Here is a 57,671-nt window from a genome sequence, read left to right as displayed (position 1 = left end):
TCGTTCATAAATATGGGCCTCACATCTTTCATACTAAGTCTAAGAAAGTATGGGATTATCTCTCTCAATTTACAGAATGGAGGCATTACTATCATCATGTGTTGGGAGTTTTAGAGGGTAAGAAAGTTCCTATCCCTTTTAATCTCAATTCTCTCCATGCACTTTTTCCTGAGAAATATGCAGAGAAGCTAGAGAATTTGCTTCTAGAAAACTTCGGTTTTGGAGTGAAAGTACCTATTTTAAAACTGCGAGAGAGTGCTAGTGGCGATCTCACCTTTTTAGCTGATTACATTTATGAAAATGTTTTTCTCCATTACACAATCAAACAGTGGGGAATGAAACCAGAGGATCTCGATCGGGGGGTAACGGGACGCGTTCCAGTTTATATCAGTCGGGATGACCGTTATTTTCAAGACCCTTATCAGGCTATGCCTAAACTAGGCTATACAGAAATGTTCCGGCGGATGCTTGCTCATCCCAACATTAAGGTACTGCTAAACGCAGATTACCGCGAGATTATCAAAGATGTTAAGTTTCATCGGTTACTTTGCACTGGGCCGATTGACACCTTTTTTGATTATATGTATGGTGAATTGCCTTATCGTAGTCTGCGCTTTCAATTCGATACTTTGGATCAAGAACATTATCAAGAAGTGGGTACAGTTAACTATCCCAACGATTACGATATCACTCGCATCACTGAACAGAAGTATTTATCAGGACAAACATCTCCTAAAACTACCTTGGTGATGGAATATCCCCAGGCTTATGTACCAGGGAGAAATGATCCTTATTATCCTATTCTCAATGAAGAGAGCCGCGATCGCTTGAGCTTATACCTCAAAGAAGTAGAGAAACTCAACGGTACAGTACTCTTTGCCGGACGACTTGGAGATTATAAGTACTATGACATGGATCATGCAGTGCTTCGGGCGCTTGGTTTGTTTGAGAAAGAAATAGCCAATTCTATGTAGAAAGTGCGAAAAAGATGCGATCGCACTTGTGATGGATAAAAAAACATAGAATTTCCCTAAAATTCTCCCTAAAAAATTGTTAATATTTTCTCACAGAAAGATTATGGTGCAACAACAACTTGTTAGTACAACCAAGCAACGCCTTGAATGTTTGATTTGCAATTATCGCGTTGATCCGAATGATGAATCTGCATTTTCTACATTTCCATGCAACGTCAGAGCCTTTATGCATGAAACATTTAAGGTTTGGAGATGTCCTGATTGCAAGACAATTCATTGTCTAGATATTGTGGATCTTGATCATTACTACGCAAAATATCCGATTGCTCAGGCAACATTGACATGGCCCTTTCGCGTCTTCTACAGAAAATTACGCAAACAACTTACCAAGTATGGGTTTTCCAAGACTCACTCAATACTCGATTATGGCTGTGGTGCAAACGGCCTATTTGTACAATACCTCCGGCAACAAGGCTTTACCAATTGTCACGGATATGATCCTTACGGAACCAAGGACGGCTTCGGCGATCCGGCAACGCTTCAAAAAGGAGCATTCGATTACATTTTACTTCAGGATGTCATCGAACATGTTAAAGATCCTAATGCCTTGTTAGATAAGTTAAACAACTTGCTTGCTCCTGGTGGTTATATTCTGATCAGCACACCAAACGCGTCTAACCTTAACTTAAATCGACCTGACATAAACGATATTTGTAACGCGGTACATGTCCCGTACCACCTTCATATTTATACTCGTGAATCCATCGAATTATTCGGGCGTCGTCAAGGGTGGGAGTTTATAGATTCATTACGGCCTAATCATGATACACTCTGGCCTACCCTAAATGCTCGTGTTTCCAATGAGTACCAACGCATCCTCGGCCGCCCGGTAGATGTCTTTCACGAACCGATCAACTCAAGGAAAGTTTTGACATCGAGCAGATTTATATTCTTCGTATTTTACGCAATTTTTGGCTATTGGCTCAATTTTTATTCTGGGATGAGCATCATCTTCCGCAAAAGCATTTACTCCAATTCTCGTCTTCCTTATGGAGTCGCTGGAGAACTTAGTTGAATAGAGATTTGCTCAATAGCATAACAAAAAAAGTTTAGTTTTTAAGAGATATTTTGTATTTATGGAAACAATGCAATCATCCTCATATCCCAAAAAAAAGTTTTTGATCAATGTTGTCACCGGAAATAGTGGTGGAGGGCATATCGCTACTTCTAATGCGATATCTTCAATAATTGAGCAACAACTCCCCTGTCAAACTAGTATTACCGATGTGGACATATTAGCAAAGCGGTTAGCTGAAGGACAAAAGACACTGGATATCTACAAGTTATTCGGAACTAGTGGAGATCAAGTTCTCAACCAGATTATGCAAAGCGGTTGGACATGGATTCACCATCTGACAATGCCCTTCAATAAACTACTGATCAAACTAAATTACGATGCTGGTGTGAGGATATTTGAGGAACAGTGGCGCGAACAACAGCCAGACCTAGTAGTTTCTGTAGTGCCGTTGTTTAATAAAATGATCTGGGAAAGTTTACAGAAAGTAAAACCAGGCACACCTTTAGTGACAGTTCTGATAGATTTTGCTGATTTTCCGTCGGCCTATTGGATAGAACCAGAAACGGGAAGTTATGTTGTTTGTGGCACCCAAAAAGCAGTGGAACAAGCTCGTTCTCTAGGAGTAAATGAGGATCTGATCGTCAAAACTTCGGGAATGGTGATTAACCCTCGCTTTTATGAACCAATTGTCAGCGATCGCGCCCAAGAAAGGCAACGCTTGGGTTTAGATCCAGACTGTCTGACTGGACTTGTATTATTCGGGGGTAATGGCTCCAAAGCAATGCTAGAAATTGCCAAGCGTCTAGAGTCTTTTCACCAAAAACTACAACTCATCTTTATTTGCGGACGCAATGAAGAACTAGCTTTAGCTTTACGTGAGAGCCAAAGTCTCCAGAAAAGGTTTGTCACCACCTTTACAAAAGACATTCCTTACTATATGCATCTTAGTGATTTTATGATTGGTAAACCAGGCCCTGGTAGTATTAGTGAAGCGTTAGTCATGAAGCTACCAGTAATTGTGGAACGAAGTGCTGCAACAATGCCGCAGGAACAATACAACACTGACTGGATTCAACACCAGCAAGTAGGTCTGGTTATCCGCAGTTTTCGAGATATTGACCGAGCAGTTGAGCAGTTTCTTGAGCCGGAAAATTTCGCCCGCTACCGTGCAAATGTCGCTGCGGTAAACAATAGAGCCGTGTTTGAAATTCCCGATATCTTACAGAAGATTCTTGCTAATAATTATAAAACAACTAAAACAACAGTGGCAGAACCACTCCAGCAGAGGTAGTAACAGCGATGAATCGAGATCGTATTAAAACAGTTACCCTAGCGGCAATGTGTTTCGCCCTCTTCATGGCCAATATTGATGACACTGTGATGAATGTGGCGCTTCCCAAAATTCAGATAAGTCTAAACTCTGGCGTGTCGGGATTACAGTGGATTCTCAACGCTTACACTTTGTCTGCTGCTGGTATGATGCTGCCAAGCGGAACATTAGGAGACATTTATGGACGTAAGCGAGTCTTCCTTACAGGGCTAGTCATCTTCACGATCGCTTCTTTAATTTGCGGTCTAGCTCCCAATTTGAGTATCTTGATTACTGGACGAACCCTTCAAGGAATTGGGGCTGCTGCCCTAGTGACTGGTTCTCTCTCGATCATTGCTGATACGTTTCCTGAACCGAATGAAAAATCAAAAGCCCTTGGTATTTGGGCTGCCGTGTCAGGACTCGCCCTGGTTGCTGGCCCTGCGTTAGGTGGACTGCTAGTAGATACTTTGGGATGGCAAAGTGTGTTCTTTGTCAACTTACCATTGGGAGCGATCGCTTTTCAGTTGACTTCGCGTGTTGTTAGGGAAAGTAAAGATCCTAACAAGCAACGTCTCGATGTGCCTGGTTTATTGCTCAGTGTAATCTTTCTGGCTTCACTTACATACACACTTACGCAAGGGAATACTGGGCTATGGCAATCACCCCTTATTGTCTTGCTGCTGATAGTTGCTGGACTTAGCTTTATAGCATTTTTATTTGTTGAGTCCCACAGTAGCCACCCAATGGTGCCATTAACCTTGTTTCAGAATTCGACATTTACTGTTGTCAATGTCGTTGAAATTTTGGTATTCTTCTGTGTTGTCAGCTTACTTTTTATCTTCAGCCTGTTCTTCCAACAAGTGCAGGGCTACTCGGCAACGGCAGCTGGCTTGCGCTTCCTGCCGATGAATGGGGCTTTTGTAATTGCATCTATATGTTCTGGGTGGTTTGCTGCTCGCTTAGGGTGGCGCTTTGCGATCGCGACAGGACTTATCGTAGCAAGCATAGCTACATTTTCGTTGATCCGAATTAGTGCCGATACAGAGTATGGAGCGATTTTGTGGAGCCTGATTCTTTCGGGGTTTGGTAGCGGCTTGACACTCGCGCCCTTAGCGGCAGTAGCTCTGAATTCTGTACCCTCTACAAAAGTGGGAATTGCCTCAGCAGTAATCAACACTAGTAATCGTATCGGCGCTATTTTAGGAGTTGCCATACAAGGAACAATTCTTACACAACTGCTAGCCTCACATTTAGCGCGATCGCTCTCTACTTGGGGCCTACCCTCAAACCTCCAAGATCGCCTCATCGCTGATGTTTTGCATAGTGGAGTAAAAGTACCCAGTGACCTGCCAGTTAACATTTCAACCCAAGCTATGCATCAGGCGATTAGCAATGCATTTGTATCGGGTCTACATGCAACTGTGCTTCTAGCAAGTATTGCCTTGCTAGGTGGAGCATTTTTGATTCTGGTGTTTATTCAGCCAAATTTTAACCAAGTTCCTAAGAATTCTCCTGTTTATATTAAACACAAGAAGTAGGGTAAGCGTAGCTAAATTAGACTTTAAAAAACAGATGATTTTATTATACATTAACTAAAAAATCAAGATTTTTTCTCGTTTGATTGAATTTTCAACTATGAAAGCGACAAGTTTATAAAAAATAAATCCTTTACTATTTGGCAGAAGTATTGCATATTATTCTTTGGAGATAGCTAAAAACCACCAAATCATCGAAACCAGCTAACGGAAATTAGCTCTCTTCTATATCTCTGAAGAGAGAAAAATCAAATGCTAATGTTGAATCTTTTTCAAAGCCTAATTTTATCAGCAAAGTTAAAAAATCCTTGTCAGGACATTGGAACCAAGCACCGATAAACAAGGTTTGAAATATTCTCTAATGAGAGTAATAAAAGAGCGTTAGTCACAAATCTGATACTTAGTCTCGAAGAAATCTAAATTGTTTCTCAAATAAGGGATTTAAACAAAATGGCCAATAACCAATTAGGAATCTCATTATTGACACCTGCCAGCGATCTAGTTCTCGCATCGGGTACAACTGATTCTGAAGCCCTTTTCGGTCGTGCTGGAAACGATACCATTTATCCTGACAATCCGGTTGCAAGCGCCACTCAGGCAACAAATGTAGATTATTTGTTCGGGGATCTATTTGACAACTCCCCAGAAGAGTATGAGATTATTCTGAATATTCAGAATGCCCAACAAGGTGGAAATCCATTTCTCATTCTAAACAGAAATATCCCATCTGTAGGGGCAGACAGATTTGTTCTCGGTGATCGAACTCAGCCCTACTATACTACCTCTAACCCAGCAACCCTACTAACTACAGACTTCCTTGGTTTGAACGAGTATGCTGTCATTTATGATTTCGGTGTTAATAATGATATCATCGAGCTAAATGGTAGACCGCAAGACTATCGAATCGTAAAAATTACTGGATTACAGGTTGCAGGAATCGCACAACCTCTTTCTGGACAAGCGATATTTTCACTGCAACAGGGAGCACCTGACCTCGTAGCTTTTGTGGTTGCAAAGCCTGAAGTCAATTTAAATTTGATCTCGAATAATTTTCGGTTTATCGGTCAAAAACCACTAATAAAACCAACAGCGTACAGGAAGATTGATCAGTTAGCGACTACTGGTAACGATCTCAGTCTTGCTGTGAATACAGATTCTGCTGGCAATATTTATCTGGGAGGAACTACCACCGGGACATTGTTTGGACGCAATCAAGGTTTGGGAGATGCTTGGGTAGAGAAATATAACACCAATGGTAGCCTAGTCTGGGGTAGGCAGTTTGGCTCCTCTGGTGATGAGTCTAACTTTGCGAGCGTCACAGACAAAAATGGTAACACCTACCTAGCGGGTGGTACATCGGGTAACTTGTTTGGAACCAAGCAAACAGAAACTGATGTTTGGGTGGCAAAATATGATACCAATGGTAATCGTGTTTGGGGTAGGCAGTTTAGTGCTGGTGGTTTTTCGAGCGGAGCCTTTGGCCTCGATCTAGATCCATCAGGCAATGTCTACGTATCAGGAATAGAAATTAACAACAATGATAGAACAGATATTTTCAACTTTGCCGTTCAGGATAATTCCTGGGTGTCTAAGTTTGACAGCAATGGCAACCAGCAGTGGACTACCCTGATTAAAGATCCTGCGGCGACTTTCCCTTTTGACATAACTCCCTTCTTTGACGAATCTTATGACCTTGCCGTTGATAATAATGGCAATAGCATAGCTGTAGGCTGGACTCAAGGCTTAGTCAGAGAGTCAGACCCATCACGACAACTTTTGAAGTACGATGCCTGGGTGTCAAAGGTGAACACAGCAGGACAGGTACAGTGGGTGCAACAGCTTGGAAGTATAAATCAGGGACTTGATTTTGCTTGGGGTGTTGACACTGATAGCTTGGGCAATATTTACGTTACAGGATGGACTACAGGGGATATTGGCACAAGCACCGGACAAACCGGAATCGGGGGTCGTGATATTTGGATTACTAAACTTACCCCAAATGGCACTCAAGTGTGGGCTAAACAGTTTGGTTCTCCAGATGATGATGGCATGTACCTATCGGATATGCAGATCGATCAAAATGACAACATCTTTATCATCGGACATACTAACGGCGTGTTGGGAAATGGCACAAAAGACCCATCTTATAATGCCTGGGTGGCGAAGTTCGACACTAATGGCAACAACAACTGGGTTCAACAATTTGGAAGACAAAATAATCTTGACTACCCTACAGGTGTTACTACTAACGGCACTGGTAGGCTTTACGTGACTGGATTTACGGATAGCTCATTAACGAACCCTACTGGCGTTACTAGCTCAGCTGTGGACGGTTGGTTGGCTCAACTTGATGCCAACAGTGGAAGCCTGCAAAAATTTATCGGCAGATCAATTAACGGCCTCAGCCTTTCAACTGATGTCCTCACTGGTTCAACTGATGTCCTCACAGGTTCAACTGATGTCCCCAGTGGTTCAACTGATGTCCTCACTAGTTCAACCGATGTCCCCAGTGATTCAACTGATGTCCTCACAGGTTCAACTGATGTCCCCAGTGGTTCAACTGATGTCCTCACTGGTTCAACTGATGTCCTCACTGGTTCAACTGATGTCCTCACTGGTTCAACTGATGTCCTCACTGGTTCAACTGATGTCTTCAGTATTGCCGCTCCTGCTCCCATTCGTACCATTGATATCACTAATAGTCTTGTAACTAGCGAAAAGCTGCCTCAAGGCGATAACCGGATTAACCCTGCTGAAGGGATCAATCTTAACTTTGGTCAGGGAATCACTACTCCTTCTACCAGTAGTACATTCAATTATGGACAGTTCGTTTCTAGTCTTGACAGCATATTTAACTCTGAGTTGCAACCTGCTTCTTCTTCAAGTTTGACTCAGGTAGTTAATAATGGGAGTCCTTTTTCTTCAAGTTTGACTCAGGCAGTTAATAATGGGAGTCTAGTGATTTGAAATGATTAGGACTTACGCATTGACAGAAGTGAATGAATTTAGTTAGGCGTTCAATTCGTTCTGCCTATAAAGGCTCTTAACTTCAACCCCCACAATTGGTTAATATATAGGGTAGTTATTTTGTACAGTGCGTAAGTCCTAATGATTTAAACCATTACAAGCGGAATGAAGCAATCGTAAGGGCTGAGATTGCTTCATTCCGCTTCTTTACGAGATGCTACCGCGAAAACTTCATTGGCAATGACATTGTGTAATTAATTCTGTCCGACTACTTATTAAGGCTTTTTTATTACTCTCATGAGAGAAGATTTAAAACTTTGTTTCTCCCTGCTTGGTTGCAAACAAGAATTTTTTGACTTTGCTGATCAAGCGAGGCTTTAAATCAGTTATCAGTTATCAGTTATCAGTTATCAGTTATCAGGCGTATGGTGGGGGATTTAGACCCGCCACCAACGCATTCCACCTGGAGGTGGGGGACTTAAACCCAGGGATAAATAGATCACTGATAACTGTTTACTGTTCACTGTTAAAAAAGATTCAAGGTAAGCATTGAAGCGTAATTAATACAAGAACTAACAATTTTTTTCTCAAGTCTAACAAGAAGTAATGTCAGTATCAAATATAGTTTTTTATATTATTTTCTCTCCAGAAGTTTTTGACTATTAGGGTCAGCAAATTTGATAGAATAGACATAAACCTATAAAGAAAATTAATCATTCGAGTTGTTTACGTAAATTATATGCGAACAACTTTTTTTTCTGCAAAGTCCAAATAAGGAGCTTGCAAAAATAAATCCTTTACGAAAAAAAAATACTTTACTATTTGGCCTAACTATTAGATATTATTCTTTGGAGATAAATAAATATAACCACCAGAGCATCAACACCAGCAGGGCAAACGCACGTAAAACTGAAACACTTGCTGGATAAGGAAAGTGATGAAACAATATCCTAAATCATGAAACGCCCGAACCCTTGCTATTAAAGGATTATTGTACTTGAGATGCGCTTGCACTCTCGATAGCAACTAACGGGAATTAGTCACAAGTCCGAAACTGAGTCTAGAAAAAATCTAAATTGTTTCTCAAATAAAGGATTTAAAGACAATGGCTGATGAACAATTAGCAATTTCATTATTGACACCTGCCGCCGATCTAGTTATTGGAGGAGGTACAAATGCTCCTGAAGCCCTTTTCGGTCGTGCCGGAAACGATACCATTTATCCTGACAATCCGATTGCAAGCGCGACTCAAGCAACAAATGTAGATTATTTGTTCGGCGATATATTTGACAACTCTCCAGAAGAGTATGAAATTATTCTGAATATTCAGAATGCTCAACAAGGTGGTAATCCATTTCTCATCTTAGACAGAAATATCCCATCTGTAGGGGCAGACAGATTTGTTCTAGGTGATACATATCAGCCTTACTATACTACCTCTAACCCAGATACCCTACTGACTACAAACTTCCTTGGTTTGAACGAGTATGCTGTCATTTATGATTTCGGTGTAAATAATGATGTCATCCAGCTAAATGGTAAACCTAAAGACTATCGAATCGTAAAAATTGATGGATTACAGATTGCAGGAGTCGCACGACCTCTTTCTGGAGAAGCCATATTTTCACTGCAACAGGGAGTACCTGACCTTGTAACTTTTGTAGTTGCAAAACCGGAAGTCAACTTAGATTTGAAGTCAAATAATTTCCGATTTGTCGGTGAAAAACCACCAAAAAAACCAACATTCAACAAGAAGATTCAGCAATTAGGAACTACCGGAAACGATCTGAGTCTTGCTACGGGTACAGATGCTGCTGGCAATGTTTATATATCAGGAACTACTACCGGGCCATTGTTTGGAACAAATCAGGGTTTTGGAGATGCTTGGATAGCCAAATATGACAGCAATGGCAACCAGGTTTGGGGTAGGCAGTTTGGCTCTTCTGGTGATGAGTCTAACTTTGCGATGGTTACAGATAAAGATGGTAACTCCTACATGGCAGGCGGCACGTCGAGTAACTTGTTTGGAACCAAGCAAACAGAAGCTGATGTTTGGGTGGCGAAATATGACACCAATGGCAATCAGGTTTGGGGTAGGCAGTTTAGTGCTGGTGGTTTTACTAGTGGAGCCTTTGGCCTAGATCTAGATCCATCAGGCAATGTCTACGTATCAGGAATAGAAATTAATAACAATGACAGAACAGACATTTTCAATTTTGCCGTTCAGGATAATTCCTGGGTGTCTAAGTTTGACAACAATGGCAACCAGCAGTGGACTACCTTGATTAAAGATCCTTCAGCGACCTTTCCTTTTGATATAACTCCCTTTTTTGATGAATGTTATGACCTTGCCGTTGATAATAATGGCAACAGCATAGCTGTAGGTTGGACTCAGGGCTTAGTCAGAGAGTCAGACCCATCACGGCAACTTTTGAAGTACGATGCTTGGGTGTCAAAGGTGAACACCGCAGGGGAGATACAGTGGGTTCAACAGCTTGGAAGTATAAATCAGGGACTTGATTTTGCTTGGGGTGTTGATACTGACAGCAAAGGCAATATTTACGTTACAGGATGGACTACAGGGGATATTGGCACAAAGGTCGGAAAAAAAGGAATCGGGGGTCGTGATATTTGGATTAGTAAACTTACCCCAGATGGCTCTCAAGTGTGGGCTAAACAGTTTGGTTCTCCAGATGATGATGGCATGTTCTTATCCGACATGCAGATCGATGAAAATGACAACATCTTTATCATCGGAGAATCTAACGGCAAGTTAGGAAAAGGCCAAAAAGACGAATCTTATAATGCCTGGGTGGCAAGATTCGATACTGATGGCAACAACAAGTGGATTCAACAATTTGGAAGCAAAAAAAATCTTGACTACCCTATAGGTGTTACTACTGCCGGAAATGGTAAGCTTTACGTGACTGGAGCTACTGATGGCTTATTAGGAAACGGTGGTGGCGTTAATACCTCAGCTGTGGACGGCTGGTTGGCGGAATTGGACATTAACAAAGGAAAACTGCAAAAATTTGTCGGTGGTTCAAATGATGTCATTAGTATTGCCGATCCTAGTCCAATTACCACCATTGATATCACTAATGATTTAGTAACTAGCGAAAGGCTGCCTCAAGGCGATAACCTGATTAACCCTGCTGAGGGTCTTAACCCTACTCAAGGAATTAGTACTAATTCTGCTCAGAGAAACAGTAGTAGCAGTGCATTTAACTATGGACAGATTGTTTCTGGTCTTGGCAGCATATTTAACTCTCAGTCTGAAGGTTCTTTTAATGCAGCTTTGACTGAGGCAGTTAATAATGGCACTATAGTCATTTGAAATGATTAGAACTAAGGCGTGTTTTCAAACTATAACCACAAAATAATGGAGACAAACATAATTATGGCTGTATAATTTGCAGCAAATTTTTCATATCAGGTGGCAATGCGGTGAAATTGTTTGAGCAGGTTGATAACCTGCTCAATAATGTTGTATTGACGGTAGATTTTATGGTTAAACAGACCACAACATAGTTCATTCGAGAGTCGTCAGAGGTCATACAGACTACAAGAATTCTTATAGTTTATGTTCTAATAGAATTAGCAACAGCCATAGCAGACATCGGCACTATTGAACAGAGTTAGGACTAGCCCGTAGGTACTGTAAGGTAGGCTGTACTTTAGCACGCCAGTAGCGTAGTAATGTTTACCAAAATGTGTGCAACTGGGATTGGTACATTCTTTACTCTTGCCTGCCACAAACACTGCACCATCCATTGTTTGAACGGTTTTACGCATATGCCTTGGTCTGCGTAACGCTAATTCTGCCCCACAATGGACACATTCTATGAGCGAACATTCTAAAATTATTCGTTTGACGTTACTGAATTTTCGTTCTGGGCGATGGCGAGGCAACTTTACTATCACTAATTTTTTACCGATGGTAGGTGCTTTTCTCAGCTTACCTGCTTTGTATACCAATTAGATAGCTAGGGCCCAGAACCAACGGCGACTACAAGTTTAATTGTTATGGATTTAATTGGAGCAAGCTTGGTAATTAGCTGATGCTATAAAAAAAGTTCTTTATCTAGCATAATCGATTAAATATGCGAAAAAGAGGAGGCGATCGCTTCCTCTCTTTAAAGTTCAATTCATACTGCTTTTGCTCCTAGTTGTTCGTTTTCCAGAACAAAGGAAGCTGGGCATCCCTTTAGCTAATCCTGTTAACTGACGCCTTTTTTTAGAAGTCTATTTATTATTTGATAGTTTTACGAAAGTGGGCAATTTATTTATGGGGTTCAAAATTATTGACTTTTGACTTACCCAAAGGGGCTAACCCACTCTGGATTTATGCTTTTTCCGACGAGAAACTGCAATTAAACTTCCAAACATCAACAGCCCTAATACATGAGAGGGTTCAGGTACTGCTGCTATAGGAACTGCTCGCAAAGACCCTATAAATCGAAGATTGAATATATTGAATCCGTTGTTGTCGAAAACAACATTACTGTCGTCAACTTGGTTGTCTTCAATAAATACTTGGACACCACCACCCTCAGCTGCAACATCTTGTAAGAAAGCGTTAGCCAAGCCGTCTGCAAAGGGGTCTAGACCAGCAACCTTTGTTGCTTGAGTTGGGTCAGTATAACCAACATCGATATCATCAATAACTTGAGTGGTAGCACCGTAATCAAGAACTGAATAAATATTAGAATAACCCAAATCAACTATTTTATTTGCCCCATAAGAGAGGAATAGCTCAACATCATCTGGATTAGCTTTATAAATTCTTTCCTCAATCTTTGAAGTTTTACTAGCAAACCAATCTTGACCAAGCTTATCCTCGCCCAAATTCCATGTAGTGGTAGGATTGCGTAGGCGCAGCCCGTCGTAGACATCGCTTTTTTGTCCAAACCCAAATCCAAGGTCACTTAGGTTAATTGCGTTGTTCGTCACGTAGCTACTCAGGCTAGGAAAGCCAGCAATTGCGATCGCGCTTGCTGTTCTGGTAGCACCGTTTGGAGGTAGTTGAGGGCTAGCCTGCCGACCGGTCGTGTAATAAGGAGCGCCATTACCTGAGGCATTTAAGCTAATATCTGCATGACCAGCATCTGGGGCATCAGGATTTGCATTGAAGAAACCTAGATATCCTTGGTTTTCAGATGGGGTTCCCAATAAATCTAGCCTGTAAGCAGAATCGATTGGTCTTGATGAAATATATTGCAATTGGTCGAAGTCGAAAGTTGCAGCCTTAACAGGTAAAGGTGCAACGATTGCAATAGAGCCGGTTAGTCCTAAAAATGCTGAAAGATAATAAGTACGCATAAGCAAGGTTTTAACAAAACTAAACAATTACACAATAAAAAGCCATTTTTTCTGTGACAAAATTAACTTTGTAAAAAATAGCAGTTACATAATTCGATGCCGTTTACCTAAAGCTAGCGCTGAACTAGCAGCCATTAATATTGCTAGCACAGTACCAGGTTCAGGAACTAGAGCAATATTCCTATCGCCTTGAATCTCACCCAGCTTCAAACCAGCGATCGGCTGGCTTGCCCCTGCTGCTACAAGAAAATCGCTGAACTCTTGAGATGCCAATGCGTTGAAATTGAGCGTTACAGTTCGATTTTCCAGGTCAACATTAGGAGGAGCCAATACCTCCAAAGTAAATATAGGCAAACCAGTATTTGCCTTATCTATAACATCAAGGTCAACAGCAGGCTGGGCTGATAAATCTCCCAACTCTAGTTGAGGAGGAAGGGCAAGTTTGGTTCTATCTACGTTGAAGAATAAGCTACCAGTTAAATCAACCGTTCCACTAATTGGAATAAATTCTTTTGTGGCATCATCATAATTGAAGGTAAAAGTACTACTTTGAACACTGGAATTAGCACTCGTAGGAATGACATCAAACGCATAGGTGTAACCCGGAGCTGGTACAGCCGTATTTTCTACTGAAGCCAAAGTTAAGCCTAATGACTTCAGCACATCAAGTGCCTCTGCATCAAAGTTGACGCTCTCTTTACCACCAACAAATTGATAGATTTTAGACTGAGCCTGAACATTTAGCGGCGTACTGACTGCGACGGCAGTAGCTAGTCCAAGAAGTATTGAAAGAAGGTGATAACGCATAATTTAAGCTGTGAGTAAAGTTTGAGCAATTGTGTCGATACCTGAGAAGAAGTTTTGGGAATATATAATACAGTAGGTTTCACTTTATCAGAACTATTCTTGCTTTTGTTTCTGTGAGATTTTGCGTGAAACTGTAACTAAAGCTCCCAACATTAACAATCCCAACCCTGTAGAAGGTTCTGGTACACTTTTGACTGCCCTGATTTCTATGGGGAAAGATAAAAGAAAGCCTTGATATTTATCATTAGCGAAAGGGAGAATGTCAGAAGCTTCTGGTTGGTCTTCAGAAACTAACTGAATACTTCCACCAGCAGCAGCCACATCTTTTAGAAATGCATCAGCTAAACCTGATGAGAAAGGATCTAAGCCAGATAGTTTGCTCGGTGAAGTAGGGTGAGTTAAAAAGATGTTCCAATTTTCATTGGCGAAAACACCGCCAGCGTTATCTGAAATAAAGTAAAAGGGTGAATATCCCAAATCAATTATTTTTGTTGTTCCATAAGATAGAGATATCTCTACATCATCTGGATTGGCTCGATAAATGTCTTCCTCAATAGTTGAATCTGGACTAGAAAACCAATCTTGACCAAGTATATCTTCACCTAAGTTCCACGCTTTGGTTACGTCTCGACCACTTTTGGGAGAAATGCCGATACCAATACTGCTGGGCGAAATATTATTTCTGTTTAAGTAGTTGAAAAGATTAGAGAAACCTGTAATGTTCTGTACGCTTGCTGAACGAGTCGCACCGCTTGGATTAAGATTTGCTTCGCGACCTACTGCATAATAAGAGGTGTAAATCGGGTTAATGCGAATACCAAAATGACCTCCATCTGGGGCATTAGGATCTACATTAGAAAAAACATTATATCCCTCATTTTGATATAAATCTCCATAGAGGTTGAGTATATTGTTAGAGGCAATAGGCCTTACGGGAATATTTTTAGCTTTGCTATAGTCATAAGTCGCAGCTTCAACATTCATAGGTGTTGAGATTACGGCGGTAGCTGCAAATCCTATAAGTAGAGAAATGGTTGGATTAAGCATACGTTAAGCTAACTCCGATAAGTAGTACTAGAAAAAAGAGTAAATCAGCCTATTTCTTGGCAATTTTTTAGTTTTTGATTATGTATTCTTTGGTGCAAAAATATAACGTCACCAAAATAATTGTGATAATGTGCAAATTTGCAAAAGAAAGTTGTACGCTTCACTGATGTATATTACCATATTAATCTAACAAAACAAAACAAAATTAAATGGATTATATTTCGTATAATCTATAGTTTTTTTGAGTATACCGTACTCAATATAGAGACACTAATAAGTCTCTTTTATTCCTTTTTTCAGAGTAAAATATAAAATTTTTGTAGAGATATAAGTTTGCTTATTGACCTTTTTGTTTGAAGTTTTATTGAGTTGCGTAGAAGCACATCGGCTTGCCGCTAGACCTCGCTAATTATCTTACCAAATCTGACTTCATCTTTGAACCTTGATTATTCTCTTCCCAGAGTGATAAAAGATGGCGATAAAGGTGTCTATCTTGTAACAATGAAAGCGATGATTGATGATTTACAATGATTTGAGTCTGGAATAGATAACTTAATTAGACTTCATCTTTGGCTGTTCTTTAACTATTCGCGGTATAAATAATATAAGTAATAGTACTACTAAACTAAATATGTAACGATTATCAAAAATTTCCATAACTAGAGAGGAGAGTAGAGGCCCAGCAGTACATCCAAAGCTATATATGGCTGTGAACAAAGCACTTCCAGATGATAATTCATTGTGGGAAAGCTTATCTCCGATGAGTGCCAGTGCTAAAGGAAAAACTGGAGTCAGGCTAGCTCCAGTAGTAAAGGCAAATATTTGTATACTCATAGTATTTTCAGCGAAGGAAAGAGACAAAATAGAAAATATTAAAATACATACACTAATTAAAAGAATCTTTAATTTGCCAAATCGGTCTGCAAAATGTGTAACTGGAACGGTAGCCAAAAGACCTCCAACTACGAATAAAGAAAAGGTATAACCTATTTGCTCGACACTATATTTTTCTCGTAATAAATATACCGGATATAGAGAGACTATAGTAGATTCAGCAAAACCAAAGGCGAATGCACCATAGAGAGAAAGTGTTAGCTTTCTGAAAATCCCTTGACGCGACGATGGTTGAAAACTGACAGACTTATTAGGTAAGCCTATCCAGACTACAACTACACCGCTTAAAACTAAAATACTACCTAGAAAAAAAGTCAATTTGGGGGAAACGTTATAGAGTCCAGAACCGATGACTGGGCCAAGTCCAAATCCGACACTAAAAGATAGAGCATATATACCATTAACGATCGCTCGATTACCTTCGTGGCAAAAGTAGTTCAGTGCAGTTTGTCCACAGACGAAGTAAAAACAGCAAGCAATACCCATAACCGCGCGGATGACAAACCACAAAGATACTTGTGTAGTCATAGGAAATAGGGGCGCACTCAAAGCCATCAGTATTAAGCCCAACGTCATAGTTTGACGCAATCCTAATTGGCGCAATATCTTTGCTACCAAAGGTGTTCCCAAAGCTATAGCCAGAAAAAATACCGTAGAATTTGCCCCGATTAAAATATCATTAACTTGATATTGAGCCATGAGCGTTGAGATAAAGGGAGTAAACAGCCCCATAGAGATACCGGAAATAAAACCGATAATATATAAGGCTGGTAAACCTGTGGAAAAAGGAGAAGTTGATGCTTTTGAAGAAATTTCCTGCATTGTTTTATTAAATTTATATATTTGCAGTTAGAGTAATATGTTGGCGTTGCTGAATCCAGGAATGGAGGAATTATTTTGAGCATTCGAGTAAACAGCAACGACAACTTGCGTCACAACTATTCCCTAGAGTCATTTGCGATGCCGAACGCCTTCTTCTACTGGCGATATAACTGCGAGCATATTCTCTATCAAATCCAAGTATTGCTTGCCGAGTTGGTTGATTGTTGCAGGAAGATGAAAATTACGAGAGTATTCGATTTCTAAATGGAAAGTGCCATCGATAATAGAAAAGAAAAACTCTAACAAGGTTGTGCGTTTTTGTTCAGGAGGGGACAAACGCCGATCGCGATCTTCTTCGATAAACTCAAACAACTCAAACACAGGTTGGGTGCGATTCCCCAGGTAATTGGCTCTAATCGATGTCAGATTAGCATCAGGATAGATATAATTTGGCAAGCGATCGCATATCCAATCAAAGGTGACGCCGTTCATTGGCAGTGCATCAAAACCATCTTTGATATGCTTGATGGTTTTCTCCCACTTTTCCTCATAGTTTATCATCACTCCCACGGGAAAATTCACTGCAAAATTACCAAAGCTTTCCCAGAAAATGTGGTTATCGCCTAGATCCCTACCGTGGCTACGATGACTCAAAACTACCCAAGATGTACCACACCAAACAGCCGTCAGTTGGTACAAAGGAGCGAGTAAAAGTGTATACAAATTGCAACCATAGTGCTGTTTAGCTTTGCGTAACAATGTGTCACTGTTAGCTTTGGTGAGAGTGAATCGTTCAGTCGCAGCAGAAGCTTCGATATTAGTCCCCTTGATATGGTCAAAGGGAACATGAAACGCATATTGTCGAGAAGGAAATTGTGATTTCCAATAATCAACGTGGCTGGCCAAAGCTCCTTTTTTGTCTTCTTCCACAAGCAGACGGACAAAATCTGCGTAGGAAGGTGGCGAGGGGTTTTCAAAACTAGGCACACCACCCACCAAAATTCGGTCATAAGCGTACCAAAGTTCTTTAAATAACACAGTTGTACTCAGCATATCAGCAATGATATGGTGGGCAATCATGGTGATGTCGTAGATTGATTCATCAACTTTGACCACGATTGTTGCTAATAGCGGCCACTCTTCAAGACGCAATTTTTGACTGCTTTGCTCTATGCGAGAGCGGATTTCACGATCGCGTTCGGCTGCACTCAGGTGACTACCATCAAAGAAATCTACAGGAAATTGCTTTTCTGTACCCATGATTTGCTGCTGCCATTGTCCATCGCGTTGCACAAACAAAGTACGCAGAGCAGGATGCCGTGCCATCATCAAGTTGAAAGCTTTGTTGAAAACGTCCAGATTCAAAGCTTGGCGGTAGCGAAAACGTGTATACCCCGTCCACTGATAAGGAGGCTCGAAGTATGTCACCAGCCATTTCTGCGCCGGCCCCAGTGGTAAGTATTCTTGAGCAGTATCAATGGTTTCCTCCGGTTTTTGTTTCGGCTGACTCTTATTCAGCAGCGCTTGGAGAGCGTTACGATCCAGCTTGCCATTATGATTCTTAGGCAGACTGGGCAACCATTCCACACGTTGCGGAATCATATAATCAGGTAGTAGTCGGGAGAGATGTTCCTTGATTTGTCGATTATCCACTTTGTTTCCAGACAACCAAGCTATTAATCTTTTCTGCCCGGCTCCATAATCTACAGCTAAAACTGCTGCTTCGCGCACTGCTGGATGAGTATTAAGAACGCTCTCGATTTCTCCTAGTTCTACACGAAAACCCCGAATTTTTACCTGGTTATCAATCCGTCCGTGATATTCAAAACTACCATCTGGCAATTCTTTCGCCAAATCCCCAGTCCGATAGAGATATTGTCCGGGAATTTGCAGAAAGGGATTGAGGCGAAAAGCTTCTGATGTGCGTTGCAAATCATTTAAGTAACCTTTGGCAAGTTGTACACCTCCAATCCAAAGTTCTCCCAACTGCCCAGGTACGACTGGCTGCATTTGCTCATCTAAAATCTTGATGTAAACATTATCAATGGCTTTGCCGATGGGAATTTGATTAGTCACCTGTTCATTAGGACGTTGCTCAATGATATGAGCAGTCACGTCAATGGATGCCTCAGTTGGGCCATAGAGGTTTGCTAGTCCAGTACCCATTCCATACTTGTCAATCCAACGTTGGATAAAAGGTAAGGGCAAAGCTTCACCACTAAAAATTAACCAGCGCAAGCTAGGAAATTCCCAAGATTCATCTTCTAAAGCACTGATAAATTCACCAAACAATGAAGGCACGAAATGCATAACATTGATTTGGGTATCCTTGATCCATTGAGCGAATTTCCAAGGATTGATTACTGTTTCCCTTTCTACTGGGCAAATAGTAGCTCCCTCCATCAACGTCCAGAAGAGTTCCCAGACGGAGATATCGAAACAAAAAGAGGTTTTTTGAGCAACTCTATCTCCAGGTTTCAGCCTGAATGTATTTTGCATCCAGCGCAGGCGGTTCATATAACCCCGATGGTTGAGCATTACTCCTTTGGGGCGTCCGGTGGAGCCAGAAGTATATAGAACCGTCATTAAATCATCGGGATCATTAGTATAGGGCGGATCTTGATCTGAGAAAGTAGACCAAGTATCTTTACTAAGTAAGTTTAGTTCTTTGCTGGGAATAAACCCGTCGCCATCGTCCAAGAATAGCAAAGTATACAATGGTAACTCTGCATCCAAACACTCTTCAAGTTTATTAGTTAGTTGATATTCAGTTAGCAAAGTGCCAATTTTAGCATGTTCGAGAATGTAACGGATGCGATCGCCTGGGTAGGAAGGATCAAGAGGAACATAAGCCCCACCAGCTTTGAGGATGCCCAAAATTCCGACTAGCATTAAAGGGTTGCGCTGTGTCATGATGCCGACAAGCGTGTTTGGCCCTACACCCTGAGTCCGTAAATAATTGGCCAGCTGATTAGAAAGGCGATGTAACTGGGCGTAAGTCAGTTTAGTTTCTTGATGTAGAACTGCGATCGCTTCGGGTGTTTGCTGAACTTGTTCTACAATTTTCAGGTAAGGAATTTCTGTAATATTGCTCATCTCAATGATTTTCCTCTGAAGTTTTAAATGATTACTTTGAATCTTCAATTCCATTATTTAAAATCTAAAATTTGGTGAGTGTGTTTGCCATTTCTTGCAAACTCCTGCAACTTAATAAGGCTTGGCGATCGACTTTCCCAATTAGCTTTTCCAAGCGGGTAATAATCCGGATACGTTCTAGGGAATCTACGCCCAAATCCGCCTCCATATCTTTGTCCATTTCGTCGGGACTAATTTGGTAGTGACAAATTTCTTCCGCTACCTGTCGAATTGTGGACTCAATTTTCGCATCTGCTTGTGATACTGACACCAGTTCTGTTGGCTGTTGGGATTGAATTGTCAGTGAGCATAATTCCTCTATCTGAGCAATGTATTCCTGCATTAACTGATCAATAACGGACAAGTCAAAGAATTTGTGGTCATAACTAGCAAACAGATGCAAACTACCGTCGAATATCTCTTGTAATATATCAATGGTTCCAACAGCATTTATGCCACCTGCTTGATAATCAATTACTTCTACAGGGCCGTATTGAGTTTTGATTTGAGTATGACCTGTGTAGGGAAAGTATAAATTTGATTTCAAGACGCTTTTAAACATAGATAAACTATGCTCAGGTATTTTGCCGTCTTCTAAGGCTATATTGTCCCGGAACATCAGCCCCATCTGGCGAGTCTGCGCTCTGTCTAGACCGCTAGCGATGCCATTTTGAACTTCTTGATGTACACGGTTTAACAGAGTTTGCCAATCTTCATCAGGTTGTGGTGGCGTAAAACTCAGGGCTAAATTCTGCGCGAAACTACTGACGACATTAGAAGCATCAGCACCAGGATAAACTCTACCGCCGGTGGGGACTTGAACGATTACAGATTGTGAAGACTGCTGCAACTTGACAACGGCTCGCAGAAAAGCTCCCAGCAGCAAAGAATTTACAGGTAATCGCCAGTCACGGGTCCGTTCAATCAGTTTAGCAGTGCGATCGCCTCCCAGAATGTACCGTTGAGTGTGAAATTGGGGGCGTGGGTGGTCAACAATATCGCCTTTGGGGTTCCAGAAGTAAGAATCTTTGCCTTGGCTACTAGTGTAGGCTGCCAGCGCTCGGTCTTCTTCGGGATCGTGCCAAGCGTTCATGGCTTGCACTAATTGGCGGTAATCTTCTAAGGTCGTAGCTGGAGGCAGATCAGGCTGATCGTTGCAGATATTTGCACGATAAATTTCGAGAAATTCACGCAATATAAGATGATTTCCCAGAGCATCAGAAATTAGGTGTTCGTTGCCTAAAAATAGCTGATATACCGAATCTTCTAAGCGCAATACAGAAAATTGATGCAATGGCCATGCAGTCAGGGGCCATTCATAATTTAACCAGCGATGAACTTCTGCCTGTACAGCCTGCTCTTTAGCATCACTGTCAAGATGTATAATATCTGTAACTGGAATTTCTGGAGGAGTTGGATCTTCCATAACTTCCATTAAGTATTCATTAAAACGAGTCGCACCCTCTGGGACATGAAAGCGCGATCGCAACATAGGATGCCGAGACAGCAAGTCTTTCCAACTCTGCCAAGCAATATCTAAGTCGAAAGACCCTTGTAAACGCAGACTAGAAAACAGGCTGTTGGAATTTACCACCCAGTGACCTAATAAGTGAAAATACTGTCCATGAAGCATTTCCACATTATTTATTTCACCCTGTCTACTAAGTTTTTCTGCGTTAGTAACTACAGCCTCTCCAGCACTGACGATATTTTGCTCATCCGAGCTTTGCCACTCATCAAATATCTGAATTACTTGCCTTAATGTTTGCAACTGCATCAAGTCTCGCAAAGAGAACTTGCTACTAAATGCTGTCTGTTGGTCTACTGGAACCAATTTTATCAGACCGCTCATTAGTTGCATCATCATGATTGAATCTAATCCCAGGTCTGCCTCTAGGGAAATATCCAAATTTAATTGCTCTAACTTGAGTCCAGTTGTCTTAGCAGCTAGAGCTAGAATACGCTCTTCTAGGGTTGTATCAGAGATGCTGATGGCAGGAATTTCTGGCTTCTGAACTGGAACTGACTCTTGCTTAGTGACTGGTGTATCAATCCAGAAACGTTGGCGCTGGAAGGGATAAGTAGGCAGAGGTACGCGCCTGGGCTGATAATCGTGGTCAAAGCCAGACCAATCCACTTTCACTCCTTGAACATACAGCGACGCCAAACTCTGGAGCAACTGCTGCCAATCGTTTTGTCCACGACGTAAAGAAGGCAACCAAACTCCCACGCCATTAGATAAAGACTGTTGCCCCATTCCTATAAGTACTGAATGTGGGCCAATTTCCACAAATAAGTCATACCCAAGGGCTTGGAGAGTCTGCATCCCTGCGGCAAATCGTACTGGCTGCCGCAGATGACGACGCCAATAACTGGCTTGACCAATTTCTGCTCCTTGCACTAGTTGTCCAGTCACATTGGAAATTAAGTCTATTTGGGGTTCATGATAGACCAACTCGCTAGCGCGTTGCTCAAACTCTGCCAGAATTGGTTCCATCAGAGGAGAATGAAAGGCATGAGAAACTCGTAAGCTTCGGTACTCAATTCCTTGTGCTTCTAGTTTTTGCAAGACTGTCTGTACTGCTGGCGACGCCCCTGAAATAACCACATTTTGCGGGCCATTAACCGCCGCGATTGCTACTTGCTGAGTATAGGGAGTAATTGCAGCGATTACCTGTTCTGCTGAGGCAAACACCGCCGCCATCTCACCCCCTGGTGGTAATGCTTGCATCAAACCAGAGCGAAGGGCAATCAACTTCAACCCATCTTCTAAGCTGAACACCCCAGCTACGCAAGCTGCTACATATTCGCCGACACTGTGACCCATCACTGCATTCGGCTCAATCCCCCAAGAACGCCATAACTCACACAGGGCATATTCCAAGGCAAATAAAGCTGGTTGGGTGTAAAGTGTTTGGTCAAGGGGGGAATTCTCACCTGCTGCGGGATAAATTACAGACAATAGGGGTTTTGGCAGATAAGGGCGCAATATCGCATCGCAGCGTTCTAGAGCTTGGCGGAAAGTCGGCTGGGTATCATAGAGTTGGCGTCCCATATTTACATATTGGGAACCTTGCCCGGTGAACAAAAAGGCCACCTTGGGTTGACGGGATTTATCAACTTGCCCTTTGAGGAAATCACCAGTATTTTGCCCAAGGTTGAAGGCTGCTAGCTGTTCACACACCTGATTTGAGTTTTCAGCCACCACTGCCAAGCGATGGGCAAATACAGAGCGGCCTGTATTGGCAGTAAAACAGACATCGGCTAGGTTTATGTCAAGATTAGCTCTGAAGATTGTGTAAAAGTTACCAACTAACTCCTGTAATGCACTTTCAGTTTTCGCTGAGAGAGTGAGCAGATGTAAGGGGCGTTCTACTTCATTGGGGTGCTGCTGGCCGCTAGGGGCTTCTTCGATGACCAGGTGAGCATTGGTACCAGTTACACCAAACCCACTCAACCCAGCAATCCGGGGTTTATCTCCAGAAGTCCAAGGCGTTCCTTGCGTTGGCACTAGCACTGGCAGCTTTGCCCACGGGATGAATGGATTGGGATTTTTTAGGTGCAGATGAGGTGGTATCTCTTGATGTTGCAGTGCTAGCACCACCTTGATCAGTCCCGCTACCCCAGATGCCGATTCCAAGTGACCAATGTTGGTTTTTGCCGAGCCAATGATTAAAGGCTCCTGGGGCGATCGCTCTTGGCATAATACTGCCCCTAAAGACTCAACTTCGATCGGATCTCCTAAAGATGTTCCTGTACCGTGGGCTTCTACATAGCTGATTTGTCCAGGCTCTACCCCAGCGTTAGCCAAGGCTTTACGGATTAGTGCTTGCTGGGCTACCCCATTAGGAACTGTCAAACCACTACTGGGACCATCTTGGTTAACCGCCGATCCCCGAATCAAAGCTAAGATATTGTCACCGTCAGCGATCGCATCACTAAGGCGCTTGAGAACAACAACCCCACACCCTTCTCCTCTGGCAAAGCCGTCAGCAGCAGCATCAAAAGTCTTGCAACGACCATCGGGGGCTAACATCCTGGCTCGACAAGTAGCAATGGTAGCAATTGGTGAGAGGATGAGATTCACCCCACCAGCTAAGGCTAGATCGGACTCTTGGCTACGCAGACTTTGGCAAGCTAAATGGATGGCTACCAGTGAAGATGAGCAAGCCGTATCCACCACCATACTTGGCCCCTGTAGACCTAAAGTATATGATAAGCGGCCAGCTACAGCGTTAAGACAATTGCCTGTGGCACTGTAGGCATCGATTTTGGTGCGATCGCTAGACCCAATCTGGAGTTGCAAATAATCATTGGTGGTAATGCCGACAAATACCCCAGTTTGACTATTTCTTAAGCGATCGGGTGCAATGCCAGCCTGCTCAACCGCCTCCCAGCTGACCTCCAACAACAGCCGTTGCTGCGGGTCCATGTTCTCAACTTCCCGTGGGGTAATGCCAAAGAATTGGGCGTCGAACTGGTCTACTTGGTCTAGAAAACCAGCATTTCTAACATACATCTTTCCTGGTGCATCAGGGTCTGGATCGTAGAATTCATCAATATTCCATCGATCTTCAGGAACTTCAGTGATGGCATCCACTCCGTTATGGAGCAGAGACCAGAAAGTTTGCAGATTGTTAGCACCCGGAAGTCGGCAACCCATACCAATAATTGCAATTGGCTCTGTCTTGGCACGCTCCATTGCATCAAGCTTAGAGCGCATTTCTCTAACTGCCAGGAGTGCATTTTTTAAGCGATCGCGATGGTCAATAGTTTCGGCAATATTACTCATTTTAATAATTTCTGAGGGTGTTTAAAGAGTTATCAAAAAATCGAGGATCTTTGATGCAGTAGACTGAAAATCTATTGAAAAAGGGGTGTAGGGTTAAGAAAAAATCAGAATTGATCAAAGAGTCAACTCGCGTTATGGGAACCTCCACCCCCCTAGACTTTTAATTAACCAAGGCGGCTAATTCTGCGTCTAGTAATGAAGCCAATTCGTCTTCAGAAAATTGTTCTAGCTCTACTGAAGCTTGAGACAATTCTTTGGGATCTTTTTGTAACTCCTGTTGTGTCGATGGCTCTAGGGAAAGAATGTAGGTAGCCAAGTGATTAGCTAAAACCTGAATATTTGGATAGTTAAAAACTAGTGTTGAACTTAAGGATTGTCCCAAACTGAATTCAAGGCGATTCTTCAAGTCCACAGCCATCAAGGAATCCATGCCTAGTTCGAGAAAGCCCTGTTGTACGTCTACTAGATGCGATGGTTCTAGTCCTAAAACCTCAGCAACTTGGCTTTGCAGATGAGCAATTAAGAAACTTTGACGTTTGTTGGCTGGTAGAGCGTTTAATTGCTCTAAAAACTGTGGGCGCAATGCTGGCTGCACTTCACCTTGTTCTTGTAGCTGTGTGCCAATTTGTTTGAGTAGCGATCGCTGTCCCTTGATTTCATAAACTGGTTTGAAGATATTCCAGTCAACCTTAGCTGCTGCTGTTTGGATAATGTTTGTACCCAAAAGCTGCGCTAAGATTGCAATCCCTTCTTCTGGTTGCCAAGGTTCTAACCCCATCCGCTTCAATAAGATTTGGGTTTCTTCCAAAGCCATCCCACCGCCTGCCCAAGGGCCCCAATTTATACTTAAAGCTGGTACTCCCAAAGCTTGGCGATAATGGGCAAGGGCATCAAGAAAGTTATTGCCAGCAGCGTAATGTGCTTGTCCTTTAGAACCCCACACTGAAGCAATTGAGGAGAAACAGACGAAGAAATCTAAATTCATCCCCAAACTAAGTTGATGTAAAATCCACCCACCCGCTACCTTCGGCCGCAGAGTGGATTCAAGAATCTTTAGAGCAATGTCTTGTAATAGTTGATACTCAGCTATCCCAGCAGCATGAACAATTCCTTTTAAAGGAATTTGAGTATTGTGTAACTGTTCAAAGACCGCAGACATTTGAGCTTGGTTGCTGACATCAGCCTGAGCGACGACGACATTAGCACCCATCTTTTCTAAGGCTTGAATCGCCTGCACCTGTTCCCCGATTTCGGTATCCTTTGGTAAAGTTGCCCATGTAGCGCGATCGCAAAGACCGCGACGCCCTATTAGCAACAAGTTTCGCGCCCCTTGTTCTACCAGCCACTGGGCAACTTTCAGCCCTAAACTGCCTAAGCCGCCAGTAATTAAGTAAGTACCATCAGCTTGCAATTGTACAGGTTTAGATGGCAGTTTATTGCTACGCACCAAACGAGCAACATAGCGTTTTTCCCCGCGTAAGGTGAGTTGATCCTCGCCATCAGGCTGCCAAATTTCTGTGAATAGAGAAACAGCTTGCTGATCGCCAGAGATATTAGGATCTAAATCTATTAACCCTCCCCAAACTTCAGAATGCTCCAGCGCAATCGCCCGCCCCAGTCCCCACAAAGGTGCTTGAGCTACTGCTACAGAAGCAGGTTTTGTTTCTACGGCTTGAGTTCCACAAGTTACTAACCACAACCGGGGTAATACTGAGCTATCCTGTTTTACCAGTTCCTGAACAAGATGCAGCACACTGCCACAGCCCAGTAGTTGCGCCTTCTCTAAAGAAGATGGTGTAATTTGGTCCGACATTGCTGCATCTAAACTCCACAGATGCAGTATTCCACGACATGATAGACCATTATTTCCGAGAGTTTCCTGCAATAGTCGTTGACAGTGTTGAGGATTTGCTGGGTTGATTTTCCGATGTCCAGCTTCTAAAATTTCATAGGCTTTGCCAGGATAAATCATCACATATTTTTCACCGCGCGATCGCAGCAGTTCTGCTAGCGCTTGTCCCACGCCACCTCGATCTGCGAATATCAACCATTTGCCCGTCTGGTTAACGGAAATAGGCGGTATCAAACGCTCTTGGGGTTGCCACTGTACCTCGTATAATGAATCACTCAGATAATCCAGAATCAAGTGCTGCTGTTGTAAGAGCAACTGTTTAAGTAGCTCATATCTGTCTGGAGAAAGCTCGACAATACGTTGAGAAAGTTTTGCAAGCTGCATACTCTCCAAGATGGATTGCACTTGCGCTGCTGGCAGTTGTTCAACTATTTCTAATTTCCGAGCTAGTTGTTGGTTATCTCCAGATTGTAAAAGATTGTGAATCGGGTCTTCAACATTTTTGTTTGATAGAATTTGTACTTCTGGCTGCTTAGGTACTTGGCTCTCAACCCAATAACGCTTTCTTTGGAAGGGATAGGTAGGCAGAGGGACGCGCCTGGGCTGATAATTGTGGTCAAAGCTAGACCAGTCCACCTTCACGCCTTGGACATAGAGCGAGGCTAAACTCTGGAGCAACTGCTGCCAATCGTCTTGTCCACGGCGCAAGCTTGATAACCAAACCCCAGTTCCTTCTGGGAAACATTGCCGCCCCATCCCGATGAGTATAGGACTTGGGCCGATTTCCACAAACAGTTCATACCCAAGGGCTTGGAGTGTTTGCATCCCTGCGGCAAATCGCACCGTCTGCCGCAGATGACGACGCCAATAACTGGCTTGACCTATTTCTGCTGGCTGCACCAGTTGTCCAGTCACATTAGAAATTAAGTCTATCCGGGGAGCGGCATAGATTACTGCTGCTGCTTTCTGCTCAAACTCCGCTAGCATCGGCTCCATCAGAGGAGAATGAAAGGCATGGGACACTGTTAAGGGACGAGTCACTATTCCTTCGGCTTCTAATTCCTTTAACACCGCCTGTAAAGCCACCCCTTCACCGGAAATGACTATATTTTGTGGGGCATTAACCGCCGCGATGCCTACGGCGGGCTTTGCCAACGCTACTTGCTGAGTATAGGGAGTAATCGCAGCGATTACCTGTTCTTCTGAGGCAAACACCGCCACCATCTCACCCCCTGGTGGTAATGCTTGCATCAAACCAGAGCGAAGGGCAATCAACTTCAACCCATCTTCCAAGCTAAACACCCCAGCTACACAAGCTGCTACATATTCGCCGACACTGTGGCCCATCACAGCATTCGGTTCAATCCCCCAAGAACGCCATAACTCATACAGAGCATATTCCAAAGCAAATAAAGCTGGTTGGGTGTAAAGTGTTTGGTCAAGGGGGGAATTCTCACCTGCTGCGGGATAAATTACAGATAATAGGGGTTTTGGCAGATAAGGGCGCAATATAGCATCGCAGCGTTCTAGGGCTTGGCGGAAAGTCGGCTGGGTATCATAGAGTTGGCGTCCCATATTTACATATTGGGAACCTTGTCCGGTGAACAAAAAAGCAATCTTCGGCCGACGAGTGTCTTGAGGTTGCCCACTCAATACTCCCGATGGATGATTACCACTGCTGAAGGCTGCTAGCTGTTCGCATATCTGATCTGAATTTTCAGCTATTACTGCTAGGCGATTAGGAAACAGGGAGCGACCTGTATTGGCACTAAAGCAGACATCAGCTAAGTTGAGATCGGGATCGGCTTTGAGTGCGGTGTAAAATTTACTGGCTAACTCCTGTAATCCGCCTTCAGTTTTTGCCGAGAGAGTTAGCAGATGGAGGGGGCGTTCTACTTCCTTTGGCTTTTGCTGACGGGTTGGCGCTTCTTCAACCACCAAATGAGCATTAGTGCCACTAAAACCGAAGGAACTTAGACCCGCGATGCGCGATCCGTTGGGCGAAGACCAGGGAGTGAGTTCTGTGGAAATTTTGATTGGCAGTTCTGCCCAAGGTATATAAGGATTAGGGTTATGTAAGTGTAGATGAGGTGGTATTTCTTGATGTTGTAGAGCTAGCACTAACTTAATTAAACCCGCCACTCCAGCTGCTGCTTCCAAGTGTCCTATATTGGTTTTAGCTGAACCAACTATCAAAGGATGGTCTGGAGAGCGTCCTTGAGCTAGTACTGCTCCTAAGGCCCGCAATTCAATGGGGTCTCCTAAAGATGTGCCTGTGCCGTGGGCTTCAACGTAACTCACCTGATTGGGCGCTACCCCAGCGTTAGCTAAAGCTGTGCGAATAACTGCTTGCTGAGATGGGCCATTGGGAACCGTCAAACCGCCGCTACGACCATCTTGGTTGACCGCCGACCCCCGAATTAGGGCTAAAATATTATCACCATCAGCGATCGCATCACTTAGGCGTTTGAGAATCACGACCCCGCAGCCCTCTCCGCGCCCAAAGCCATCGGCACTAGCATCAAATGTCTTGCAACGACCATCGGGAGCTAGCATTTTTGCCCGGCATTCATTAATAGCCACCGTTGGCGTTAAGATCAAATTTACCCCAGCTACGAGAGCTAAATTACACTCTCTAGTCCGTAAGCTTTGGCAAGCCAGATGTACCGCCACTAATGAGGATGAGCAAGCTGTATCTATTGCCATGCTTGGCCCCTGTAGACCAAGGGTATAAGATAATCGGCCAGAAGTAACACTAAAGGCATTACCTGTGGCAGTATGGGCATTAATCAAATCTGGACTAGTAACCATCTGAAAATAATCCAGATTCATCACTCCAACAAACACGCCAGTTTGACTACCAATTAACTTGTCTGGCACAATGCCTGCATACTCAAGAGCTTCCCAGCTAACCTCTAAGAGTAACCTCTGTTGGGGGTCCATATTTACTGCTTCCCGAGGAGAAATCCCAAAGAACTGCGGGTCAAACTGGTCTACCTGCTCTAAAATTCCAGCTTTCCTGATATACATTTTTCCTAAGGCATCAGGATTTGGGTCATAGTAAGCATCAATATCCCATCGATCCGATGGGATCTCTGTAATCCCGTCTACTCCATTACGCAACATCTGCCAATATGCTTCTGGATTATTGCCGCCGCCCGGAAATCGGCAGCCTATGCCAATAATGGCAATCGGCTCTGACTGGGCACGCTCGTTTGCTTCTAGCTTGGCTTGCATTTCTTTCAAGGCCAAGAGCGCACGTTTTGTTGGAGATAGAGATTGGGGGTTTTCTAAATTATTATTCATATCAAATTCCTTTATTAGTAAGGCCCATAAGCAATCCAAAATTTCAAGTGAGGCGTGGCGTTGCTTGGCGGGATGTTGTGTTGGATGGGCAAAATGCCCATCCAACAACAGTTCTTAGTAGCTAATGCTTTCTAGTTCCCTGAGCAGTAATGCTTCAGCATCTTCATCGGAAAGCTCTTGTAGTTCTGCTGAGTTGATAGTCTGTTCATGCTGATTTTTCTCGGAAGTTGCATAAAAGTTTGTGGGGTTCTCTAAAGTAAACATCTCCTTGACTAAATACCCGGCAAGAGCATCAAGAGTCGGATAGTCAAAGATTAATGTTGAAGGCAAGGAGCGTCCCAAAGAAGTTTGAAGACGGTTCCTTAACTCAACGGAGGTAAGAGAATCCATGCCGATATCGAAGAAACCTTTGTGCGACTCTAAAGAATGGGATGAACTCAAACCCAAAACCTTAGTTACTTGGTCTCGAACATGACCTAGTAAAATTTCCTGACGAGCATCGGGAGCAACCTTCTCTAATTGCACCAGAAACTCAGGTTGTTGCACCGACACTAGCTCAACTTTTACCTGTAAGCCTACTTCACGCACCAACTCGGCAAGAAATGCTGGGACAGTATCATTTGTAAATCTCTGCATAAACTGCGACCAGTTTATTGGTACTACCCCGACTTGAGCAGAGGGATGTTGAAACACCTTCTCTAATATCTGTATCCCTTGCTTCGGTGTAATAGTGCCTACACCCTGCATACTCGTCACCTCGCTGAAGTTGCGCTTCCCAACAACTCCTAACTCAGTCCACGCCCCCCAGTTGATGCTCAAAGCTGGCAGCCCTTGCGATCGCCGATAATAAGCTAGAGTATCTAAAAAAGTATTGGCTGCTGCATGATTTCCTTGACCTGGTGAGCCAAGCAAAGAGGCAGCTGAAGAGAATAGAATAAAGAAGTCCAAAGCTATGTTCTGAGTGAGGGTGTGCAGATTCCAGGCTCCTTGCACTTTTGGAGACAACACCTTGGCAAATTGCTGCCAATCTTGCCGTACTAACACCGCATCATCAAGAACGCCTGCTGCATGGATAATTCCCCTCAGTGGCGGCATAGATGTTGTGATTTCTGCCAGTACCTTGGCCACTTGCTGTGACTGAGACACATCAGCCTGAACCACCAGAATCTGAGCGCCTATCTGCTCAAGCTTGCTTAAGGTAGTTTCGGTTTCATCGCTTGGGCCCCTACGCCCCATCAACACTAAGTGTCGCGCTCCCTGCTCAACCAGCCATTGGGCAACTAGTAAACCAAGACCTCCCAAACCACCTGTAATCAGGTAAGTGGCATCAGGCTGCAAATACAAAGACTGTGATTCAAGTCTACGGCTACGCACTAGACGAGGCACATATTTTTGTCCTTGACGAAAGGCGAGATTTTCCTTGCTTTCTAGATACCCCAAGCAGATTTGGTCATATAGAGCTTTCGCCTCTGCATCTGCGGGATCTAAATCTACTGAGACACAATGAAGTTCTGGATACTCTAGGGCAATTACTTTGCCAAGACCCCACAAAGGTGCTTGAGCTACTGCTAAGGGAGATGCTTCTGAACCCACAGCCTGAGCACCTTGAGTAACTAACCACAGAGACGGTAACTCAGAAAATTCTGCTTTGGCTAAAGCCTGAACTAAGTGAAGTACACTGCGGCATCCTAATACTGATGCTGCTTCTAAGTCAGATGCTGTCATCACTTCTGGTGTCGCAGCGTCCAAGCTCCACAGGTGAACTATTCCTCGGCATGGCAGTTGAGCATTTTTCACGACCTGCTGGAGTAACTGCTGAAAGTCTTCAGGTTGTTCTGGATTGAGCCTGTATTCTCCTTCCCCTAACTGTTGATAAAACTCGCCAGCAAAGACTGTAACACAAGTTTCGCCACGGGATTTAATCTGAGAAGCTAGCTTCTGAGCAATACCTTTGTTGTCGGCAAAAATCAGCCAGCTGCTCTGTGGTTCTAGCGCAGGGGATATAATTTGCATCTGCGGTGTTTCCGTCTTCACCCCAGGAGCGCGAGCAATAATTACAGCTTGTTGGGATAAAGTGCTATCGTTAGTCTCTATTTGTGGTATTGATGTTGTCTCTGTAAATCCGATTTCTGTCAACACATCTTGCCACTGTTGCGGCGCAAGTAAGGGGTAGACGGGTCGCAGATCCCTATCTGCAAATTTCCACCAGCCCTCTGTCAATCCGAATATTAAGTCTAACCAACGCTGACGACCTGTTCCCTCTAGCAATACCAACATCCCTTCTGGGGCTAAAAGTTGCTGGACATGGTTCAAAGTATGTCGGAGATTACTTGTAGCATGGATCACGTTGGCTGCCAAAATCACATCAAATTGATGGAGAGCAAATCCTTGGGTTTCAATGTCTTGTTCAATGTCTAAAAGCTGATACTGCAAAAATGGGTAATCGCAAAACTTCTCCTGAGCTTTTAACATAAACAAATATGATACGTCGGTAAACACGTATTCTGTTTGATTTGCTGGCAGTTGAGGCAGCACATAAGATGTTGTCCCTCCAGTTCCAGCACCAATTTCCAATATCCGAATTTTTCGTCCCTCCGGCAAGCGCTCTAGGGCGATTGACACCGCCTTTTGCACCAGCAGGTTAAACACTTTTGCGCCTGGTGAATTTTGATACAATTTTTCTACTGGAGCATAAGATCCTTGGGGAAACAGCAATTGTAGTGGGTCACACTCTCCCCTAAGAATCTCTGGCAACTTTTGACCGCACTGTGCAAGTAGGGTTAACTCGGCTTCATCGGTTGAGTATTGAGCCAAAAGTTCTTTATATCTTTCATCGGGAGCTGCTTTCTCAGGGACTCGGCAAACTTGCCACTCGCAGCCTACCTGTGTAAGTATCTCTTCTTCCTGTAGTATCTCTAACAGCCTACCCAGTAGTTGATGATACTGATTTACTACACCCAACTGCTTTGCGATGTCGCCTGTTGTGAAGCTCTGCTGTGGATGAAACTCCCAACCCATTGTCTGGAAAGCTTTCACCACGTAAGCGCCACTCAAAATCTCGCGTTGAAAAAATAGCTCGTCATAAATTTCCAGTCCATGCTGAATGCATAACTGAGGGACATCGGGCTGGATGCGGGCGCTAACTTGCAGGGGACTGAGTATGTAGTCTGCTGGCAGATACTGGCTTTGAGGCACTCTGAGCTGCCATTCCACTTCGTAAAGCCAATCACCCAGATCCTCGTGTGTTTTGTGCTGCAATGCTTGAAGCTTCGCACGCTTGACGTGCAAACCCTCAATTTCTACTACGAGTTGTCCAGCATCATCGAAAAAGCGTAGGTCTCCCGTGCGGGTTTCCTGATTTGAACCATCCTTGGGACGAATTTGACCATGAATCCACAATTGTGTTTCTGGGCGACGGTATACCCGCAAACTGTCTAAACCTACTGGTAGATAAGTATCTCCTTCTTTTACATTACCCAAGCTGGCAAACAAAAGCTGGAAACCAGAATCTACTAATACTGGGTGCAACTGATAAGCTTCTGCTTCTGATATTAATGCCTGCGGCAGGCGAATTCGTCCTAGAGCTTCCCCTTCACGTCGCCAGAGTTGCTCAATTCCTTGAAAACTTGGCCCATACTGCAATCCGCGATCGCATAATTGTTGATAGTATGCCTCGACTGATAATTGTTCGTCAAAGGATGCCTGGAGTTCATTCCAAGAAACAAATGTTTGCACTGGTATCTGCACAGCATTGATTTTTCCAGTCGCGTGCTGTATCCAAGAAGTAGCATCGTCTGCCAAGCTTAAGATATAGAAAGAAGTTTGCCCAGCATTTTCAGGTGTCAGAATTAACTGGACAATCCGACTAGCATCCTCTGGAATAATTAGTGCTTCCTGAATCAGTACCTGTTCAAGAGAATTGAATCCTGAACCCAGCGCTGCCTTTGCTCCAGCTAAGGCTATTTCCAAATAAGCTGCCCCTGGCAAAACCACCATATCGTAAACCTGATGTCCGACTAGGTAAGGTTGCAAATTAATGTTCAACTCAGACTCGAATAAAGTCTCCTTGAGGGCTGAACGGACTCGCTGACCTAACAGAGGATGCAGATTTGCCTTGCGAGTTGGCAAGAAAGATGGCTTTTGTTGGGGTTTTGGTTCAAACCAATACCGTTCGCGCTGCCAAGGGTAGGAGGGTAAGCTAACAACCTGACATTCAGATGGATATAGTTGCTTCCAGTCAACGGTAAATCCTAAATTATAAAGGTTGCCTAAAGAACTAAGTAGCGTTGCCCTTTCTGGCTGACCGCGCCGCAGAGAAGATAATACCGTTCCCTCTTGACCAAGATGACTAAGACACTGGGAAATATAACCCGAAAGTACTGGGTGGGGACTAATTTCTAGGAAAATAGTTTGACCTGCACTTACCAGTTCCTCAATTGCTGGTGCAAAGCGGACGGGTTGCTGTAGGTTGCATCCCCAGTAGGCGGCATCGAAATCTGCGCCGTTACTACCTTTACCTGTGACGGTTGAGAAGATGGGAATCTTTGCTGCTTGTGGCTGGAGTTGATTTAGTATTTCTACCAATTCCTCAGCAAAGGGTAACATTTGCGGGCTGTGGAAGGCATAATTCACTGGTAGCAACTTGCAGAAAACCGTTGGTTGTTCCCGTTGGAGTAACTCTAGAAATGATTCTATGGCAGCAGGTTCTCCCGAAACTACTGTGGAAGTGGGACTATTAATAGCAGCGATCGCTAGTCTTGCCTCATACCCACGTAACCAATACTCTGTGTCTTTTGCTGACAATTCTACTGCTGCCATTTTGCCATTGCCAGTTGCTTGTTGCATCAAGCGACCGCGATCGCAGATTAGCTGTACAGCATCTGCTAAACTCAGAACACCAGCAATGTGGGCTGCTGCCACTTCACCTAAACTATGACCCACTACTGCTTTTGGCTCGATACCCCAAGCACGCCATAGACGAGCAAGCGCCACTTGCAGGGCAAAAATTGCTGGCTGGGCAATCTCTGTCTCTTGCAAACGAGATTGAGTTGCATCTGCTGTCAGTTCTGCTAATAAAGACCAATTAGTATGAGATTTGATTAGAGTATCGCATTCCTCGATAGTGGCGCGAAAGACTGGTTCTTGTTCTAGTAACTCCCGACCCATCGCCCACCATTGCGGGCCTTGACCGGAGAAAACGAAAACTAGTTTCGGACGGCGATGCTTGCGATTAGCAGATTGATTAGTTTCTAACTTGCTTTGTAAAAAATCTTGTAACTTTTCTTGGAGTTGTGTGGGAGAATCAGCCAACAAGGCCAGACGGTGTTCATGGTGAGTGCGTCGCACACTTGCTGTATAACAAATATCTGCCAGTGAGACAGCATCGGGTTTTTGAGTTTCTAAAAAATTCTGATAAGCTTGTGCTAGTGATTTCACACCTTCCTGGCTCTGGGCTGACAGGGGTAGTAAGTAAGATTGTTGCGGTTGCGATATATCTGCGGATTGGGGAGGCTGTTCTAGGACAACATGAGCATTAGTTCCTGCAAACCCGAAAGAACTAATGCTAGCTTTGGCTGGACTAGACCCTTGAGGCCAAGGTGTCAAATACTGCTGCACTCGGATGGGTAGAGTGTCAAAAGGAATATAGGGGTTAGGCTGGTGAAAATGCAGATTTGGTGGTATCTGTTGATGCTTGAGAGATAATGCAACTTTAATTAAACCAGCGATGCCAGAGGCTGCTTCTAAATGCCCAATGTTACTTTTGACTGAACCGACGGCACAGTAATTTCCAGCAGGGCGGTTAGTATCTAATACTGTTCCGAGAGCGATCGCTTCAATTGGATCTCCCAAAGGAGTGCCAGTACCGTGCAATTCAACATAGCTAATATCAGCTGGTGCCACCCCGGCATTGTCCAATGCTTGACGAATCAGTGCTTCTTGAGCAGGGCCATAAGGTACGGTCAATCCCTTACTGCGTCCATCATGGTTAATCGCACTGCCGCGAATCAGTGCATATATCTGGTCATTATCTGCCAGAGCTTGCGATAAAGGTTTGAGGACAATAAAACCAGACCCTTCACTGCGAACATAACCATTAGCTTCGGCATCAAAGGTTTTGCAACGACCATCGGGAGACAAAGCCTTTAGGTTAGTTAAACCAATGTGTCCAGTCGGTGAAACAATAATATTTACACCTCCAGCCAAAGCCATGCTAGCTTCTCTATTCCATAAACTTTGGCAGGCCAGATGAACTGCAACAAGTGACGAGGAACAAGCTGTATCAATTGCCATGCTTGGCCCTTTGAAGTTAAATACATAGGAAAGGCGACCAGCAGCAAGGCTCAACACATTACCGGTCAGATCGTAGCCTTGGATCTGCTGAGAATAACCCTCTCCCTGAATTAAGGTGTAATCGTTTGTGGAAATACCTACAAACACGCCAGTGCGTGAGCCGGATAGCTGTTCTCGCACCTGTCCAGCATCTTCTAATGCTTCCCAAGCCACCTCTAATAAGAGGCGTTGCTGGGGGTCTAGAGACATGGCTTCTCTTGGCGAAATTCCGAAAAAGTGAGGGTCAAACTGGTCTACTTGCTGCAAAAAACCGCCGCAGCGCGAGTTTGTTTTACCAATAACTTCTGGGTTTGGGTCATAGTATTTATCCAGATCCCACCGATTTTTAGGGATCTCTGTAATGGCATCAACTCCGTTACACAAAAGTTGCCAAAAAGCCTCTGGATCTTTTGCCCCAGGAAATCGGCAGCCAATACCAATAATTGCGATCGCTTCCATTTCAATTACCTTCTTTGATTGCACCACATTTTTGTCATCGTTAAAATAGTGCTGAATACTGAACAATGAGTATTCACAATTGAGTTCTAACTCAACACAGCTTTCTGTTCTTATGCCTTCTGCCTTGTTGCACTAGTTTCTTCAGCTAGGCGTTTAGCAAGTTCTGCAATATTTGGGTAATTAAAGATTAGGGTAGGATTGAGATTGCGTCCCAGCCAATTTTCTAACTTTTTCAATAGGATAATTGTTTCTACTGAATTTAAGTCGTAGTTATCAAAAGGCTCATGAATATCTATATCTTCTGGATCAATTTCCAGCCGCTCGGCAAACTGGTTAACTAACCAAGCTTGAATAGTCTCTGCAATTTGAGACTGTCCAGAATTTGAAATAGTAATCAGGTGGTTTATTTGCATAAATTAAGCAATTTATTTTTATTTAAAATAAATGTATTGTAGTTAATTAATTTGCTGAATTACTAAGAGCTTCGCAGTATTTAATCTTGATTTTTATTAATAAGTTTTGGGAATACAATCAAGAACTTTTAGTTATCTTATTCAGCTAAAACTACCAACCTCTTTTAACTTTTCAGTTCTAAATCAACAAATTATGCTATTTTTACAAAAATTTGTATTTTTAGTTAGACAATAGATAAACTTGAGCAAACGAAGGCAGAATCTAACAATAAAGAATACAACTTGTTTTCTGCTACAAATAAAGTAATACCAGTTTAATGTGAAGCTGTACTTTAGGAGTAACCCTCTATTCTTGGCGCTCTTGGCGTACTTGGCGGTTCGTTTAATGTTCTGTGCATCTTCATACAGAATTGGTATAACAGTATTAAGACACTAAAGGAATTGGGCGATAGTAACGGTAGTGGGCTGGCATTTGCAAACCCTGAAATTTCAAACTTTGCAATCGGTATAAATAAGCTGCTCCAGTCATAATATGGTGAGCAACGTCAACCACATATCGTGCATTTGGTTCAGCCAAATAAGACTCCTTTACCCATTCATTAAAAGCACCTATAGCAGGCCCGCACCAAATTTGATAATCCATTTCTCGCCCTTTTTCACCAGAAGAAGACCAACGAGAAGACAATCCTAAATACCAACGGAAAATTAGCGCCATCTTCCGCTTAGGATTATCGTTTGCTCTAGTGATTTGCTCTGGATCTCGTTCAGTGAAAAAAGTAACCGTATCTTGCCAAATAGCTTCCAAGTTTCTGCCAAAGACTTGCTCTTCTAATTTTTGTCTTTCCTCAAGTGGAATTTCATCAATTGAGTTGTAACTTCTATAAAGGTCATACAATTTCTGCGCCCGCATTGGAAAAAGAGTACCGCGTTTGAGCAGTTGTACTTTTACCCCCATTTCAAACATATCAGCAGAAGGAGCCATAATTACATCTGCCATACTCGCTTGGGCTAGCAAGTTTTTTGTATGCACAGAAGTGCCAGCTTCAACACAAGATTGATTAATAGAACCAGTCACTATATAACTAGCCCCCATCATAAAGGCAGCTAATGCTGATTCAGGTGTTGCAATACCTCCTGCTGCACCGATTCTTACCTGTTTGTCATAGCGATACTTTTGCTGTATCTGATCTCGAAGAACAAGGATGGCGGGTAGAAGACAAACCAAAGGACGATTATCTGTATGTCCACCGGAATCTGCTTCTGTGGTAATATCATCAGCCATCGGCACTTTTTCTGCTAGAGTAGCTTGTAATTCTGTGATCAGTTGTTGCTCAACCAGTTGTTGAAGAATTTTTCTTGGGGCTGGCTGTAAAAATTTTGTCGCTACTTCTTGCCGAGAAATTTTGGCAATGATTTTATTTTTAACTTCGATTTGACCGTTCGCATTCAAACTTAGTCCCGCAGCTCGATAATAGACGATATGGGGTGTCAAATCCAGAAATGCTGAAGCTTCTACAGTTCTAACACCGTGTTTGAGATATAAATCTACAGCGCGGCGTTCTAAGGCTTCTTCGCTGGGACTGTGAATCAGGTTAAAGGCGTAAGGGCCTTGGGGAAGGGCTTGCTGAATTTGGTTAATAGCTGCTTCAATGCGGGAAGGAACCAAACCAGCCGCACCAAAACTCCCTAAAATGCCTGCTTTTCCTAAAGCAATTACTAATTCTGCGGAAGCAATGCCACCTGCCATTGCACCAGCCATATATGCATATTTTACACTGTGAGAAGTGAGGAAGTCGCGATCGCCTAACTGTTGCGGTGGTAGTGGCGGTGCAATCATCAAAGTCTCTAATTTTTCACTTTGACTGTTGTTAGGGTTGTAAAAATTATCTTGGTTGGCGATACCAACCCGATTCTGATCTTGGATAACATAACAAGGTTGGTGCAAATTCAACAGTCGAGATTTGATTTCCATTTCCTCAAAGGCAATTGAATCTAAATCACTCCTAGCTTTGTTCATATTATTCAGAGAACTTGTCACATCACGACCTTCTAGTAAAATTGTGGAGGCATCTTTTGCTTTATTTCCATTCCCTAACATTTTGAAAATCCTATGATAATTACAACAATTTTGACGTTTTTTATGTAATTAGATTAATTTCATTTATGGCTTTATATTTTTTTCAGATAACTGTATCCCCAAATTTTTGATATAAGCAATTGTTTTATTACCATAAATAATTTCGACATTAGCTATAGCAAAGGGGTTAGGCGATCGCTCCATTTCAATCACTTCTAATCGATAGGTTAAAGTACTAAAAGCTGGCGTAACTTGTCCACGAAAGCGCACTATTTGTGGAAGTTGAGCAATAGCTTGAAATCTAGCATTTTTAGTGCAAGTTTGTAATCCCAAAAATAGCAGATAAAATTGCAATAGTTGACAGCTACCTTCAACCATGAGGCTACCGGGCATAGTCGGGTCATTTTTAAAGTGACAGAGAAAATACCAGTCATTTGGCTCTACAGTTTTTGTACCAATGACTAAACCTAATCCCGCAGCTCCTCCTTGAGGATCAACAGATAACACCTTATCAAACATCAACAGCTTCTCTGAGGGTAATCGCAGTGATGGATTTAAGCCATCTTGTTGATAATTAGTACCGAAGCAAGCAGCAATATTTCCTTGAGTTAAATGAAGTAAATCTTGATGATCAAAAGTAAGTTTTTGACACGATAGTAACGGTTGAAAAGACTGTTTCTGAATTTGGCTTCTTTCTTTTTCGTCTCGCTCAGTAAAAATAATACCTTGTCCTTGCTCCAATTCTTCATCAGAAAATAATCCTGCACAACCTCCAGAAATTTTTAGAAATAATTTTTCGTTAAGAAAACACTCGCCACTAAAAAAAACGACCAAGTTTGATGCAGTTTTCACAGCAGAGTTGATTTTAACATCGTAACGCATAGTTTTGATGTCTTCTGGCTGGTCACTGAGAAATGTAGCAGTTAAATCTAGTAAGCGAAATGACCGTTGCCCTTGATTATCGAAATCAGTTCCCAAGTAACCAAGTAAAAGTAAGAAACCTTGACCTGCTTCTTCATATATTCCTATAGGAATTTGACCATCAACAGCAAACCAAGCATCAGAAGGCAGATCGTATTCAGTTTGGACAAAACCATAACCATACTCACCTCTGACGCCTTCAATTTTGTTTACACGGCTGATAAACAGATATGGAGGACTGGGAAGCCTTACTCGTCTTGGATAAGGGTCAATAATTTCATAATCTTTACCCAATACTTTTGAAACTTGTCCTTGGGCAAACTCAAGTATATCAGCTTGATCAAATATAACGTTACTAGACTTTTTCGAGACAGAAATAGTACTTTGAGATAGGTGGATTGAATCTAAATTTTCATCGCTTTTGTTATTGTTTACACTCAAACTTGTAGGCATCAATGGATACTTTTCTAAGTTGATATTTCTAAGAAAAGATTTCTTTTGATTGCTACTTTCTGCTCTTGTACAGTACAGTGGTGACAAATCAACAGAGGCGCGATGACTTAAAAGTTGTGCCAAAGCTTTAACAATAGTAGTATACTCATCGGCTCCTCTACGATTGATGGAAATAGTAACGTGTTCTTTTTGCTGGAGATTATCAGCAATCCATCGGGAACAGGTGTTACCAGGGCCAACTTCAATGAATATTCTAGCTCCATCTTCATAGACCTGGTTAAGCAGTCGTGGAAAATCAACGCGCTGACAAAATCCTTGGCTAACACGATGAGCCAGAGATTCTTTATCAAGGGGCATTAAATCATAATTAGCTGAAGAATAAAAATTAATCCCTGAGACATTTTGAGTTGGTGAAGAGTTCAGTTTAATTAGCTGATCGTATTCACTAGCCATCGGTTCACAATGGAGTACTAAGTCAGCAGGTGCGCGGAAAGCATCGCAATTCAAATCTGCTATTACTCTCTGACAGGCTTGGGGTTCTCCAGCTATCACAACTTCATTTGGCGTATTAATATTTGTCAAATAAACTTGAGTTTCTTGTTTGAGGCGAGAGACAACGCTAGATAGTGGAGCCATAAGAACATAACTATGCCACACAGCTTCGTCTTCATGTAGATTTTCGGGTAAGCCCCAATAATCTCGGACTGTTTTTTTCGCACCTACTAAGCGTGTTTGAAACAGTTCTGATGAATGAACAAATTTGTTAACATTGTCGCCACTAGTCCAAACATTCAAGGAATACAGCATGGTGCTTTCGCCCATACTGTAACCAAAGGCAGCTTGAGGTTGAATTTGGAAATAATCTCTCAATATGTGGGTTAACAATACTGAAAAACCTGTTCCAGAAACCTGCATCGATAGCGGATCATCGAGTAATTTTGCTTCTATATCTTCTAGCTGCCTTTTAGATATTTGATTGAGACTTCTGGGATAGAGTAATTTCTCACGAAAAAATAGGTTAGGTTGAGAAACGAAACTAGTAGCGCGTTCAAAAATTTTGGGAAAGAAGTAGAAAAGTTTCCGACCCATGCCAATGTAGGAATTAAAGGCACCTGGGTAAATAAAAGCGATATGACCCTGTTTACCTTGGGGCTTGGCGGTGAAATAGCTTCCTGATGGGCTTTTCCAGTCTTTCCCGCAAGCAAAGGCATTGGCGATGCCCTTACGTCCGCGCTGGATTTCTCGAAGCAATTCGTCTTGGTTGTGTCCAACCATCGCTAAAGCATAAATGGCCTGTGGATTATTTTGAAAGGTGGCAAAGGTCTGACTAGCAACGGTAGACAAAGAGCAACTATTTTTAATAGTCTGTTCTAATGTCTCAAGTTGCTCTAGTAATCCAGATTGATTATTAGCAGCGATCGGGAAAAGATAGAAGGGACTTTGTTCTAAGTACCTATGGTTGCAATCTTGTGAGCCGGAGTCTTCTGATAAAATTATGTGTGCATAAGTTCCATCGCTAGCTAGGCTATTTATAGCAGCTACTCTTGTTGTTTGTGCTGAATTTAAAAACCAGGGTCTAGATTCAGTAGCGACATAAAAAGGGCTGTCTTGCCAAATTTCGGGGTTTTTCGGGCTAGTCCACTGCGGTGTTGCAGGAATGTAACGGTTGTATAGACAAAGAGCAGTTTTAATCAAGCTGGCGATCCCAGAGGCAATATAAGTGTGTCCGATGTTAGCCTTGACACTGCCGATCGCACAACTCAATTCGGAGTTAGGAACTTGATAAGCTTCGATTAAACCCTGGATTTCTGCGTGATCCTGCTGTTCATTTCCACCGGCAAACACTTCTAGGTAGCCGATGTCTACGGGGCTAACTCCGGCTTTGGCAAAAGCTTTCTGGCAAGATTGTTTAACTGATTCGGCTGGATTAGTTGAACTTTCGTATAGGTGACTAACCGCGTCAATTACTGCATAAATGCGATCGCGATCGTGCTTGGCTTTTTCATATCGCTTTAAAACTATAGCTCCGGCTCCTTCACCGACTATCGAGCCACTGGCATTATAATCATAACTGAGGGTTGGTTTGCCAGACATCACACAATCAACACCAGCAAAATTCACAGCACTTACCACCACACAATCTACTGGGCCGACAGTAAGCAACGTTTTTGCTATTTCTAGCGCCTCAAAAACGGAATTCTCTTTAGCATTGACAACAAAGTTAGGCCCTGAAGTATTCCATAAAGTAGAAATTTTTTGGAAAACAGTATTTGTTTTTTCACTAAGAATGTTGTCATTATCTCCAGTTTCAACCAACTTTCTATCAAGTTGATTAACTTGGTTTTCGTTAATGACAGCAACAATAGCCATTTGCAATCTTTTTTGCTTTTGGTCTAACTTTGCATCTCTTAAAGCTTGATCAATCACCTTTAGCATTAACAATTGCTTAGGATCGTGTTTGTCTATGTCGTTAGGCGGGATTTTGAAATGAAACGCATCGATTTCCAAATCCTGGATATAAGCTCCCAACAATGCTTGATTGTTATGATAGTCCTCTTCTTCCAGTGTTGGTAGCTTTGCCTGTATGTCTTGACGGCGTATAGGAGGAATAGGAATAAAATACTGAGTCGCATCGTAAATACTACGCTCAAATTTATCTAATCCATAACACGTACCAAAAAATGCTTCCATGCCTACAATTGCTAGTTTTACTGTCATTTTTTATATTTTCTAATTTATAAGCAAAGTGATAGTAAATTACCAGTACTTAATTCTCTCTTGCTAAACAATAGTTTTGTAAAAACAGAAGGTTTAGCCGAGCGCTTGCAGTTACCTGCATTTGCGATATATGAACATAGATTTGGCCTTGAGCATCGTGTGCTGTAATATTAGCAAAAATATTCGTTTCACTTCTTGAAATAACTTCTACGGAAACATAAAATTCTTCATCGAAGGGAATGGCTTTAAATTGCTCTAGCCTTTGCACTTGTAAAGGCAAGCTAGCTAAATTATCAAAGTGCCTCACCCAAACTACTAAACACTGAAATAAAATATCTCCCGTATAAGGATTAAATGTTTGCAAAGGAAATTGACCTTGTTTTTTGATTTCAACCTTATCTAAACAACATTGAGCAGTCAGTTTTTCGGGAGTAATATTGAGAATCCGCTTTAATCCCTTAAAACTTAACCCATGAAATAATGCGCCATTTTCATAAGGTAATAGCCTCAAAGTTTCCGGGTCTTGACTGTGATTAAAAGATTCATAAGTATCAGATGAGGGGATGTGCTGCACAACTTTTATTTTAGTACTGTAATGATAATGAGGTATAGCTTTAGCACTTTCACTCCATAGTAGTACTTCAAAATCTATTTCTCCAGTATCAGTTTTACTGATTTCTTTTAAATCTAAAAAGTATTCTCTTGCCAACGTATTATCAAAAATAATTCCCTTGAGAACTTTATAATTGCTACAACTGAAAAATTTGTAACCTGGGTAGAGTTGCTCACAAGTATTTGCAATCCACGCAATGCTACACATGGCTGGCAAAACGGGATTACCGCCAATTACGTGATCGTATACAAAAGGGTTAGCTGTTAATTTTAATTGACGAGACACACGAAATGATTGTAATTCCGAATTTAGCTGCTTGGGTTGGGCGACAATTGGGTTACTCATTACCAGAGTTTGTGCAATTCCATTATGAGCAGACTTCAATTCATCAACTAATATCTGGGCACCAACTTCTAAAGGAATTAGTTCTATATCTTGTTGAGCGAATACTTTCTTTAATTGTGGCGTAACCATACCACCATCCCAAGGCCCCCAACCTATAGAAACTACGCGACAATACGGATATTTCCTCTGGAGTAGGTAGGCTGTTTTATTAAGTATTTCATTAGCTAATGCATAATCTGATTGACCTGGATTACCGTAAAAAGCAACAAACGAGGAAAACAAAATGATGCAATCTAATTGACTGGGGTCTACACAGCTAAGTAAGCTTTCTAAACCTTCTATTTTGGTAGTGTAAACGATATCAAAATCCTCTTCTGTTTTATTCTCAATTAATTTATCTGCTAAATTTCCAGCCCCATGAATAATTCCTGTAATTCGTCCTAAACGCTGAACTACTGGTGCTACTTCTGCCTGTAAAGCAGAACTATTGGTAATATTTACACTGAGATATTCTACCTGCCCTCCAGTTTGCTGAATGGTAGAGATTGTTTTTGCAATTTCTCGTTGAGCTAATAAATGATTGAATACTTGTTTAACTTTTAACGGTGTAGGTTTCTCATTTTGGGCAATTAAATCCTGCATAATACGCTTTTTTAACTCAGCTTCATCGAAGCAATCTTTAGCCCATTCTGGTTCAGTTTTGACAAGTTTGGAGCGACCTAGTAAGATAAATTTGCACTGATATTGCTTCGCTAGTTGGATAACACATTGTGCTGTCACTCCTCTACCGCCACCACTGACAAGAATAACCGATGATGAATCAATCTTGGCGTTTGTGTTCATTTTGCTTATTTGGATTGTTTCAACACAGGGGTTGAGATGAGCTTCAGGAAACTCGAATTTTGAGCTACCTGAAGATTTATTTAACTTAGCCCTGTAAATTAATAATGGTTCATGTCGTTAATTTTGATAAGTTCGTAGTCAGCACTTCAGTACTTAAAACTTTGGGATTAAAGTTCTTACTACGAGCTTTTTTACTCCTCAAAATTAATGACATAGACTATTAGGGGAGAGATGCTATTTCAGATACTAAAGTTACTCTTCCTTGAGAGTTATATCCAACTTCCGAAATGAGGGAATTAGGATCGTGAAGTTCAGCGATAATAAAGTGTGCTGAAGTTTCGGGATTGAATTCGGGACTCAAATCGATCGCCCGGCAGAACACCTTCTCCCACTCTAAATTAAGAGTTTTTGTCAAACCGAATAGACCACCACTAATGGCACTAAAGTCAATGATTGTTCCTAATCCAAATTCACCATCGAGATGAGCAACACAAAGGAAAGAACTGCGTCCTGTGAGTGCTGCTTGATTAAGCGATCGCTTCAAATGTTTTGCTAAGAGAAATACATACTTGAGGATCGACTTTTCTGATTTAGCATCGCAGACTTGATGTTCAGGGTGCAGATGAATGAAAGCTCCTATTGCGCCGTAAGTTTCTGAGATAGCTACTAGTTTTTGTTGTAATTGCTGCTCACTTAAATCTGTAAGCTCGATGCGATTAACTCCTTGAGGTAGAGGGAGGCGATCGCCTCCGGTGTCGCTCACTATAGATTGAGGAAAGCTAAGAACCACTACCTGCCAACCTCGCTCACTTAATAGTTTGGCTAGTCTATTGGTAATGAGGGAACCGTCATCGGTAAGCAAACAAGTACGGAAGTGGGGTAGAGTAAATTCCCAAAAATCAGGTGCAGGTAGATGCATAAGTTTGACTAGACAGCGCCGAATATGGTGATTTAGCAGAGACTGTTGGTTATCAAACTGCGATAAGGAATTTTTTTTTAGCTTCTGTAATTTTTGTCCCCAAATAATTAGCAATCTTGCTAATGGTTCGCTGTTCTCCCAATTCCTCTGGACTCAACTTAGGCAAGTTGGGAAATAATGTCTGCATTGCACCAATGATTTCTACTCTCTTGATGGAGTCAACACCCAAATCTGCTTCTAAATCCATCTCTGTCTCTAACATTTCTGCTGGATAACCTGTTTTGTCACTAATAACATTTAATAGCGACTCGGTTAAAAAAGTGTCTTCAGTAGATACTGGTTGTGGGACAACAGTTTCAATATTAACAGATGTAGATACTGGTATTTGAGGAGATGTTGGCTGAGGAATACAGATTTGAATATATTCAGCAACTTGGCGAAGAGTTGGCTGTTCTGCCAATTCTTTAGGATTAACTTTTGGTACATCTGGAAGTAATTCTTGCATTGCACTGATGATGTCCATCCATTTGACAGCATCGATACCTAAATCTGCACCTGGGTTTATTTCCCAGTTCAACATCGTTACTGGATAGCCTGTTTTACTACTAATGACTTGCATCAATAACTCAGTTTTATCCACTGTTTCAACAGATGCTACTGACTTTGTTTCTGGTAATGAACTCTCAACTTTAGTAGGAGGTACTATAGTCAGGTTGTTGTTGACTTTGGTCTGAGGTGCTTCAATAGGTGTGCTAGAAGCCATAGTATTAGCAGGTGTCTGAGGAGCAAAATTGTCAGTTGGTGTTTCCTCTAGAGCTAACTCAACCTGCTGAGATTTGATGTTGTTGCTTCCTAATAACACACGGTATTGTTGCTGCATCAACTGGAAAAAGGACTGTGAACATTCTGCTTGATTCTTGAGATATTGCTCATGTACTCGCAGAATTTCTGATTGATGGTTACAAAATTGTGTTAAAAGCTTCTCTAGACCAGTGCCTACAATTTGCTCGATATTGGAACGGGAGGGAGAAATAGGTTGCAGCATCTCGTTTGACTCAATGATAGGAATAATGAAGTATGAATCTGTAGAATCGCCAATATCAGTTGGTGTGTAAGGGGATGTCATAGTCACAACCTCCGTTGGAATTGCACCTGCGTTGACATTTGCAGGTTCGGGTTGTTGGCATGAAATCACATTTATGTTGATATCTGTAGATTCTGGTGAAGTTACATTAGTGTTGCTATTTATAACTTCAGTTAAAAGAGACTGATTTACGCAATTGTTCTGAAATTGATTCACTACAGAGTGCTGAATCTCTTGTTGTAACTCCGCACTATTAAGTATACTTGATTGGATTTTGTGACCATCCTGTAAAGCTTTCTCAAAAGTAGCTTTCGTTTTATCGCTGACATAATTACTACCATTGAGAGTGATGTTTACTGGCGATTTAACCACTTCAATGGTTTGAGGCTCAAACTGATAGGGATCAATATCTTGTAAGGATAAACCAGCTATACGCAATTGCATAACAGCTTGCCGCATCTGGAGGTCACTGTCTTTTTCCCGACTGGGATTCAAAGCTATTGCTAGATGTGGGCGATCGCCAAGGGTAGTCTTCACAAAATTAGTCAGAATCTGCCTAGGCCCAATCTCTACGAAGCAATAACCACCTGCTGCATAGAGATTCTCTATTTCTTGCTCAAACAACACTGACTGTAAAAGATGACTTTCTAAAGTTTTTTGAATAATCTCAGGCTTAGTTGAGTAAGCTTCGCCAGTTGTATTGGAATAAACCGGAATTTTTGGACTATTGAAGGCGATCGACCGCACAGCATCGGCAAAGGGTTCGCAAGCATGACTGACAAAACGAGTGTGGAATGCCGCAGATACAGGTAGTGGGGTAACAGAATAACCACGTTTGCTAAGAATTTGTTGTATAGTGCCAATTTCTGGATTAGCACCCGATAGCACGACCTGATTCGGAGAATTAAAGTTGGCAATATTCAGATGCGACAAACCCTGGATGATTTCTGGGATTTTCCGAATCTCTCCATTCACAGCCAGCATAGTACCAGTATCACAATCAGGGCCATTGTTCGGCTTACTCATTGCTTGACCCCTAGCTTTTACTAGGTAAAAGTAATCTGCGTCGCTTAAAACTCCAGCAGCCCAAAGAGCGGTCAATTCCCCAAAGCTATGCCCTGCAACAAAATCTGCCTTGAACCCAGCCTGTTGTAGAATTTTGTATAAACCTACACTAAAAGCGCCTATGGCTGGTTGAGCATTTTCAGTTCGTTGCAATGCTTTAGTCTGGCTAGTTTTTTCCTCACTATCAAAGGTCGGACGAGGAAAAACAGTTTGAGAAATTGGTTGTAAACCATCTTGAATAAATAGCTCGTCCAGAGACTTGTAGGTTTGACGTAGGGCAGGGAAGTTAATGGCTAATTTACTACCCATATTCAAATACTGAGACCCTTGTCCAGGAAACAAAGCCACTACTTTGCCTTCTAGAGACATACCAGCCTTACGGTAATAGACTCCACGCGGGTGTTCCCAAGATGCTGCTTGCGGTTGTTTTTTTAGCTGATTAATTGCAACTTGTAGTAATTCACCAGCCTCAACTTTGGATACAGCAATAAACCCTACTCTTGCAGTGGGAATTGGAATATCTGAAGATTTAGAAGAATTAATTAGTTCTTGATAGTATTGATTGCCAGTGCCAGATTCTAACTGTAACTTTGCGGCTTCGCACTTAACTAATAACTGCTCTGGAGTATCAGCCCAAATTAAGACAGACCCAGGAGCGGTGTGTATACGATAGGCATAGCTCTGCTCTTTGTTATATTCTTCTAGAACTAGATGATAATTTGTGCCCCCAAAACCAAATGAACTCACTCCAGCTCGTCTTGGAATGTTTGGATCAGACTGAAGCCACGGTCTAACCTCTGTATTTAAGTAAAATGGGGAGTTTTCCATCCCAAACTTGGGATTCGGTTGGGTAACGTTAATCGTAGGTGGTAGTACCTTGTGATAAATAGCTAGAGCAGCTTTAATTATACTTGCTGAACCCGCAGCCGCTTTGGTATGTCCAATTTGAGATTTGACGCTTCCCAGAGCAATATGCTGTTTGTTAGGGTTGTTCTCGCTAAAAACTTCGTTTAAGGCCGTAAACTCACATAAATCACCAGCTGGAGTTCCCGTACCATGAGCTTCAATCAATTCAATGCTTGTACAGGGAATGCCTGCATCTTCGTAGGCCCGACGTAATGTCTTGGCTTGCCCTTCTTTCCGTGGGGCGTAAATACTCTTATATTTACCGTCACTACCAGTGCCGATTCCTTTAATGATTGCATAAATGCGATCGCGATCGCGTTCTGCATCCGCAAGCCGTTTGAGCACCAACATCCCGATACCTTCACCAACCATCATTCCATCCGACTCGGCATCGAAAGGATTCAAAAAGTCCTTTTTAGATGAAGCAGGTGTTTTACTGAAACACATATAGTTGAAAATCGAGTTATCAGTTTCCACGCCACCAGTGATCATCATGTCGCAACGTCCTTCGAGCAACTCACTGATAGACATCTTGACAGCACTCATCGAACTGGCACAGGCTGCATCCACTACACAGTTCATTCCTCCTAAGTTCAAGCGGTTAGCAATCCGTCCAGCAACCACATTAGCTAGCCAACCTGGAAAAGAATTTTCTTCCCAACCTACATAAGCCAATTTCATTTTCTGGATAATTTTCTCTATATCCTCGTCGGATAAGCCACTGCTTTTAAGAACTTTTTGCCAAACAGGATATTGTAATCGGCTAGTCAGTGGGGTGATTAATTGCATACATCCCCCAACTACACCTAGAACAACTCCAGTACGTTCGTGACTAAAGTTGCTATCGCCGTAACCCGCATCTTCCATCGCCGCTTTCGCCACAACCAACGAGAGTAACTGAGCGACATCTGTTACTTCCAGAATATTTGGAGGTAGCCCAAATTCCAGAGGGTTAAAATCGATGTCTGGGATGAATCCACCCCGCTTACAGTAGGTTTTATCAGGAGATGTGGGATCTGGGTCGTAGTAGTCGTCTATATTCCAGCGAGAAGTGGGAATATCAGTAATGCAATCGACTTTGCCAATAATATTATCCCAATATTCCTGCAAGTTTTTAGCTTTGGGAAATAAAGCAGACATACCTATAATGGCAATTGGAACTCGTTGCAGTTGACTATGCAATTGTTCTTGACTGTCAGCATCCATATAAGTTATTTCTTTTCCTAGAGAACTATTTTGATGCACTTTGATAAACTCCACTCAGCTTTAATAGTGGACTTGCTGGTGCAGATTTTCCTCCTAATTACCCAATTTTTTTTAAACGAGATTCTAATTCTGAAACTAATATCGTCTCTTCTCTCATCTGCTTTTGCCTCAAGCTTATTTTGCACATTTGTCATAACCATTAGAGGTTGGCATCTAGCTATGCAGATTTAAATAATTTCAAATCTGCAAATAGTCTTTGCCATATTTTGATATCAATTTCCAATTCTGAAAGCGCTATGTTAGAACAGGTGTTCCACCTGCCTTTTGCTTTCTAAAATGTCTGTTGGTACAGCTTTACGGTAAAAGATGCAACTTTATATTGCCTAACCTCTATTTATCTATCAGTTTTATTAGGTAGGTTTTTCTGGGAAAATTTGATTTTGTTACAAAACTTTACATTTAAGATAATGTAAACCTCTGTAACAGAAAGCTAACATCTTTGGTTTCGGCTTTGCGCTGCAACTAAAGGTTGATCGTGTTGTTTAAACCTGGCCTTACGAGTTCGTCACTTGCTTTACTTAGGTAGACCACAAAACCGCAGTGAGTCATGACTTACGCTTACCACTAATCGGCAAAGAGTGATTAGTTTTCAGCAGAACTTACCCAACTGGTACAGTGCGAACTGACAAAACAGCGCAAGCGATCGCTTGCCTTATAGAACAAATGTATTAAAAAAACGTAGATATGTTTGATCAGTTGCGTAAGTCCTGTTCAGTTGTCAGTTAACGCCGATATAGTTGGGGACTTAAACCCAATTATCTGAACTGATAACTGATAATTTGTTGACGGGTATTTGGGGGGATATAAATCAAAGCTTTCGTTGCTTGATAGGTTGAGCCGGATTACCTGCATAAATAGTCATTGGCTCTAGTGATTTCCCAGTAACGCCACCTAAAGTTAGTACCGCTCCGCGACCAACTGTTACTCCTGGCCCAATTACCGATCTGGCGGCAATCCAACTACTCTCTTGAATATGGATTGGGGCACTAATCAATTTAAAATCAGGATGATTCCAATCATGATTGCCAGTGCAGAGATACACTCCTTGAGACAGGCAAACATGACTTTGGATAGTCACAGGAGCGACGTTATCTATCCACGCATCTTCCCCAATCCAAACAAAATCACCAATGTTTAACCGCCAGGGAAACTTTACCCGTACTCCAGGTTTAATCCGGACACCTTGACCGATTTTAGCCCCAAAAATGCGGAGTATCCAAATTTTAAAAGCTGAAAGCGGGAGCCAATAACTTTCAACTAAGGGCGACCCTACAAAGTACCAAAGAAGTTGCTTCCAGTATGGTGCGCCTGGAGTATAGTCGCCAACAGTATATTGATTTAGACGCATAAAGGGGTAAGCAAGAGTAGGGTGAAATAATTCGTAATTGAATTAGTTTGGGATTTAGACCCCAACAGCTAAAAACTACCAAGAAAAACAATTACGCGCGAGTGTTTCGCTAAGAATTGCAAATTACTGATTAGTTAAAGGCTGGCTCCCGTATATCCTGTAGCAATCCAGAGTATAGAGCGCACAATATCACGAATAATACGGAGGAGGGATTCTGAGCCAGTTTTTTTGGATGGTACGGAGATGGAGGTAAAGGCAATACCTTGGCTACCAAGGATGAAGGTGGCGATCGCCTTAGCTCTAAGCATGTGAAAATCGGAAGTAATCAGAAATAAATGTTGAAGTTGCCGTTGTTTGAAGTCACCAACAACAGAGGTAAAGTTTGTTACAGTATCTTTTGCATGAATGTCAATGTGTAAACGACTCTTGGGTATACCTACGGCTTGAAAAGTTTCGTATGTTTTCTGAATATCGGGAGGAGAAGACACCCAAATTTCTAGAGATGGATACCATTGGGCTAGTTCGGCAGTCAATTTTTCTCTAGCGGGATCGCCGCCTAAAATCAAGAAAGCTTGGGGTTGGGGTGCTTGGTTGATGGCGATCGCTAGTTGTAGAGGTATGATACTCAACAGGGTCAAAATCAAACTTAAGCTTGCTAAACAGATCAACCTCCATCGCCTAGCAAATATAGATTTTTTCACTTGAGTTTACCCGAGAAATTCTGGTAAAGGTTTTCCATCAATAACGGTTTTATAAACTTGTATCAACTTGTGGGCAGCACGATCCCAAGTATAATTTTGGAAAATGAACTCACGGGCGCGATCGCCCATTTCTGTAGCCTGCTGAGGATGACTTAAACACTCAATCAAAGCATTAGCAATAGCATTGACATCAATCTCAACAACATGGGCAGCTTGAGCTTTAGCAGCTTCTGGAAAATTGCAAGCAGTTGTAATTATACAAGGTAATCCTGAAGCCATACCTTCTAAGATGGATATGCTAAAACCTTCGGAGTAAGAAGGAGCAACATACAAATTAGCAGCAGCTAAAGCAGCATATTTTAATGTTCCACTCACCATGCCGGTGAAGGTAACAGCATCTAGACAACCTGCCTGCAAAAAGTAGTTTTGAGCTTTATCCATAAATCCGATATTATCTGGGCCTGCTACAACTAGATGTGTGTCAGGAAACTGATTATGGACTTTGGCAAAAGCAGGAGCTAATAAATCTAGACCTTTTTTAGGGTCAATCCGACCAAGAAACAAAATTAGAGTTTTACCTCTAGTTTTTGGAAACTGCTGATAAAAAATCTCTGGGGTTGGGAGTGTTTCAAATTCTTTGCAGTGAATTCCATTAGGAATAAAGATAGTATTCTGCAATTGGAGAGAATTGATATTTTTTAGTTCCAAACTAGACATAGCTTGGATGGCGCTAGAATTTTTGATTGAAGGATTTTCAAATAATTTATAATAAATTCGTTTTTTCCATATTTTGTAGGATAATGCCCAAGGCTCTAGCATCCCATGCGGAGTTACAATATATGGAATATGGAAATATTTGCATATCAAATGAGTAACTGAAATCATTGGAGAAAAAACTGTTTGACTATGGACGATATCGTAGTTGTTTATATTACTAACTAACCATTTAATTAAAGATGCACTAATGATAAAATCATCTCGATACCAGCAATCAAAATGCTGCACTCGATAGTATTTTCTAGTAATCCATTCATTCAGTGGTACGTCTAAAGTATTGGAACCATTGGCGTTTGTAGTGACCAGATCAACAGTAACACCCAGGCGACCAATTCCTTCTAGCAGGTCTGTGACCATTTTGGATGTTCCACCATAAATTGCTCCAATATAAGGAGCAATAAATAAAATTTTCATAGCTGAATCAATAGATGCCTTTAAGTTAGTATTTTATCTGGATATTATTGCTGTATCTACAGCTTTTAAAAGACCATTAGCAAAGCTTTGAGGAGCATAATTAGCTACAATATCTTTGCTGAATTGTCCCATTTTATTTCTGGAATCTAAATCCATTTTATGGATAGTTAACAAGGTACGAGTTATATCCTCCCTACTTTGTGGATCGAATAACAGACCATTTTTACCATTATCAATAAGTTCATACGCAGCTCCCACAGTCCGGCTACATAAAACTGGCAACCCAGCAGCACAAGCTTCGTTTAACACTAACCCCCATTGCTCTTGCAACGCCGGATGCACGAAAGCATTAGCCAAGCCATACCAATCTCCAATTGCTTGGTAAGTAATAAAACCAGGCAAATGAACGCAATCTAGTAATTTTTGTTCAACAATAAGATTGCGGATAGAAGATTCTTCTTCTCCACTACCACAAATTACAAGATCCCAAGCTTGTCCATCTCCAATTTGTTGGCGATAAGCAGCAAAAGCTTCTACAAGCCGAAATACGTTTTTGCGTTTGATTAAACGGGTAACAACAATAAAATAAGGTTTGGCTGGAATTTTTGCCTGTCTGTGCCTAGCTTTCACAGGATCGAGTCTTGCTATCTCTGCGCGTTGGCTGAAATAGTCATTCTCAACTGCATCGTAACCTAGAAAAATCCGCTCATGGGGAAAGCCTAACTTAATTAGATAATCACGGTGTAGTTTACCACCCACAAGGGCAGCATTATATTTTTTGACGTAAAGCCAAGATTTCAATTGCTCCTTCCACCATTGGCGCTTTTCATCATCCCATTTACTCTCACTCATCAAAATTGTAGGAACATTATGTTTTCGACACCAGGCTAGTGCAGCACGAGATATCGGAAATCCCCATCCAGGGATAGCAAGGATATCCGGTTGTAAAGTGTCTAAACAAGGAGGTAATAAGGATGCTGGGACAGTAGATTCTTGATTGCGAAGAGTTGAGGGAGACGTTGTAGCTATTGGCAACAAAGTTTTTAAAGGAAATGTAATTTCTTGCTCTACATCACCCCAAGGATGTTCTTTAGTCGTGTCTGTAACTTGAATTGCACTAAAAGTCCAGCCTTTTTGCTTGCAGGCTGCGTAGGCAGCACGTAGTCGTGCAGCGTGATAACCTCCAATATTGTAGAAAATGACAACTATATGCATAACTATTAGTATTTATAATTTTTAGACTGAGTTGTTCAATTGAAAGCGACGTGTTGACAGATACCTCTGTCTAAAATATTTCCGTTTTGTCCAGAGAAGCAAAAAACATGGCCAAAAAGCCATGCCAAACCAAGCATAAATTCCTGGTAAGTCTCCCCCACGTAAAAGGGGTATTAAACAGGCACATAAAATCGCTCGAACCAGGATGCTAGCGAAGGGGTGAATCCTTTTACTATAAAGGACTATAGAAGCAAACACTTTGCCATAAACAATTGAGAAAAAGATAATTCCTATAATCCCACCTTCGGCATAAAAGGAACCTATTAATGATGGTGAAATGCCGAGGGTTGCTTTGCCTTTATTAATAGTGATATTAAGTTTATTCGCATAACCGCCTACGGGTTTTTCTGGCCACAAAGCTCTAGGAATAGGACGCATTAAAATTTCTAAATGCTCCATACCCCAAGAATAATCTAAACGTTCGGGATAGACCTGCTGTATCATGACAAAACCATCAAGCATATTGGCATCTTCAGCACTAAATGCCCGCTCAAAGGCTGCCTCATTAACTGCATTCTCTGCTAAAGTTGTGCTTCGCATTGCACCAGCCACAGCAAACATGCTAATAGCTAAGACAGCAACAATAGTGAAAATAATTATACGGGTTTTTGGTCGATAGGAAGATGACAAAACGATCGCACTAGCGAGCATCCATCCCAAAAATTGAAAGCGGGTGTTAGGGCCAAAGGTGTAATAAGACACACTTACTAGAATAGAAAAAGCCATAATCTTAGTGCGAATTGACGAAAAACCGCCAAACTTCCATACACAAAGAATTAAGGTAGCAATTCCTACTAAAACCATTGGAAATAAATATAAGTAGCCACTAACCTCAAAAGCTAAGGACTTTCCTGCTGCTACTTCTGCGCCTACCCGAAAACGAGCATACAAAACTAGAGGTAAGCAAAGCAAGCCGAACGCAATGACTTTAGGAGATAGCCACATTAAAAAGGAGCGATCGCTAACAGGTTTAATAACTGGCAGAGATTGCCTTTGGCACAACATATAAGTTGCAATTAGGCAAATTTCCCCAAAGACCATGTAATTTAAGGCAACTAGAGCTGCTTCTGTTGTGATTGAATTAAAGCCACCTAAATTACCAAGAGTTACCCACTTGCCAAAGCCGCTAGTGACTGCCCAATACCGATAGCCGCTAATGTAAAATAAGAAACTGCTGATAAATAACGGTACTTCATCATTTCGCCATAGCATCCAAATCCCACTAAAAATGATTAGTCCAATTTGGGTGGAGGCTAGTTCGGGAAATTCAAATAACAGCATAAGGCAGAGCTTGGAGAGATTGCTGCAATTGCGACAGGTTAAAACTTGAAGTATCGGTATTTTTGGCGAAGGCTTCTAATTGCCAAGGATTATTCAAGCAAAACTTCAACGCTTGAGCGATCGCTTGTCCACTCACTTGGGGCAAAATCAATCCATTAACTTGATCTTTTACCACCTCACCACAAAATTTAGAAGTAATAATTGGCATTTTCCAAGCTTGGGCTTCTAATTGAGTCAGTCCAAAACCATCAGAAAGGGTCGGAAACAGTAAAACATCTGCCTGCTGATAGTACATAACTGTAGCACTTCTAGAAACTGAACCAATCCACTGTAGTTTACCGTGAGATGGCTGGGGTATAGAAATGCCTTTAGAACCAACCATCCAGAATTCTATCGGCTGGTCATTCAGGAGTTCAGCAGCTTCTAGTAGTGCAGCAAGACCTTTTCGCAAAATCACTTGTCCTAGAAACAACACCCGCAGGGGACGTTCATCTGAGAAAACAGAAGGGTAAGTTCGCACAAAATCATACGCTTGTTGAGGTGGTTGATAGGCAAGGGGAATAATGTCAATTTTATGCTCAGGGATGCCGACTTGTTGTAAAGCTTCACTTGACCAGAGTGAGTTAACTATGATTCTGTCAGCCAATGAGCATTCTTGATGCCATTTAGTCCAGTAGTGAGATGGTGCAGGTTGCCAATTAGATTGATAAGTCGGATGTCTAGCGTGTTCTTCCATAACCAACTTTTCCTCGAATGGCCCTGGATCAATTTGACCAAGAATAGTACGCCAGCCTTTAGCCTTGGCGTAGTGGAACAGTTTTAAAGCGGCATAGCTGTAGGCAAAAAATGTCGGGCGATAATTGAGAGTAAACAGTTGAGTGTCAAGCTTATATAGTAATCGAATTGCATTTTTTTGGAACCAGTCATTGCGGGCAATTATCTGTTCCCATCCAGTCTTTTTTTGAATTCTTTGAGCTATTTCAAAGCCAATCAACGAACTAGTAAAGGCGTAAACAGAGGCTGGGGCTAAATCTGTATGAAACCGTTCTCGCAAATTAGCTAACAAAGGTTTTGGTAGTCCATTGAGCATAGAATCGGGTGGAACCCATGCGTCTGTAATCAAGTGAGTTAATTGTCCAGCCTTGTTTAGCGATCGGGGAATAGAATAATGCTCACGCGCTCCCAGTTGACAGCAAATCCAAGACGAAAATTTTTGAATCATATTATTTATATATTTTTTTATGAGTCCCATCCTTTATGGTTAGCCCTTTATCTTCAACCTAGAGTGCAGAAAATTCTCTTAGAAGAAAATTAAAGGCAGTATTATGATGAACAATTAGTGAGTTTAGTAGGATGTTTTTGTAAAAGTATAAGGCTAAACTTGCCATTTTTTGGGTGTATTGACTGATTGACTGTTATTTGTTTACTAAATCTATCTAAAAACAGACAGCAATTTGCCTGCAAGTAAGCTTTTTGTTCTAATAATAAAACTACATGCATGGTTTTTCAGACAATTCTGATTTGGGAAAGATATTTTTCAAATTTGGTTATATGGTAATATAATAATATTAACTTATTATTCACTAAAAACATCCTTTATAAATATGAAAATATAAAACT

28 protein-coding genes (1 of these 28 running past the window's edge) are annotated in these 57,671 nt (G+C 42.0%); 7 read left to right on the top strand and 21 right to left on the bottom strand.

Annotation, left to right across the window (positions count from 1 at the left end; translation table 11 throughout):
- The 6 genes from glf to CDC33_RS17745 all read left to right on the top strand — a co-directional run.
- A protein-coding gene (gene glf / locus CDC33_RS17770) for a UDP-galactopyranose mutase (protein ID WP_109009605.1) crosses the window boundary here: on the top strand, window positions 1-974 show its 3' portion. 154 nt of this gene lie to the left of the window's left edge; the window shows 974 of its 1,128 coding nt (coding positions 155-1,128); the start codon falls outside the window, past its left edge; it ends in the stop codon at window positions 972-974.
- 103 nt (window positions 975-1,077) lie between these two features.
- Complete coding sequence (locus CDC33_RS17765) at window positions 1,078-2,049, top strand: class I SAM-dependent methyltransferase (RefSeq protein ID WP_109009604.1); 972 nt, start codon at window positions 1,078-1,080, stop codon at window positions 2,047-2,049.
- Window positions 2,050-2,119: 70 nt separating this feature from the next.
- Window positions 2,120-3,343 carry a glycosyltransferase gene (locus CDC33_RS17760; RefSeq protein ID WP_109012613.1) on the top strand — a complete coding sequence of 408 codons (1,224 nt, stop codon included), beginning with the start codon at window positions 2,120-2,122 and terminating at the stop codon, window positions 3,341-3,343.
- An 8-nt stretch (window positions 3,344-3,351) separates the two neighbouring features.
- The gene (locus CDC33_RS17755; protein WP_109009603.1) at window positions 3,352-4,902 is read left to right on the top strand and encodes an MFS transporter; all 1,551 of its coding nucleotides are present in this window, start codon (window positions 3,352-3,354) and stop codon (window positions 4,900-4,902) included.
- 447 nt (window positions 4,903-5,349) lie between these two features.
- A complete protein-coding gene (locus tag CDC33_RS17750; RefSeq protein ID WP_109009602.1) occupies window positions 5,350-7,866 on the top strand; it encodes an SBBP repeat-containing protein in 2,517 nt (838 codons plus the stop codon).
- 1,105 nt (window positions 7,867-8,971) lie between these two features.
- On the top strand, window positions 8,972-11,203 hold the full coding sequence (locus tag CDC33_RS17745; protein ID WP_109009601.1) for an SBBP repeat-containing protein: 2,232 nt from the start codon (window positions 8,972-8,974) through the stop codon (window positions 11,201-11,203).
- A 260-nt stretch (window positions 11,204-11,463) separates the two neighbouring features.
- On the opposite strand, the gene CDC33_RS37860 is transcribed toward CDC33_RS17745, so the two are convergent.
- Window positions 11,464-11,661, bottom strand: a complete 198-nt coding sequence (locus CDC33_RS37860; RefSeq protein WP_146195835.1) for a hypothetical protein — start codon at window positions 11,659-11,661, stop codon at window positions 11,464-11,466.
- Between the two features lie 49 nt (window positions 11,662-11,710).
- Here CDC33_RS37860 and CDC33_RS38860 point away from each other — a divergent pair, with 49 nt between their 5' ends.
- The gene (locus CDC33_RS38860) at window positions 11,711-11,848 is read left to right on the top strand and encodes a hypothetical protein (RefSeq protein WP_181374055.1); all 138 of its coding nucleotides are present in this window, start codon (window positions 11,711-11,713) and stop codon (window positions 11,846-11,848) included.
- Window positions 11,849-12,195: 347 nt separating this feature from the next.
- On the opposite strand, the gene CDC33_RS17740 is transcribed toward CDC33_RS38860, so the two are convergent.
- The 20 genes from CDC33_RS17740 to CDC33_RS17640 form a co-directional block, all read right to left on the bottom strand.
- Complete coding sequence (locus CDC33_RS17740; RefSeq protein WP_109009600.1) at window positions 12,196-13,188, bottom strand: PEP-CTERM sorting domain-containing protein; 993 nt, start codon at window positions 13,186-13,188, stop codon at window positions 12,196-12,198.
- 84 nt (window positions 13,189-13,272) lie between these two features.
- Window positions 13,273-13,995, bottom strand: coding sequence for a PEP-CTERM sorting domain-containing protein (locus CDC33_RS17735; protein WP_109009599.1), 723 nt, complete (start codon window positions 13,993-13,995; stop codon window positions 13,273-13,275).
- A 93-nt stretch (window positions 13,996-14,088) separates the two neighbouring features.
- The gene (locus CDC33_RS17730; RefSeq protein WP_109009598.1) at window positions 14,089-15,042 is read right to left on the bottom strand and encodes a PEP-CTERM sorting domain-containing protein; all 954 of its coding nucleotides are present in this window, start codon (window positions 15,040-15,042) and stop codon (window positions 14,089-14,091) included.
- 552 nt (window positions 15,043-15,594) lie between these two features.
- A complete protein-coding gene (locus tag CDC33_RS17725; RefSeq protein ID WP_181374054.1) occupies window positions 15,595-16,758 on the bottom strand; it encodes an MFS transporter in 1,164 nt (387 codons plus the stop codon).
- A gap of 129 nt (window positions 16,759-16,887) precedes the next feature.
- Window positions 16,888-19,854 (bottom strand): amino acid adenylation domain-containing protein, encoded by a 2,967-nt coding sequence (locus CDC33_RS17720; RefSeq protein ID WP_109012611.1) that lies wholly within the window; start codon window positions 19,852-19,854, stop codon window positions 16,888-16,890.
- Between the two features lie 64 nt (window positions 19,855-19,918).
- The gene (locus CDC33_RS17715) at window positions 19,919-24,685 is read right to left on the bottom strand and encodes a type I polyketide synthase (protein ID WP_109009597.1); all 4,767 of its coding nucleotides are present in this window, start codon (window positions 24,683-24,685) and stop codon (window positions 19,919-19,921) included.
- A 160-nt stretch (window positions 24,686-24,845) separates the two neighbouring features.
- Window positions 24,846-29,843 carry a type I polyketide synthase gene (locus CDC33_RS17710; protein ID WP_109012610.1) on the bottom strand — a complete coding sequence of 1,666 codons (4,998 nt, stop codon included), beginning with the start codon at window positions 29,841-29,843 and terminating at the stop codon, window positions 24,846-24,848.
- 114 nt (window positions 29,844-29,957) lie between these two features.
- Window positions 29,958-36,659 (bottom strand): type I polyketide synthase, encoded by a 6,702-nt coding sequence (locus tag CDC33_RS17705; protein WP_146195834.1) that lies wholly within the window; start codon window positions 36,657-36,659, stop codon window positions 29,958-29,960.
- 83 nt (window positions 36,660-36,742) lie between these two features.
- Entirely contained in the window at window positions 36,743-37,045 is a 303-nt protein-coding gene (locus tag CDC33_RS17700) for an acyl carrier protein (RefSeq protein WP_109009595.1), read from the bottom strand.
- A 424-nt stretch (window positions 37,046-37,469) separates the two neighbouring features.
- A complete protein-coding gene (locus tag CDC33_RS17695; protein WP_109009594.1) occupies window positions 37,470-39,143 on the bottom strand; it encodes a PfaD family polyunsaturated fatty acid/polyketide biosynthesis protein in 1,674 nt (557 codons plus the stop codon).
- 63 nt (window positions 39,144-39,206) lie between these two features.
- Window positions 39,207-43,214 carry a type I polyketide synthase gene (locus CDC33_RS17690; protein WP_109009593.1) on the bottom strand — a complete coding sequence of 1,336 codons (4,008 nt, stop codon included), beginning with the start codon at window positions 43,212-43,214 and terminating at the stop codon, window positions 39,207-39,209.
- A gap of 49 nt (window positions 43,215-43,263) precedes the next feature.
- Window positions 43,264-45,015, bottom strand: a complete 1,752-nt coding sequence (locus CDC33_RS17685; protein WP_109009592.1) for an SDR family NAD(P)-dependent oxidoreductase — start codon at window positions 45,013-45,015, stop codon at window positions 43,264-43,266.
- Window positions 45,016-45,235: 220 nt separating this feature from the next.
- Entirely contained in the window at window positions 45,236-45,934 is a 699-nt protein-coding gene (locus CDC33_RS17680; protein WP_109009591.1) for a Rossmann-fold NAD(P)-binding domain-containing protein, read from the bottom strand.
- A 52-nt stretch (window positions 45,935-45,986) separates the two neighbouring features.
- A complete protein-coding gene (locus CDC33_RS17675; RefSeq protein ID WP_109009590.1) occupies window positions 45,987-50,195 on the bottom strand; it encodes a type I polyketide synthase in 4,209 nt (1,402 codons plus the stop codon).
- A gap of 868 nt (window positions 50,196-51,063) precedes the next feature.
- Window positions 51,064-51,603: a WcaF family extracellular polysaccharide biosynthesis acetyltransferase gene (locus CDC33_RS17665; RefSeq protein WP_109009588.1), complete on the bottom strand. Its 540-nt coding sequence runs from the start codon at window positions 51,601-51,603 to the stop codon at window positions 51,064-51,066.
- 134 nt (window positions 51,604-51,737) lie between these two features.
- Entirely contained in the window at window positions 51,738-52,304 is a 567-nt protein-coding gene (locus tag CDC33_RS17660; protein ID WP_244919259.1) for a YdcF family protein, read from the bottom strand.
- Window positions 52,305-52,310: 6 nt separating this feature from the next.
- Complete coding sequence (locus CDC33_RS17655) at window positions 52,311-53,495, bottom strand: glycosyltransferase (protein ID WP_109009587.1); 1,185 nt, start codon at window positions 53,493-53,495, stop codon at window positions 52,311-52,313.
- A gap of 33 nt (window positions 53,496-53,528) precedes the next feature.
- Window positions 53,529-54,710: a glycosyltransferase family 4 protein gene (locus tag CDC33_RS17650; RefSeq protein ID WP_109009586.1), complete on the bottom strand. Its 1,182-nt coding sequence runs from the start codon at window positions 54,708-54,710 to the stop codon at window positions 53,529-53,531.
- 21 nt (window positions 54,711-54,731) lie between these two features.
- A complete protein-coding gene (locus CDC33_RS17645; RefSeq protein WP_109009585.1) occupies window positions 54,732-56,051 on the bottom strand; it encodes an oligosaccharide repeat unit polymerase in 1,320 nt (439 codons plus the stop codon).
- Window positions 56,038-57,273, bottom strand: coding sequence for a glycosyltransferase family 4 protein (locus tag CDC33_RS17640; RefSeq protein ID WP_109009584.1), 1,236 nt, complete (start codon window positions 57,271-57,273; stop codon window positions 56,038-56,040). Before CDC33_RS17640 ends, CDC33_RS17645 begins: the two co-directional genes overlap by 14 nt.
- Window positions 57,274-57,671 lie beyond the last annotated feature (398 nt).

This window comes from Nostoc commune NIES-4072 (assembly GCF_003113895.1).
In the GTDB taxonomy this organism is placed as follows: domain Bacteria; phylum Cyanobacteriota; class Cyanobacteriia; order Cyanobacteriales; family Nostocaceae; genus Nostoc; species Nostoc commune.
Note: the sequence above shows the minus strand (reverse complement) of the source record. Positions and strands in the feature narration are given on the sequence as shown.

Coding starts and splice junctions, on each gene's coding strand:
- CDC33_RS17765 (WP_109009604.1), top strand. CDS start 1,078: ATGGTGCAACAACAACTTGTTAGTACAACCAAGCAACGCCTTGAATGT.
- CDC33_RS17760 (WP_109012613.1), top strand. CDS start 2,120: ATGCAATCATCCTCATATCCCAAAAAAAAGTTTTTGATCAATGTTGTC.
- CDC33_RS17755 (WP_109009603.1), top strand. CDS start 3,352: ATGAATCGAGATCGTATTAAAACAGTTACCCTAGCGGCAATGTGTTTC.
- CDC33_RS17750 (WP_109009602.1), top strand. CDS start 5,350: ATGGCCAATAACCAATTAGGAATCTCATTATTGACACCTGCCAGCGAT.
- CDC33_RS17745 (WP_109009601.1), top strand. CDS start 8,972: ATGGCTGATGAACAATTAGCAATTTCATTATTGACACCTGCCGCCGAT.
- CDC33_RS37860 (WP_146195835.1), bottom strand. CDS start 11,661: ATGCGTAAAACCGTTCAAACAATGGATGGTGCAGTGTTTGTGGCAGGC.
- CDC33_RS38860 (WP_181374055.1), top strand. CDS start 11,711: ATGAGCGAACATTCTAAAATTATTCGTTTGACGTTACTGAATTTTCGT.
- CDC33_RS17740 (WP_109009600.1), bottom strand. CDS start 13,188: ATGCGTACTTATTATCTTTCAGCATTTTTAGGACTAACCGGCTCTATT.
- CDC33_RS17735 (WP_109009599.1), bottom strand. CDS start 13,995: ATGCGTTATCACCTTCTTTCAATACTTCTTGGACTAGCTACTGCCGTC.
- CDC33_RS17730 (WP_109009598.1), bottom strand. CDS start 15,042: ATGCTTAATCCAACCATTTCTCTACTTATAGGATTTGCAGCTACCGCC.
- CDC33_RS17725 (WP_181374054.1), bottom strand. CDS start 16,758: ATGCAGGAAATTTCTTCAAAAGCATCAACTTCTCCTTTTTCCACAGGT.
- CDC33_RS17720 (WP_109012611.1), bottom strand. CDS start 19,854: ATGAGCAATATTACAGAAATTCCTTACCTGAAAATTGTAGAACAAGTT.
- CDC33_RS17715 (WP_109009597.1), bottom strand. CDS start 24,685: ATGAGTAATATTGCCGAAACTATTGACCATCGCGATCGCTTAAAAAAT.
- CDC33_RS17710 (WP_109012610.1), bottom strand. CDS start 29,843: ATGAATAATAATTTAGAAAACCCCCAATCTCTATCTCCAACAAAACGT.
- CDC33_RS17700 (WP_109009595.1), bottom strand. CDS start 37,045: ATGCAAATAAACCACCTGATTACTATTTCAAATTCTGGACAGTCTCAA.
- CDC33_RS17695 (WP_109009594.1), bottom strand. CDS start 39,143: ATGTTAGGGAATGGAAATAAAGCAAAAGATGCCTCCACAATTTTACTA.
- CDC33_RS17690 (WP_109009593.1), bottom strand. CDS start 43,214: ATGACAGTAAAACTAGCAATTGTAGGCATGGAAGCATTTTTTGGTACG.
- CDC33_RS17685 (WP_109009592.1), bottom strand. CDS start 45,015: ATGAACACAAACGCCAAGATTGATTCATCATCGGTTATTCTTGTCAGT.
- CDC33_RS17680 (WP_109009591.1), bottom strand. CDS start 45,934: ATGCATCTACCTGCACCTGATTTTTGGGAATTTACTCTACCCCACTTC.
- CDC33_RS17675 (WP_109009590.1), bottom strand. CDS start 50,195: ATGGATGCTGACAGTCAAGAACAATTGCATAGTCAACTGCAACGAGTT.
- CDC33_RS17665 (WP_109009588.1), bottom strand. CDS start 51,603: ATGCGTCTAAATCAATATACTGTTGGCGACTATACTCCAGGCGCACCA.
- CDC33_RS17655 (WP_109009587.1), bottom strand. CDS start 53,495: ATGAAAATTTTATTTATTGCTCCTTATATTGGAGCAATTTATGGTGGA.
- CDC33_RS17650 (WP_109009586.1), bottom strand. CDS start 54,710: ATGCATATAGTTGTCATTTTCTACAATATTGGAGGTTATCACGCTGCA.
- CDC33_RS17645 (WP_109009585.1), bottom strand. CDS start 56,051: ATGCTGTTATTTGAATTTCCCGAACTAGCCTCCACCCAAATTGGACTA.
- CDC33_RS17640 (WP_109009584.1), bottom strand. CDS start 57,273: ATGATTCAAAAATTTTCGTCTTGGATTTGCTGTCAACTGGGAGCGCGT.